General features: G+C 54.3%; 50 protein-coding genes (1 of these 50 running past the window's edge). 20 read left to right on the forward strand and 30 right to left on the reverse strand.

Annotation, left to right across the window (positions count from 1 at the left end; all coding sequences use genetic code 11):
* Positions 1–73: 73 nt before the first annotated feature.
* From PAT9B_RS20210 to PAT9B_RS20220, 3 genes are all read left to right on the forward strand, one after another.
* Positions 74–1,336 carry a DUF1479 domain-containing protein gene (locus PAT9B_RS20210; protein WP_013511121.1) on the forward strand — a complete coding sequence of 421 codons (1,263 nt, stop codon included), beginning with the start codon at positions 74–76 and terminating at the stop codon, positions 1,334–1,336.
* 78 nt (positions 1,337–1,414) lie between these two features.
* Entirely contained in the window at positions 1,415–2,167 is a 753-nt protein-coding gene (locus PAT9B_RS20215) for a DNA-binding transcriptional regulator YciT (RefSeq protein ID WP_041526027.1), read from the forward strand.
* An 83-nt stretch (positions 2,168–2,250) separates the two neighbouring features.
* Positions 2,251–3,348, forward strand: a complete 1,098-nt coding sequence (locus tag PAT9B_RS20220; RefSeq protein WP_013511123.1) for an NADH:flavin oxidoreductase/NADH oxidase — start codon at positions 2,251–2,253, stop codon at positions 3,346–3,348.
* A gap of 89 nt (positions 3,349–3,437) precedes the next feature.
* Here the strand turns inward: PAT9B_RS20220 and PAT9B_RS31160 are convergent, their stop codons facing one another.
* The 3 genes from PAT9B_RS31160 to PAT9B_RS20230 form a co-directional block, all read right to left on the reverse strand.
* Positions 3,438–3,608 carry a cold-shock protein gene (locus PAT9B_RS31160; protein ID WP_150105841.1) on the reverse strand — a complete coding sequence of 57 codons (171 nt, stop codon included), beginning with the start codon at positions 3,606–3,608 and terminating at the stop codon, positions 3,438–3,440.
* Position 3,609: 1 nt separating this feature from the next.
* Positions 3,610–3,822 (reverse strand): cold shock domain-containing protein, encoded by a 213-nt coding sequence (locus PAT9B_RS20225; protein WP_013511124.1) that lies wholly within the window; start codon positions 3,820–3,822, stop codon positions 3,610–3,612.
* Between the two features lie 204 nt (positions 3,823–4,026).
* Positions 4,027–5,415, reverse strand: a complete 1,389-nt coding sequence (locus PAT9B_RS20230; protein WP_013511125.1) for a PLP-dependent aminotransferase family protein — start codon at positions 5,413–5,415, stop codon at positions 4,027–4,029.
* Positions 5,416–5,535: 120 nt separating this feature from the next.
* On the opposite strand from PAT9B_RS20230, the gene PAT9B_RS20235 reads away from it, so the two are divergent.
* On the forward strand, positions 5,536–6,399 hold the full coding sequence (locus PAT9B_RS20235; RefSeq protein ID WP_013511126.1) for a DMT family transporter: 864 nt from the start codon (positions 5,536–5,538) through the stop codon (positions 6,397–6,399).
* Between the two features lie 36 nt (positions 6,400–6,435).
* Here the strand turns inward: PAT9B_RS20235 and PAT9B_RS20240 are convergent, their stop codons facing one another.
* Positions 6,436–7,542 carry an ABC transporter substrate-binding protein gene (locus tag PAT9B_RS20240; protein WP_013511127.1) on the reverse strand — a complete coding sequence of 369 codons (1,107 nt, stop codon included), beginning with the start codon at positions 7,540–7,542 and terminating at the stop codon, positions 6,436–6,438.
* Positions 7,543–7,663: 121 nt separating this feature from the next.
* The gene (locus PAT9B_RS20245) at positions 7,664–8,416 is read right to left on the reverse strand and encodes an IclR family transcriptional regulator (RefSeq protein WP_013511128.1); all 753 of its coding nucleotides are present in this window, start codon (positions 8,414–8,416) and stop codon (positions 7,664–7,666) included.
* 394 nt (positions 8,417–8,810) lie between these two features.
* Between PAT9B_RS20245 and PAT9B_RS20250 the strand changes: the two genes are divergently transcribed.
* The 6 genes from PAT9B_RS20250 to PAT9B_RS20275 all read left to right on the forward strand — a co-directional run bounded on the left by PAT9B_RS20250 (position 8,811) and on the right by PAT9B_RS20275 (position 13,582).
* Positions 8,811–9,203: a RidA family protein gene (locus tag PAT9B_RS20250; protein ID WP_013511129.1), complete on the forward strand. Its 393-nt coding sequence runs from the start codon at positions 8,811–8,813 to the stop codon at positions 9,201–9,203.
* Between the two features lie 109 nt (positions 9,204–9,312).
* Positions 9,313–10,137 (forward strand): transporter substrate-binding domain-containing protein, encoded by an 825-nt coding sequence (locus PAT9B_RS20255; RefSeq protein ID WP_013511130.1) that lies wholly within the window; start codon positions 9,313–9,315, stop codon positions 10,135–10,137.
* A gap of 49 nt (positions 10,138–10,186) precedes the next feature.
* Positions 10,187–10,924, forward strand: coding sequence for an amino acid ABC transporter permease (locus PAT9B_RS20260; protein ID WP_013511131.1), 738 nt, complete (start codon positions 10,187–10,189; stop codon positions 10,922–10,924).
* Positions 10,921–11,565: an amino acid ABC transporter permease gene (locus PAT9B_RS20265; protein WP_013511132.1), complete on the forward strand. Its 645-nt coding sequence runs from the start codon at positions 10,921–10,923 to the stop codon at positions 11,563–11,565. The genes PAT9B_RS20260 and PAT9B_RS20265 overlap by 4 nt, the downstream gene beginning before the upstream one ends.
* A complete protein-coding gene (locus PAT9B_RS20270) occupies positions 11,562–12,299 on the forward strand; it encodes an amino acid ABC transporter ATP-binding protein (RefSeq protein ID WP_013511133.1) in 738 nt (245 codons plus the stop codon). The genes PAT9B_RS20265 and PAT9B_RS20270 overlap by 4 nt, the downstream gene beginning before the upstream one ends.
* Before the next feature lie 11 nt (positions 12,300–12,310).
* On the forward strand, positions 12,311–13,582 hold the full coding sequence (locus PAT9B_RS20275) for an alanine racemase (RefSeq protein ID WP_013511134.1): 1,272 nt from the start codon (positions 12,311–12,313) through the stop codon (positions 13,580–13,582).
* A 43-nt stretch (positions 13,583–13,625) separates the two neighbouring features.
* On the opposite strand, the gene PAT9B_RS20280 is transcribed toward PAT9B_RS20275, so the two are convergent.
* Positions 13,626–14,459: an SDR family oxidoreductase gene (locus PAT9B_RS20280; protein WP_013511135.1), complete on the reverse strand. Its 834-nt coding sequence runs from the start codon at positions 14,457–14,459 to the stop codon at positions 13,626–13,628.
* A gap of 131 nt (positions 14,460–14,590) precedes the next feature.
* Between PAT9B_RS20280 and PAT9B_RS20285 the strand changes: the two genes are divergently transcribed.
* Positions 14,591–15,514: a LysR family transcriptional regulator gene (locus PAT9B_RS20285; protein WP_013511136.1), complete on the forward strand. Its 924-nt coding sequence runs from the start codon at positions 14,591–14,593 to the stop codon at positions 15,512–15,514.
* A gap of 7 nt (positions 15,515–15,521) precedes the next feature.
* Here PAT9B_RS20285 and PAT9B_RS20290 read toward each other — a convergent pair whose 3' ends face one another.
* The 8 genes from PAT9B_RS20290 to PAT9B_RS20325 all read right to left on the reverse strand — a co-directional run bounded on the left by PAT9B_RS20290 (position 15,522) and on the right by PAT9B_RS20325 (position 26,004).
* A complete protein-coding gene (locus tag PAT9B_RS20290) occupies positions 15,522–16,913 on the reverse strand; it encodes a hypothetical protein (protein ID WP_013511137.1) in 1,392 nt (463 codons plus the stop codon).
* A gap of 3 nt (positions 16,914–16,916) precedes the next feature.
* Complete coding sequence (locus PAT9B_RS20295; protein WP_013511138.1) at positions 16,917–17,174, reverse strand: PAAR domain-containing protein; 258 nt, start codon at positions 17,172–17,174, stop codon at positions 16,917–16,919.
* A 54-nt stretch (positions 17,175–17,228) separates the two neighbouring features.
* Complete coding sequence (locus PAT9B_RS20300) at positions 17,229–17,600, reverse strand: hypothetical protein (protein ID WP_223300494.1); 372 nt, start codon at positions 17,598–17,600, stop codon at positions 17,229–17,231.
* Positions 17,601–17,721: 121 nt separating this feature from the next.
* Positions 17,722–18,468, reverse strand: a complete 747-nt coding sequence (locus tag PAT9B_RS20305) for a hypothetical protein (RefSeq protein WP_013511140.1) — start codon at positions 18,466–18,468, stop codon at positions 17,722–17,724.
* A gap of 2 nt (positions 18,469–18,470) precedes the next feature.
* Positions 18,471–20,615 (reverse strand): DUF3274 domain-containing protein, encoded by a 2,145-nt coding sequence (locus tag PAT9B_RS20310; RefSeq protein WP_013511141.1) that lies wholly within the window; start codon positions 20,613–20,615, stop codon positions 18,471–18,473.
* Positions 20,612–23,149: a type VI secretion system Vgr family protein gene (locus PAT9B_RS20315; protein WP_013511142.1), complete on the reverse strand. Its 2,538-nt coding sequence runs from the start codon at positions 23,147–23,149 to the stop codon at positions 20,612–20,614. The genes PAT9B_RS20310 and PAT9B_RS20315 overlap by 4 nt, the downstream gene beginning before the upstream one ends.
* Positions 23,150–23,263: 114 nt before the next feature.
* A complete protein-coding gene (locus PAT9B_RS20320; RefSeq protein WP_013511143.1) occupies positions 23,264–23,956 on the reverse strand; it encodes an aspartate/glutamate racemase family protein in 693 nt (230 codons plus the stop codon).
* Positions 23,953–26,004: an FUSC family protein gene (locus tag PAT9B_RS20325; protein WP_013511144.1), complete on the reverse strand. Its 2,052-nt coding sequence runs from the start codon at positions 26,002–26,004 to the stop codon at positions 23,953–23,955. The genes PAT9B_RS20320 and PAT9B_RS20325 overlap by 4 nt, the downstream gene beginning before the upstream one ends.
* A 264-nt stretch (positions 26,005–26,268) precedes the next feature.
* On the opposite strand from PAT9B_RS20325, the gene PAT9B_RS20330 reads away from it, so the two are divergent.
* On the forward strand, positions 26,269–27,216 hold the full coding sequence (locus PAT9B_RS20330) for a sulfonate ABC transporter substrate-binding protein (protein WP_041526069.1): 948 nt from the start codon (positions 26,269–26,271) through the stop codon (positions 27,214–27,216).
* A gap of 48 nt (positions 27,217–27,264) precedes the next feature.
* Here PAT9B_RS20330 and PAT9B_RS20335 read toward each other — a convergent pair whose 3' ends face one another.
* The 8 genes from PAT9B_RS20335 to ssuD form a co-directional block, all read right to left on the reverse strand.
* A complete protein-coding gene (locus PAT9B_RS20335) occupies positions 27,265–28,476 on the reverse strand; it encodes an acyl-CoA dehydrogenase family protein (RefSeq protein ID WP_013511146.1) in 1,212 nt (403 codons plus the stop codon).
* Positions 28,477–28,479: 3 nt separating this feature from the next.
* Positions 28,480–29,913: an MFS transporter gene (locus PAT9B_RS20340; protein WP_013511147.1), complete on the reverse strand. Its 1,434-nt coding sequence runs from the start codon at positions 29,911–29,913 to the stop codon at positions 28,480–28,482.
* 176 nt (positions 29,914–30,089) lie between these two features.
* Positions 30,090–30,965: a MetQ/NlpA family ABC transporter substrate-binding protein gene (locus PAT9B_RS20345; protein WP_013511148.1), complete on the reverse strand. Its 876-nt coding sequence runs from the start codon at positions 30,963–30,965 to the stop codon at positions 30,090–30,092.
* Positions 30,962–31,660, reverse strand: coding sequence for a methionine ABC transporter permease (locus PAT9B_RS20350; protein ID WP_013511149.1), 699 nt, complete (start codon positions 31,658–31,660; stop codon positions 30,962–30,964). The genes PAT9B_RS20345 and PAT9B_RS20350 overlap by 4 nt, the downstream gene beginning before the upstream one ends.
* Positions 31,657–32,676, reverse strand: coding sequence for a methionine ABC transporter ATP-binding protein (locus PAT9B_RS20355; RefSeq protein WP_013511150.1), 1,020 nt, complete (start codon positions 32,674–32,676; stop codon positions 31,657–31,659). Before PAT9B_RS20355 ends, PAT9B_RS20350 begins: the two co-directional genes overlap by 4 nt.
* Positions 32,673–34,064, reverse strand: coding sequence for an LLM class flavin-dependent oxidoreductase (locus PAT9B_RS20360; RefSeq protein ID WP_013511151.1), 1,392 nt, complete (start codon positions 34,062–34,064; stop codon positions 32,673–32,675). Before PAT9B_RS20360 ends, PAT9B_RS20355 begins: the two co-directional genes overlap by 4 nt.
* Positions 34,065–34,140: 76 nt before the next feature.
* Positions 34,141–35,547: an FAD/NAD(P)-binding protein gene (locus tag PAT9B_RS20365; protein ID WP_041526070.1), complete on the reverse strand. Its 1,407-nt coding sequence runs from the start codon at positions 35,545–35,547 to the stop codon at positions 34,141–34,143.
* Positions 35,548–35,576: 29 nt separating this feature from the next.
* Entirely contained in the window at positions 35,577–36,749 is a 1,173-nt protein-coding gene (gene ssuD / locus PAT9B_RS20370; RefSeq protein ID WP_013511153.1) for an FMNH2-dependent alkanesulfonate monooxygenase, read from the reverse strand.
* Positions 36,750–37,023: 274 nt separating this feature from the next.
* Between ssuD and PAT9B_RS20375 the strand changes: the two genes are divergently transcribed.
* Complete coding sequence (locus PAT9B_RS20375) at positions 37,024–38,958, forward strand: sigma-54-dependent Fis family transcriptional regulator (protein WP_013511154.1); 1,935 nt, start codon at positions 37,024–37,026, stop codon at positions 38,956–38,958.
* Between the two features lie 448 nt (positions 38,959–39,406).
* On the opposite strand, the gene PAT9B_RS20380 is transcribed toward PAT9B_RS20375, so the two are convergent.
* From PAT9B_RS20380 to PAT9B_RS20390, 3 genes are all read right to left on the reverse strand, one after another.
* The gene (locus PAT9B_RS20380; protein ID WP_013511155.1) at positions 39,407–40,378 is read right to left on the reverse strand and encodes a ParB family protein; all 972 of its coding nucleotides are present in this window, start codon (positions 40,376–40,378) and stop codon (positions 39,407–39,409) included.
* Positions 40,379–40,385: 7 nt separating this feature from the next.
* Entirely contained in the window at positions 40,386–41,585 is a 1,200-nt protein-coding gene (locus PAT9B_RS20385; RefSeq protein ID WP_013511156.1) for an AAA family ATPase, read from the reverse strand.
* Between the two features lie 1,781 nt (positions 41,586–43,366).
* Entirely contained in the window at positions 43,367–44,296 is a 930-nt protein-coding gene (locus PAT9B_RS20390) for a RepB family plasmid replication initiator protein (RefSeq protein WP_013511158.1), read from the reverse strand.
* 476 nt (positions 44,297–44,772) lie between these two features.
* On the opposite strand from PAT9B_RS20390, the gene PAT9B_RS20395 reads away from it, so the two are divergent.
* Both PAT9B_RS20395 and PAT9B_RS20400 read left to right on the forward strand, forming a co-directional pair.
* Positions 44,773–46,149: an aldehyde dehydrogenase family protein gene (locus PAT9B_RS20395; protein WP_013511159.1), complete on the forward strand. Its 1,377-nt coding sequence runs from the start codon at positions 44,773–44,775 to the stop codon at positions 46,147–46,149.
* 55 nt (positions 46,150–46,204) lie between these two features.
* The gene (locus PAT9B_RS20400; RefSeq protein WP_150105831.1) at positions 46,205–46,777 is read left to right on the forward strand and encodes an NTP transferase domain-containing protein; all 573 of its coding nucleotides are present in this window, start codon (positions 46,205–46,207) and stop codon (positions 46,775–46,777) included.
* On the opposite strand, the gene PAT9B_RS20405 is transcribed toward PAT9B_RS20400, so the two are convergent.
* The 5 genes from PAT9B_RS20405 to PAT9B_RS20425 form a co-directional block, all read right to left on the reverse strand.
* Positions 46,761–47,732: an XdhC family protein gene (locus tag PAT9B_RS20405; RefSeq protein WP_013511161.1), complete on the reverse strand. Its 972-nt coding sequence runs from the start codon at positions 47,730–47,732 to the stop codon at positions 46,761–46,763. The genes PAT9B_RS20400 and PAT9B_RS20405 overlap by 17 nt on opposite strands.
* 14 nt (positions 47,733–47,746) lie before the next feature.
* The gene (locus PAT9B_RS20410; RefSeq protein ID WP_013511162.1) at positions 47,747–51,313 is read right to left on the reverse strand and encodes a molybdopterin cofactor-binding domain-containing protein; all 3,567 of its coding nucleotides are present in this window, start codon (positions 51,311–51,313) and stop codon (positions 47,747–47,749) included.
* A complete protein-coding gene (locus PAT9B_RS20415) occupies positions 51,310–51,837 on the reverse strand; it encodes a (2Fe-2S)-binding protein (protein WP_369700790.1) in 528 nt (175 codons plus the stop codon). The genes PAT9B_RS20410 and PAT9B_RS20415 overlap by 4 nt, the downstream gene beginning before the upstream one ends.
* Before the next feature lie 44 nt (positions 51,838–51,881).
* The gene (locus PAT9B_RS20420) at positions 51,882–52,343 is read right to left on the reverse strand and encodes a MarR family winged helix-turn-helix transcriptional regulator (RefSeq protein WP_013511164.1); all 462 of its coding nucleotides are present in this window, start codon (positions 52,341–52,343) and stop codon (positions 51,882–51,884) included.
* 77 nt (positions 52,344–52,420) lie between these two features.
* Positions 52,421–53,473 carry a 2,5-dihydroxypyridine 5,6-dioxygenase gene (locus PAT9B_RS20425; RefSeq protein ID WP_013511165.1) on the reverse strand — a complete coding sequence of 351 codons (1,053 nt, stop codon included), beginning with the start codon at positions 53,471–53,473 and terminating at the stop codon, positions 52,421–52,423.
* 313 nt (positions 53,474–53,786) lie between these two features.
* Here PAT9B_RS20425 and PAT9B_RS20430 point away from each other — a divergent pair, with 313 nt between their 5' ends.
* From PAT9B_RS20430 to PAT9B_RS20450, 5 genes are all read left to right on the forward strand, one after another.
* Entirely contained in the window at positions 53,787–54,932 is a 1,146-nt protein-coding gene (locus tag PAT9B_RS20430; protein WP_013511166.1) for an FAD-dependent monooxygenase, read from the forward strand.
* A complete protein-coding gene (locus PAT9B_RS20435) occupies positions 54,932–55,753 on the forward strand; it encodes an alpha/beta fold hydrolase (protein ID WP_013511167.1) in 822 nt (273 codons plus the stop codon). Before PAT9B_RS20430 ends, PAT9B_RS20435 begins: the two co-directional genes overlap by 1 nt.
* Positions 55,750–56,502, forward strand: a complete 753-nt coding sequence (locus PAT9B_RS20440; RefSeq protein ID WP_013511168.1) for an Asp/Glu racemase — start codon at positions 55,750–55,752, stop codon at positions 56,500–56,502. The genes PAT9B_RS20435 and PAT9B_RS20440 overlap by 4 nt, the downstream gene beginning before the upstream one ends.
* 11 nt (positions 56,503–56,513) lie before the next feature.
* Positions 56,514–57,152 carry an N-carbamoylsarcosine amidohydrolase gene (locus PAT9B_RS20445; protein ID WP_013511169.1) on the forward strand — a complete coding sequence of 213 codons (639 nt, stop codon included), beginning with the start codon at positions 56,514–56,516 and terminating at the stop codon, positions 57,150–57,152.
* Between the two features lie 80 nt (positions 57,153–57,232).
* On the forward strand, positions 57,233–57,671 hold the 5' end (the start) of the coding sequence (locus tag PAT9B_RS20450; protein WP_013511170.1) for an MFS transporter. It continues 872 nt past the right edge of the window; 439 of the gene's 1,311 nt are visible here — the first part of the coding sequence; its start codon is at positions 57,233–57,235; its stop codon lies off the right edge, out of view.

Genomic DNA, 57,671 nt, shown 5'->3' on the forward strand with positions numbered 1-57,671 from the left:
ATTTTCGCTGCATATTACGAATGAAAGTTAAAACTAATTCATTCGAAACCTCGTACCCGGACCAGGAGTTGCTATGAACATTCCTTTTACTTCGGTAACCCTCCCAGAAGATCACAAGGCGAAAATCCGCCTGATGAAACAACAACTCAGAAAACAAATTGGCGATGTCGAAGGTTTATTCCTTCAAGTGAAAGCCAAAATCAATCAGGCGATTGCGCAAGCGAAGGAAGATGAAGCACAGCGTGGCACCGCTTGGCCGGTGGTGAGCTGGCGGGATATCGCTGAAAAAAACGTCACTCAGGAACAAATCGATTTTATTAAGCGGCGCGGTTGCGTGGTGGTGAAGCAAAACTTTGCCCGTGAGCAGGCGCTGGCGTGGGATAAAGCCATGCTCGATTATCTTGAGCTGAACGATTTTGATCGTCAGTATCGTGGTCCGGGTGACACTTTCTTTGGCAGCCTGGAAGCGTCAAGACCGGAAATTTATCCTATTTACTGGTCAAAATCGCAAATGGAAGCCCGGCAAAGTGAAGGGATCGCGCTGACGCAATCGTTCCTGAACCGGTTGTGGAAATTTAACAGTGGCGGCATTAACTGGTTTGATCCGGACGTCAGCATCATCTATCCCGATCGCATCCGCCGCCGTCTGCCCGGCACCACCTCGAAAGGGCTGGGTGCTCATACCGATTCCGGCGCGCTGGAGCGCTGGTTGCTGCCCGCCTATCAGCAGGTATTCAGCAAAATCTTCAATAATCAATTTGCGGACTACGATCCTTGGGACGCCGCCCACCGTACTGACGTCAACGAATATGATGTGGCGAACACCACCAAATGTTCGGCGTTCCGCACTTTCCAGGGCTGGACGGCACTGTCGGATATGGAGGCCGGTCAGGGTTTGTTGCATGTGGTACCCGTACCGGAAGCAATGGCGTATGTGTTGTTACGTCCATTGTTGAGCGATGTTCCGGAAGATGAACTGTGCGGCGTTGCCCCTGGCAAGGTGTTGCCGATCTCTGAGCGTTGGCATCCGGATTTGATCGCAGGTTTGTGTTCCATTCCGCCGTTACAGGCCGGAGATTCGGTCTGGTGGCACTGCGATGTGATCCACGCCGTAGCACCGGTTGAAGACCAGCAGGGCTGGGGAAATGTGATGTATATTCCCGCCGCCCCGTTGTGCGATAAGAATCTGCGCTATGCCGAAAAAGTCGCCAATGCGCTCGACTTCGGCATCTCCCCGCCTGATTTCCCACGCGAAGATTATGAGCGGGACTGGCAGGAGCGCTTCACCACCGCAGACCTGAATGCCATCGGCAGACGTAGCCTGGGATTAGCCTGATCGCGATCCGCCCGGTGCTGCCGGGCGGGTTTCTGTTACACTGCCGAGATTATCCCAACCGTGCCTAAGCCTGATGCGATGAATAGCCGACACGAACAGATTATCCAGCTGGTGAACGAAAGAGGCAGCGTCTCTGTTAACGAACTTTCGCAGTTAACCGGCGTTTCCGAAGTGACCATCCGTCAGGACCTCAACGCGCTGGAGCGCGAAAATTTCCTGCGCCGCATCCACGGTTCTGCCGTTGCGCCCGACAGCGATGATGTGGGTTCGCGCATGCGCACCCGTTACAAAATCAAACAGGCCATCGCTGAGCGCGCCGCTGCGTTAGTCAATGACGGTGAAGCCATTTTCATCGAAGGCGGTAGCACCAATGCCCTGCTGGCGCGCTGTCTGGCAAACCGCAAAGATTTGACCATCATTACCGTCAGTCACTACATCGCTCAGGTACTGCGTGACTCGCAATGTGAGGTGATTATCCTCGGCGGCCAGTACCAGAAAAGCAGCGAGTCGGTAGTGGGTTCGTTGACCCGCTTCTGTATCCAGCACATCAATTTCCATAAAGCGTTCCTTGGCGTGGATGGCTGGCATGCGGAAACCGGTTTTACCGGCCGGGATATGATGCGCTGTGATGTGATCAATGCGGTGATGGCAAAGCACACCTACACCATTGCCATCACTGACTCATCCAAGTTCGGTGTGATCCATCCCTACCCCAGTTCACCGGAACACCCGTTTGACGCGGTGATTACCGATGATGGCATTCCCACCGCCGCGCGTGAAACCTTGTCTGAAGCCGGGGTGCGGTTAGAACTGGTGGCACAACCTGTGTAGCGTAGCAACGCACAAATTGATCGTTGCCCGGCTCAGGGATAAGCGCATGATGTCCTCCTTTGGCCTAACACCAGGATCAACACATGAGCAAATTGTTTAGTCCCGTCAAACTGGGTTCACTTGAACTGGATAACCGCATTGTCATTGCCCCGATGTGCCAATACTCGGCACAGGAAGGTTGTGCCACCGCATGGCATCGCATCCACCTGGGGCAACTGGCGTTTTCAGGGGCGGGGTTACTGATCGTCGAAGCGACTGCCGTCGAAGCGCAGGGACGTATTTCACCGCAGGATCTGGGGTTGTGGGATGACACAACGGAACAGGCGTTACAGACTGTAGTGAACGATATTCGTCAGTACGCCGACATTCGCCTCGGTATCCAGTTGGGCCATGCCGGGCGTAAAGCTTCAACCTTCGCGCCGTGGCAGGGCGGTACACAAATTCCGCAGGCACAACAAGGCTGGCAAACTGTCGCGCCTTCCGCTATCCCGATGCATGAAGGTGAGCACCCACCCACTCCCCTTACCCATGCTGACCTTGAGCGTATTAAACAATCCTTTGTCGCCAGCGCCCTGCGCGCGGTACGCATTGGTTTTGAACTGATTGAACTGCATGCCGCTCACGGTTATTTGCTGCACCAGTTCCTGTCACCGCTTGCCAACCAGCGTGATGATGAATACGGCGGCAGCCTGGAAAATCGCATGCGCTTCCCGCTGGAAGTGTTGGAGGCGGTGCGCGCCGCCGTACCTGCTCACGTGGCCGTCGGTGTCAGGATTTCCGCCACCGATTGGGTCGAGGGTGGCTGGGATGTGGCACAATCTGCTGAATTCTGTCAGAAAATTGAAGCGCTGGGATCGGCCTATGTACATGTTTCCAGTGGCGGCCTGTCGGCACAACAGAAAATCACCGTGTCGGCGGGTTATCAGGTGCCGTTTGCCCGAGAGCTGCGCAAAGTGACCCGTATGCCGGTGATCGCCGTCGGGCTGATCACCGAACCGCGCATGGCGGAAGACCTGTTACAGGATGGCGACGCCGATCTGGTGGCTCTGGCGCGCGGCATCCTGTATGACCCGCGCTGGCCGTGGCATGCCGCAGCCGAATTGGGTGCCAGCGTACATGTACCCCCGCAATATCTGCGTTCGGAACCGCATGGGGTGAAAGGCAGCATTAAATCACGCTAAGCGGGCGGAAATAAAAAAAGCACTGCCTGAGCAGTGCTTTAATAAAAGCGTCAGTCATTAAAACCTACTGAATGCAGCGCTTTAATAATTTAAGCTGCGACTTTCTGATAAGGCAATGGCGCGGTTAATGCGACCATAACTGATTTGCAGAAAATGCATTTTGCGCCATGAGGATTCTTACTGCTGATGTCATATGCAGAGGTTCTGTATTGAGAACTCTGGCAATGTGGACATCTCAAACGGTTTGCTACTGACGTAATTTTAAAGACCTACCACATTGACTGCTGAAGGGCCTTTCTGACCATCTTCAACTGAAAATTCAACACGTTGACCTTCGTCAAGTGAACGGTAATCTGTACCCTGGATAGCGGAGTAATGAACGAATACGTCCTTGCTACCATTTTCAGGAGAGATAAAACCGAAACCTTTCTCTGAATTGAACCACTTAACCGTTCCACGGATTTTATTAGACATAATATATACCTTTTCAATGAGCCTTACGGCGATAGAGGCTGAGTTGCAGCAACGAATCAGATCTTGGGATAAAACTCAAAGAGAAAGGCTGGAATACGGCACTAAACTGGATGAGAAATACTATGGGAACCAACTTTGATACTGTCTGCTAATCAGACCGACGGCGCATTAACGCACGTATAAATATCATATGCAAGATAAATATTAATGGGTATGCATAACATCACGCAGCACGGTATAAATCCGCTCATCCATGGATTGCGATACGTTGAAGCGCAAAAACCGATCGCACATGCCTGACTGGCTAAAGGTGTTGCCAGGTGCCAGCACCACTCCTTGCCGCAGGCAGGCACGAGAAATGTCAGCAGCATCGAATCCTTGCGGCAGTTCGCACCATAAAAACAGCCCGCTTTGTGGTACCAACCACGGTCGAATACCCAGCTCCCCGAGTCGCTGCATGACTTGTTGCCGATTATCGGCAAGTCGCTGCTTGATCGTCTCCAGATGGCGTCGATAGCCGCTATCTTTGAGTACGTTCAGCAACAGGTCAGCTGCCAGCCTGCCGCTACTGAAACCCGTGGCAATTTTCACATCGGTAAGTTTTTCCACCCAGGTCGGTTTGGCCGCAATATAACCGCAACGCACCGACGCGGATACTGTTTTCGAGAAGCTGCCAATCACCATCACACGCGCAAAACCATCCAACGCTGCCAGACGCGGTGCGGTGTGCGTCTCAAGGTCGGCAAAAATATCGTCTTCGACAATCACCAGATCCGAGTTTTCGGCGATCTTTAACAAACGATGTGCGGTGGCCGGGGAAAGCGTGCCGCCCGTGGGATTATGAATCCCCGAGTTGGTGATATACAGCCGGGGGGCATGCAAGGTTAACGCCTGCTGAAACGCCGCCAAATCCGGCCCCTGCACGGTCCACGGAATGCCGACGACATTAACGCGCTGCGCCCTGAGCAAGGCATGAAAGTTGAAATAGCAGGGATCATCCACCAGCACGGTATCGCCTGGTTCCAGCAGAAAACGGCAGATCAGATCGATGGAGTGCGTCCCGGAGTCCGTCAGCAACAGTTGGTCAGGCGTGGCTGAAAGGCCATAGGCTGCCAGACGTCGGGTCAGTAATTGGCGCAGTTCCGGGCTTCCCGCAGGAACCGCATAGTCAGTCAACAGCGCGCTTTCGCTGCGTGCCGCTTTTCTCAGCGCACGCCGGATGCCTTCTTCATACATCCACTCGGGTGGCATCCAGCCACATCCTGGCTTCGGCATATCGGGTGCGGCATCCAGCGCCTGACGCGTAATCCATAACGGATCAATATCGCGTTCCACGCTCGGTGCCAGCTGCGCGAGATCAAGCGGGGCAATCGGCCCGGAGACGAAGAAGCCCGCGCCGGGGCGCGAAACAATGACGCTTTCCGCTTCCAGCCGATCATAGGCTTCCACCACCGTCGAGACGGACACCCCGGCAGCTTGCGCACGAGCACGCACGGAAGGCAGGCGACTGCCCGGCGTTAAGGCCCTGGCCGCGATCTGCTGACGGATATCGTCCATCAATTGTTCGATACGGGTTTTATTACGCAACGTCATGGATTCTCCCTGCTGTACTGCCCAACAGACCAGTACAGTTTCTTAAAACCGTACTGGATTGTATCTGGTCTCATCCGGGAAATCAGTGATTAACTGCGTAATATTAAGGGAGGAGAAAATATGAAAATTGCATTAAACGGCTGGGTCAGTGGCTTTATCGGGGTGATGATTTTTGCCGGATCGCTGCCTGCCACGCGCGCCGCTATCGGCGGATTCGATCCGATATTTCTGACCTGCGCACGTGCCACCATTGCAGCGCTGTTAGGTGGCACGTTGTTGGTCGTGCTACGTCAGAAACGCCCAGCCTCGACGGACCTTCTCGCGTTGGCGATCACGGCGTTGGGTGTGGTGGTCGGTTTTCCACTGTTGACCGCATGGGCGGTTCAGCATATCTCCTCTGCGCGCTCAATTGTATTTCTTGGCCTGTTGCCAATGTCGACCGCGATCTTTGCCGTACTGCGCGGTGGTGAGCGGCCCCGTCCGATATTCTGGGTATTCTCCATCGCCGGCAGCGCCATTATTGCTGGCTATGCCCTGGGCGGCACCGCAGGCGACATGATGGCGGGTGATGCGTTGATGATCGCGGCCATCATTCTCTGCGGACTGGGTTATGCCGAAGGGGCGAAGTTATCGCGGCGGCTCGGAGGTTGGCAGGTGATCAGTTGGGCGTTGCTGCTTTCCGCTCCGGTGATGCTGCCCATCGCGATGTTCACCGCCCCCACCACCTTTAGCGGCATTGCCATCTCTGCGTGGTTGGGCTTTGCTTACGTATCGATATTTAGCATGCTGATTGGTTTTATCTTCTGGTATCACGGGCTGGCAAAAGGGGGCATTGCGGCGGTAGGACAACTGCAACTGATACAACCGTTTATGGGTTTTGCACTGGCAGCGTTACTGTTACACGAATCAGTCAGCTGGGCGATGCTGGCAGTGGCGAGTGGCACCATTATGTGTGTATTTGGCGCAAAACGGTATGCATCCTGACGCAGCGGCGCGATACATCGCGCCGCCAGTTATCGGCTATTGGTTTTGCGGATAACTCAGGGTAATCGCATCATCCGGCAGTTTGGTGAAGTCTTTAATGATGGTGTGGAAATCTGCGGTCGGGTTGAGATCGCTAAACTGCTGCGGGTAGAGATCTTTCGCCAAAATCTCCATGCCGACGATATTGTACGGATGGTTATAGAAATGGTGGTAAACCCCGTAAACACGCCCTTGTTTCACCGGCTCGATCTGCGCCAGACCGGTGCGGCTCAACAGTTTCTGGAAGGTGACACCGACATCTTTCGGCTCAACCCCATAACCAAACGGCAGCACGTTCGTGTTCGGACGTTTGGAGCCGGTCATGATGTAAACATCCGGTTTCATGGCGATGATTTTCTCCAGCGCAACGAAACCTGAATTCCCCGGCAGCAACGCGGAGCCGATATTTTTGCCACCCACCGCTTCAACCAAGCCACCCCAGCCGTTGTGACCATGAGTAAAGCAGCAGTTATCGCTGTTTCCAGCGATCGGCTCAATAAATACGGTGGGTTTATTTTTAATTTTATCAATGACCTGCGTCATTTTCTGCATATGCTGTTGATAGAAATCGGTGTAGGCTTTAGCTTCCGTTTCGCGATTCAGCACTTTGCCCAACAAAGTAACGCTGGGGGCGGTATTCTGCGCCGGATGCAGTTCATAATCGACAAACACCACCGGAATATGCAGGTTGTTCAGCGTATCCAGGACACCTGATTGTTTCAGTGCCGGTTTGGCACGCAGCTGGGCAATCATCAAATCCGGTTTTTGCGCCAGGACACTTTCCAGGTTGACCTGCCCCTGGTCGTTAAAGCCCATATCGACGATTTTTGTCGCTTCCGGCCAGCGGCCTTTCAGCATGTCCCAGGTTTGGGTGTCTTGTTTTTTCGGCAGGTTATTCCAGGCGACCACGCGTTTGAACGGGTCGTCACGATCCAGTAACGCCAGCGTCAGGACATCACGGCCATCCTGCAAAATAATATGTTGCGGTTCCTTGTTGATGGTCTGGGTATGACCATCCATATCTGTGACGCTGAGTGGATAAGTGGTGGCGCAAGCCGCCGTTGAAGCCAACAACCCCATAGCCAGTAACAGGCGCGTTTTCATCGCAAACTCCGTGATAAAAAGAATAGTTATTATTATCAATAACCTTAACACAACCTTAAGAGGCAAAAAATAAACTTCACATCAATGAGTTGTGTTGGAGTATGCGGAAAATGCAGCGGATTCAGGTGAAATCCGATAATTTTTGCCCGGCCACGATCAATTCTTTCAACAACATCTGACGCCGATCCTCTGGCGTATCACGACTCACCATAAAACAGATCGCCGCCACCGCCTGACCATTACGCGAACGAATCGGCGCGGCCATACAACAGGTAAAGCTCTCGGATAATCCTTCCGTCAGGCAATAACCCAGATGTCCGGCACGATGGATATCTTCCAGGAATGCCTGTTTGTCGAGGATTTGCCCATTCGCCAGACGGTAATCTTCTTCGGGGATCAGATCGAGAATCGCGCTGTCAGACCAGTTGCTGAGCAGCAAACGGCCAGTGGCGGTCCAGGTAATGGGCACCCGCACACCGATATCAGAGGTGATTTTGAATGGATGGGCGTTACTTTCTGACAACACCACGGTGTACTTGTTGCCTTCCAGCATACACAGCTGCACCGTCTCGCCATGCCGGGCAACTATCTCAACCATTAACTGATGAGCACGGCGGATGAGGTCATTATGCGCCATGTAGTCCGCACCGTAATAGTGCATTTCTCGACCAAAGAACACCGCGCCGTCAGCATCCAGTTCCACCAGCCCGGCTTCACTCAGCAGGCTGACTAATTCATACACACTGGAACGTGGCGCGCCGGTGGCGTCGATCAAATCACGCATCGCCATGGGCTGACGAGCGATATGCAACTGGCGAAAAATGTCGATAACCCGGTCAACGCCGCGCGCACGCGATGGCTTTTCGTCCGGCATAAGCAAATTCTCCTGATGCAGTCGGGCGGTCGCGCCAGACAGTAAAAAAGAAAAGCATCATACACCCAGCGTCACCGTTAACCCATCCCCGTTAATTAAAATTTTATTGGCTGGCGCTATATTTTCCTGTTCTATTTTGGTGCCTCATTTTAGCGCACAACTTTTCGGTTATTTTTTTAAATCACGAGAATGGTCACATTTCCATTCATAAAATTTCTTCATTGCTTTTTTATTTTGCGATCGCGACAACATCACAAAAAATTAAATCCCTGACCACATATTGCAAAAGCAAAAATCCTGTGCAAATCTTGCCCTATCCGATATTGCAGATAGCAGTCCGATATACCAGACAGCCATCAGGTATCATTATCCGTTCAAACAGGAGCAGCGTTGCATGACGATCAAACGTTATGGCATTGAAGGCGGCACCGGCACCGGTGGGCAAAAACTACCGTTCGCACGGGCTGTTGAGGCCGATGGCTGGTTATATATCTCGGGTCAGACACCGATGCGCGAAGGCGAAGTGGTGGAAGGCGGTATCATTGAACAGACTCGCCTGGCGTTTGATAACTGCCTGACCATTATGCGTGAGGCGGGTTATAGGGTGGAGGATGTGGTACACGTCACAGCAGTGTTAACCGACGCACGTTACTTCAGTTCATTTAATAAAGTTTTCAGCGAGATATTCTCTGGTAATCCACCAGCACGTATTTGTAGCGTGCAGGATTTAGTGGTCGACTGCAAAGTGGAAGTGGATATGAAATGCTTCCGGGCCGATCGGAAATAACCTTCACACTCTAAAAATAAACGGTTTTTTATTTATCCGCCCTCACCAGGGCAGTGCGTTAATAACTGATGCTTTTCATGTCGTCTCCATTAAATAAGCGAGCAAAACAATGAATGCAACTTCGTTAAAAATCATCGCTGGTGCGCTGGTCATGCTGGCCGTTAGCGGTTGTACCCCCACGGAAGAGAAAAAAGACGCGGGCGCTGCACCACAATCTGCGCTGCAAACCGTATTGCAACGCGGCACGTTGCGCGTGGGTGATTGCCTGAGTTTCGCACCCTTTGGCTTTTACGATAAAGATGGCAATCCCGATGGTTATGACGTTGATTTAGCGAAAGCGCTGGCGAAAGAGATGGGTGTCAAACTGGAGATGGTCAACACCACCAGCGCCAATCGCATCCCTAACCTGCAAACCAATAAAGTGGATGTGGTGTTCTGTAACTTCACACGCAACCTGGAGCGCGCCAAAGAAATCGGCTTCACCAACCCGTATGTGGTGGCGAGTGAAGCGATGCTGGTACGCAAAGAGAGCGGCATCAAGTCGGCGCATGATATGGCCGGTAAAACCATTGCCACGGTGAAAGGTTCGACCAATGGTGACGAGGTGCGCAGCATGGGCATCGACGTGAAAATCCAGGAGTACGACTCCTCACAGGCTGCCATTCTGGCGGTGAAACAGGGTCAGGCTGATGCGATGATCGAGGATAACAACTTCCTTGCATACCAGGCCAAGCTCGATCCAACGCTCACCGTCACCAATGAAGCCCTGGTGCCACTGGAGTACAACGCCTTTGGCGTGAAACAGGGTGACCAGGTGTGGCTTAACTACCTGAACGAGTTCCTGTTTGAGATCAACGCTTCCGGTGAGAATGCCACGCTGTATCAAAAATGGTTTGGTGATAAGCCTCGTTATCCGCTGAACCCGCAATTCTGATCGCACGCGGCGTAGCAAAACTTGCTACGCCGCAAGAAGGAGTCCATCCATGAGTTATCAATGGCTAACCCTGTGGAATTATGGCGAGACCTTTTTGGCCGCCGCCTGGCTGACGCTACAGGTCACCCTTCTCGCTTTCGTGCTGGCGGTGACGCTTGGCCTGCTGGCCGCGCTGGCGAAAGCAGCCGCGCTCGCTCCGCTACGCTGGCTGAGTCACTGCTATGTTGAATTTATCCGCAATACGCCGGTGTTGCTGCAAATCTTCATCATCTTTTTCGGTCTGCCTTCGCTCGGCATCACCATGAGCGCCTTTACCGCTGGCGTGCTGGCGCTGGGGATTAACGTCGGTGCCTATCTGTCGGAGACCTTCCGTGCCGGTATTCAGTCGGTGCCCAAAGGCCAGTTGGAAGCCGCGTGGATTTTGGGTATTCCTCGCCGCCAGGTGTTTCTGAGCGTGGTGTTACCCCAGGCGGCGCGCGCGGTGTGGCCTGCCATTATCAACAATTTAATACAGCTGTTGCTGGGTACTTCGTTGCTGTCGGCGATTGCGCTGCCGGAACTGACTGGCACCGCTACGGTGATCAACGCCCGTACCCTGCTGTATATCCAGACCTTCAGCGTGGTAGCTCTGGTGTATCTGCTGCTGAGTAATCTGTTTTCCTGGCTCGGCAGCCTGGCGGGACGGCGTATGTTTCATCCGCCGCTGGTAACAACGGTAAAAAAGTCCGCCTGGTGGTGGGCAAAAAAATGGCTGACTAGACCTATCAAACCGGAGAATGCGCTATGAGTGATTTGATCATCAGCTCGTTGCCGCTGCTACTGAAGGGGCTGGGTATCACCCTGCTACTCTCCGTTGCCGCGATTGCTGGCAGCACCCTGCTCGGCCTGCTCGCTGCCGTTTTGCGCACCAGCCGCCTGCCCGTCGCCCGGCAGATTGCCGTGCTCTACACCGAGCTGTTTCGTGGCACACCGGTGTTGATCACCCTGATGTTTATCTACTTTGGTGTCGCCTATTTTGGATATGAAATCAATCTGTTTGCCGCCGGTATTCTTGGGCTGAGTATCTATCAGGGCGCGTATATCGCCGAGGTGTTTCGTGCCGGGATTGAAGCGGTACCCAAAGGGCAATGGGAGGTGTCGTGGATTCTTGGCCTGTCGAAACGCCAGACCTTTCTCAGCGTCATCCTGCCACAGACGCGCGGCATCGTGCTGCCACCGCTGGTGGGGCAGTATCTCTCCCTGATTAAGGACACCTCGATCGTCAGCATGATCGGCATGTCAGAACTGATGCACCAGGGCCAGGCGATTGTCGATCGCATCGGCCAGCCGGTGGTGATTTATGGTCTGGTGGCCGTGCTGTACTTCGTTGTCTGCTTTCCGCTTTCCCGTTGGGTTCAACATCATCAAACCAGGAGCCAGTTATCATGAGCAATTCCGCCATTACACTGAGCCGTATCACCAAATCGTTTGGCAGCACTCAGGTGCTGAAAGAAATCAGCCTTGATGTGTCGCCCGGCGAAGTGCTGGTGCTGATTGGCGCATCCGGTTCCGGCAAAAGCACGGTGTTACGCATTATGAGCGGGCTGGAAACCGCCGACGGTGGTGAAATCTGGGTTAATAATGTGCCATTGCACGACAACAAACGTAGCCGCGAGATATGTGGCCATGTTGGTATGGTGTTCCAGCAGTTCAACCTGTTCCCCCACAAAACCGCGCTGGGTAACGTGACGCTGGCGTTGATCAAAGCGCAAAAATTGTCCGAAGCTGAAGCCAATAAACGTGGCATGGCGGCGCTGACGCGTGTTGGTCTGGCTGAACGTGCCCATTATTATCCGGCACAGCTCTCCGGTGGACAGCAACAGCGCGTAGCGATTGCGCGCGCGCTGGCAGTGGAACCGAAAATTATGTTCTTTGATGAAGCCACGTCCGCGCTCGATCCCGAGTTGGTCGGGGAAGTGATGGAGGTAATGCGCAGCCTGGCGCGCGAAGGCATGACGATGGTGGTGGTCACCCACGAGATGGGTTTTGCGCGTAAAACCGCCGATCGTGTGGTGTTTATGGACCAGGGTGTGATTGCGGAACAGGGATCGCCGGAACAAATTTTTGTGCATCCGCAGAATCCCCGTACCCAACAATTTTTATCCCGCGTGCTTGAGCATTGATCGGAGGCACTATGTCGATTCATTTTCCGCTGGTGGCGGACGGTCTGCTGGATGCGCAACAACCCGCGCCACGCTTTAAATCTGTGGCAGGTTATGGCGATACAACGCTACCGGCTGGCACCCCGGTACTTGCCAGCGATCAGGTGTTTTCCCCGCTGATGCTGATGAAGCAATCGGCGCTGGAGAATAATCTGCGTCAGTTGGCGGACTTTTGCCGTGAACAGGGGGTGATGCTGGCGGCACACGGTAAGACTTCCATGTCTCCGGCGATTCTGCGCCGCGCTATCACTGAAGGCGGAGCCTGGGGATTAAGCGCCGCAACGCCTGCGCAGGTTCGCGCGTTGCGTCAGTTCGGCATTCGTAACGTCTTTCTCGCCAATCAACTGGTCGATCCCGCAGGCATCCGCTGGATTGGCGAGTGGCAACGGCAGCATCCCGATCACGGCTTTGTTTGTTATGTCGACTCATTGCAGGGTGTCCGTTTGCTGGAGCAACACCTGGGTGACAGCCGCATCGCCGTGCTGCTGGAGATGTCGATCAGTGGCGGACGCACCGGTTGCCGCTCACCCTCTGACGCGCTGGAGATTGCCACCGCGATTGCAGCTTGTCCTGCCCTGCAACTGGTCGGTGTGGCCGGCTATGAAGGCGCGCTGGGAGCGGGGCGTGATAGCGCGGGTATCGCTAAAGTGCACGATTATTGTCAAATGCTGATCGCCACCGCTGCGCTGCTGGCCGGGAAGCAGCTTTTTAGCAGTGACAACATCATTCTCAGCGCCGGTGGCGGTGCGTGGTTTGACGTGGTCAGCGCCTGTTTTACCGCAGCCCGACTGCCGCTGCCCGTCACACCGCTGATTCGCTCGGGTGCCTATATGGCACACGATAACGGATTGTATGCCCGCATCACGCCGTTCGCCCAGCCCGGGGCGAACCATCATTTTGAAGCCGCGCTGGAGATCTGGGGACGCGTGTTATCACGCCCAGAACCCGGCCTGGCGTTTGTTGATTTCGGTCGCCGCGATGTGCCCTTTGACCAGGATCTGCCGAATCCTCTGTGGGTGCGTAATGTTGATGGCAGTGCGCCCCGCACGGCCCACGGCATGCGTATCAGCGAAGTAAATGATCAACATGCGTATTTGTTGTTGCCGGAAGATGATGCGCTGAAGCCCGGTGACTGGATAGGTTGTGGCATTTCACACCCCTGCACCGCCTTTGATAAATGGCGTTATCTGCCGCTGGTGGATGATGATTATTGCGTCACAGATTCACTGGAAACAGCATTCTGATGCGTAGCGGCGCGGGTTACGTGCCGCTACGAACTGAATAGCATCACCCCGGCGTTTGCAGCTTCCCAGCACGCATCGCCGCAATCACGCCGCCATCCATCAACAGATCACTCCCGGTGACGAACCCGGCATCCGGTCCCAGCAGGAAAGCAGCAGCGATGGCAATTTCCTCCGGTGGTGCCATGCGTTTTACCGGAGAGGCATTAATCATCGCGCGATAAATGTCACCAATTGCAGAGTTGAGTTCATGTTGCGCCAGCGGTGTCACCACCACCCCAGGGCTGATGGAGTTCACGCGTGCGCCTTTCTCCCCCCAACTGATAGCAGACGCCTGCACACGCAAATGGTTGGCGCGTTTTGCCATCATATAAGCCACCAACGTATTCGGGATGGCATCTGGTTGCAGGAAGGGTAGATCCAGCAACGCCTCGACAGGTGTAAAAGCTAATGCATGCTCCTGTTCTGCTGCCAGCGCAGGCATCATATGCCCTGCCATACTGGAAATAATCAACCCGGCCCCACCAGGGGCGATCACCGTTTCAAACACCTCAAACACCAGCGCAGCACCATAGAGATCCACCTCCAGCACTTTATCTACCGGGGCCATATTGGGCGACAGACCTGCGGTATTAATAACCTGCATAACACTGCCGAGTGAGGACGCGCGGGCCGCCAGCTTTTCAACCGACTCACGCGACGTCACATCAACATTCTGGGTTTCAACGCTGTAACCCGCCGCACTAAGTTGTTCTGCCGCCTGTTGCAGAGTCTGCGTATTGAAGTCGGCCAGCAGTAATGTTTTGCCAAATCCCTGGCGGCGAGCAATCGCCTGACCAATGCCACCAGCACCAATAATTACCACGATATCTTTTGTCATTTTGACCTCACCATCATTTGCATTGGGTGATTGCCCGACCAGCGGTTCAATCAATGAGCGAAAGTGTATACGTGGCAGATTCAGGTGATAAGATGCTTAATAGTTAATGAACTTATATCTGAGATTTATCAATGCTGCGAGATGAGCTGGGTGATCTGGCCGCTTTTTTGGTGGTGGCTGAGGAAAAAAGTTTCACGCGCGCTGCCGCCAGGCTCTCCACCTCACAGCCTGCGTTGAGCCAGACGGTACGCCGTCTGGAAGAAAGGCTGGGGGTACGTCTGTTGATCCGTAACACCCGAAATGTGGCTGTTACCGAAGCCGGTGAACAACTGGTGAATACCCTGCGCCCGGCGTTAAGCGATATCGACCATCGCTTGCAGGCGCTGAGTCAATTTCGAGATAAACCCGCTGGCACGGTACGGATCACCGCGGGCCAACATGCCGCAGATACCCTTATCTGGCCCGCTATCCGTGAGGTGCTGCATACTTACCCCGATATTAACATCGAGTTATCGCTGGATTCCGCGTTAACGGATATCGTCAGTGAACGCTTTGATGCCGGTATTCGCCTGGGTGAACGGGTGGAGCTGGATATGATCGCCGCACGCATCGGCCCTGACTTGCGTATGGCGGTCGTGGGCACACCCGACTATTTCGCCAAACACCCCATCCCCAAGTCGCCCCACGAATTACCACATCACACCTGCATCAATATCCGCCTGCCCAGTTCTGGCGGCATTTATGCCTGGGAATTTAGTCAGGGGGAACGCGAACTTAACGTTCGCGTTGATGGGCAATTTATTGTTAACAACATCGTCGCGGCACTGAAAGCGGCGGAAGCTGGGGTGGGCCTGGCTATGGTGATGGAAGATATGGTGGAGGCCCAACTTGAGGAGGGCAAGCTGGTGCGGGTACTGGCTGAGTGGTGCGCCCCCTTTGCCGGATATCATATTTATTACCCCAGCCGCCGCCTGCTTTCTCCAGCATTTCAGGTGTTACTACAAACGTTACGCCGCAGGAGTACGGTGGTGGAGAAGCCACGCAGGCAGCCATGACCCGAGATTAATGCTGGTAATAATTAACAATTAATTCCCGGTGACGGCGAGCGATATAAACACCACAGGTAATAACGCCCATGGCAAGTAAAATCATGCCACCCATACCCGCTAAAAAGTAAAAGATAACGGCATCTTTCTGCCCCTGAAATGCAGAGGCAATCAGCAATGTGATTTCACTACCTGCAAGAAAAATTAAAATAATGACCTTCAGCATCCCATTGATAATGGGCAATAGATGATCTTCATCATCGTGGCGTTGCGTAACAGCCCCCCCACACATCATCGCCAGATTGATCTGCGGCTCTCCCCCGCTTTGTGTGGCGAGCAACTGTCCACGTAGTCCATGGCGGATGGCTCTGGCAGCCCATTCCACCATCAGCCATTGATAGCCTGGCGTCCAGGTTTCAGCGAGCGACAAGCTGTGCCAATGACTGGCTTGTTGGTCCGTTAATGTTTCACTGCAGGCATCCACCAACAGATGCAAACCTTCTCCCTGCATATTTCCGGTCCAAACATGGCGTAAATTCCCCGGTGCCACCTGTTTCGCTGCGAATAAAATGTTCAGATATTGTTCAAGCTGATGTGGCTTACAATCCAGACCGCGAAAACACCAGACCGGCATATGGCTGTCTGCTAGTACGCGGTCATGGGTAAAAAGCAGTGCAGTGGCATATTCACAAAATGTCTCGTCATTATTAGCATGCAATTCCATGATAATCAGTAAGCGGCAACCGTTAAAATACGTCATGATCCATTCTTCCAGCATTGACCGCTGGGGTAATTCTGTCAGCAGATGGACAGTTGGCGCGCGTAGAAACTTTTTTAATATAGTGCTGGCATCTTGCTGAATGTTTTCATCCGCGTTGCGGATGTATAGCCATACCTCTGGCTGGTTAAGCGCAGCCATCGCGATCTGCTCCAGCAGCCGGGTTAACACCTGTTGCGTGCGAGTGAAACCCGTATCTTCATCGATGCCAATATTGAGCTTGCGGGGAAAGTCTTTCACGGGCGGCATTTCACCGTCTAATCTCACCATTTTTAATGCGGCATCTTCTACCGGAAAAAGTGAAGTATGTTCAGCCAATCTGATCGTCTTTGATGCGTGGTGCATCCACCAGTTACGGTTCTCTATATAGCTTTTACGCATCATATTGCCCCAGAACCGATTGATATTATGGATAAGCAAGATAATGGTGCAAATCAGTCCACCAGCCACGATGGGGATGACCAGCAACCACCAAATCTTCTCCGCCAAAGGCATCGTGAGATCCATAAAAGTAAGATTGAAAACCGCAAAAAAGAATCCGACTGAAACAGAGACGACAACAATCAGCAGGGGCGAAAAACACAGATCATGTGCCCAATTCGGCTCAGGGAGGGGTTTCCAGAAATTCATGGCTTAACGGGCTCCCGCGACAGGTAATGAAGAGATAAACGAACAGCCGCATTTAGCCTGGTATTCCTCAGTGACCACATTCCGCCCATGCATTGTCCAGGTTGGATGGCCTTCATCAGCTTTCGTTTTACCGTGAAGGTTACAGCGCGCACTGTCGCCCAATAGCATCACGGGTTTGCCATCAAACATTTCACCCGTGGCCTCAGTAACCTGACCACCGTGCGATAATTTGTCGCCGAGACGGATAACGCCTTTTATCATTTTCTTAATCCTTTAATGTCTATTGTTTTGTGTTTACCGGATAAATAATCAGAGTCAGGCATTCAGGTCGCATTTCATATGCGTCCAGCCTTGATAATTTTTGACCTCGGGGATACGGTTGGGCAGGTTCTGGAAGTTGGCGTAATACTGGTCTGTCAGACGATGTGAAATACGCGGGTCGATATAGTCCCGGCCCCACAATGATGTATCCTCGCCTTCAGCAGGTTTTATTGTGTTGATATGGTGGGGGATTTTTCTTCCTCTGAACTCCACAACATAATCCACACCCGTTCCGCCAGGTTGCAGACGCGGATCGTCAAAGGGCAACGAAGACATATAGAAGATACGCCCCTGGCATCCGCTCAGCATGAACAAAGCAATAATCAGCACCATAGATGTAATTCCGTTTACATATTTCAGCATCATTAAAACACCATTTTGTGACCGTATATGGAATATCTAAATAGTAGCGGCGCGATTTATCGCGCTATTTTTTATGCGCCCAACACCGCGCGATAAATCGCGCCGCTACCGTTCTAAGCCGTAATCAGAATCCGGCATTCAGGTCGCATCTCATATGCGTCCATCCCTGATAGTTTTTGACTTCCGGGATGCGGTCGGGCAGGTTCTGGAAGTTGGTGTAATACTGGTTTGTCATGCGATGTAGAATACGCGGATCGATATATTCCCTGCCCCACAATGATGTATCTAAGCCTTCAGCAGGTTGTATTGCGTTGATATGATGGGGGATCTTTCTTCCTCTAAACTCGACAACATAATCCACGCCTGTTCCGCCGGGTTGCAGACGCGGATCATCGAAAGGCAGGGAGGACATATAAATGCGTCCCTGTTTGGTCAGCAGAAAACCCTGGTCATTAACCACGGTCAGGGACTGGATATTATCGTAAGTGGGTGCATTTGAACCATTGTCCTCTTCACCTCTAATTGAGGACGTTTTCCAGGTTCTGCCATAATCTTTAGAAACAGTCATTGCACTGGTCATGCCCCAGCCAGGTAGGGCTATATAACGTTCTGAGGGATGAATATAAGAACGAGTAAAAATACGATAACCCCAGTCATGCACTTCTGTCCTGATCCCTCGTTTCTGGTCCACAAACCACAATGCGCCCTCACAGTTAAATCCCTGTAATTCCAGCCAGCGGTGATCGTCAAAACGGTATACCACCTGTACTGGCTTCTGTCGGGGTTTCAATAAATGGCTTTGGCATCCCCCCAGCATGAACAGAGCAATAACCAGTACTGTCGATGTAAATCCTTTTACATATTTCATCATGACTAAAACACCATTTTGTGACCCATTGAGGGAAGTTCTAAATAATTAAGGGGATCAGGCATATCCCATTGCGGTAATGGAACCTCTTTATGATGAAACTCAGGGTGGCGTGCCGGAGAAATTTTAGAACCAGGATAATATTCGTTAACAACACCGAATTCACCGGCTGGCAAAACTTCATCGGGTTTGTTCATGAATTTTTTAGTCTTATAAAAATTCAGCTGACCGGAACTGTAATATGACCTGGTATCCTCATCCGGATTATACATATGCCGCCAGTCGGCCAGTTTCCGCAGCCGCAACCAGAACTCCGGATCCTCAAACGCCATACAGTTACCAATCGCCAGGTCATAGGCCACCGCTTTTTCCTGCACGTTCGGGTCCATCACAATGGCCGAATGCTGGCTGAGTTTTACCGGGTCGCCATATTTCGCCATCTCATCAATTTCCTGGTCGGTTTTATTCCGTAACAGCAGATATTCCATCCGCTGCTGCGAACCGATAATACGGCCACCGGTGAATTGGGTTTTGTAATGAACATTGACCGCACTCAGTTCGGCTTCGGTCAGAATATGCCCCGGCTGGATGCCATAGTCGTGTAACGGTATCAGGGGACGTTTTTCCTTCACCTGCCACACGCCCTCATGGGCACGGGCGGAATAGTCTATATAGCGATCCTCCCCTGCCACCCCGGTCTTAAACTTCATCTCCCCGTCATGACTGCTGCCCATCAGGGTCAGCTCAAACACCTGCGGCAGCGCTTCAGCATTGAGGGTCACGCCACTGTGGTACGGATAGGCGGCGTTGGTTGCCCGGCCGTCATAACGGAAGTCCCCTTCCCGCCAGGCGGGCTTCTCAAACGGACGATGAGTCGGGTTGCCGCCGGTGGTGTAGTGCTGGCAAAACGCCCGCTGGTAAAGGTTCTCCATCCCCGTTGCAACCTGATCGGGAATGCCGCGCCAGCCAACCCCCTGCACGTTCTGTAGCGACACAATGCCATCATCCGGGCAGAAATAGTTATATACCCGGCCATAATTGTTGCGGCTATAGCGCGGATCGCTGTGCCACTGGTGTTTGCGCGCCAGCGTGCCGTCGTTCAGCATCGCCTGCACAAAGTCCGGGTGATAGCGCCCGGACGGATCATATTTGGGGTTGGTAGCCATCAGCCGACAGAAATTACGCATCGTTTCCTGACGGGCTTTAGCGGTCTGCTGGCGGCCCGGCAGCAGGTTCTCCAGAAAACGCGGTTCCAGCGAATAAGGGGAGTGGCAGAGGATGGTGCAGTCAGCAACAGTGTATTGGGGTGCCTTCTGCTTCAGAATCATGTTCGCCAGCATGGTGATAAGGGTGCCCTGGCTGTGTGCCACGATATTGATGGTATCGAGTTCAGTTGCCTTATTTTTTCTGATTTCAAGAATCAAATCCGCCAGCCGCTGCGCCGCAAAGAACTGATAAATCCGGTGCGGATTGCCGTAAATCGGGTGCGTAAAATCACCGCCGTTGAACTTGCGGCTGTAGACTCCCGCCATCCAGATTGCGCCACCGTTGGCTCCCGGCCCGAGCATATCCGGGATACAGGTGGTGGCATTGGCAAAGGTGCCACCATTTTTAGCCGCCGCAAGATTCAGCACGTTGCCGTAGTTATCGTTGCAGAAGCCGCGCATTTCCGGGTTGAGTTTTTTCAGGCGTTTCGGATCATTCTCCTGAAAAGCATCATATGGCAGCACCGATTCCAGCCCGAGCTTTTTGACCTCGTCACGATAACGCTGCTGGTCGGCGTCATAGGTTTCCCGATCCACCGGACGATATCCCCAGTAAAACGGGATCACCGGCGAGCGATCGCTGGCGGTAATACGTCGCGCGGCACCGCTCAGGTCGGTTAAGCCGCACATCTCCGCCCATTCATTGGGATGCATATCGGTGCGGGCCAGCCGGGTATTCAGCCCGGCGACAATCCCCTGCTCCTGCGTCTCGTAGGCTTCACCAATATCGTTGACGCCATGCACCAGAATAACGATGCAGGGTAGCGGGCTGCCAGCCGCAAAATCCTGTGTGATCATCGCCCCGCCAGTCTCACGATCCACACCAATACAAGTCCCGAGTACCGGGTTGTTGAAAACATTGTCTGACCGCTTTTCCTTGCTCATGGTTTTGCCTCCCTTACCAACGTAATTTCCAGCTGTTCGGTTTCCGCCAAATCCAGTAACGGCGAGCAACCATTGGCATCCGTGCTCCCCTCAATCATGCCGCCATCTGAAGTGGTTACGCGAAAGATTTGATGCAGCAGCGGATGCTTGCGGTCGCCATCACGATACAGCCTGACCCTGCGCACCAGAGAGTTAGCCGCAAACACCGGATCAACAATCTTCGCCATCTCGCCTGGCTGATAACTGAGCGTCGGCGATTTCTGTTCAATGTATTTTGGCGAGAAAATTTCTACGCCGCCGCCAGGATGGATACGAATACCACCACCCCCGCAGTGCAAAAACAGCCCCTTTTTCGCGCTAATCTGTACCTCACCATTCACACTGGTGATCTGCATATCCTGTTCGGACAACGCGGAGAGTTTTCCCCGTTGGGCCTGCAAGCTAATGTGACCCGACGCGGCAATAAGTTTGATCCCCACGCGGCGTACAAATGCAGAGATGCCCTGACCTGCCGCCAGCGACAAGGTTTTAAAGATATTCACGCTGCCATTATTGCTGGCGGTAATCACCGCATCCTGCCCGGCGGAAAGTTGCAGGCTTTCCGGCGTGGCCTGCACCAGCCCGGCATCGGCCCAGGCCACAATGCCGGGTTTTTTCAGTTCGGAAAGTGATTGCTGAAGTTGTTGCTGCGGCGCAGTTTCCACGCTATCGGCTCCGGCATTGGCCGCACTCCCTTGCAGGCTATACGCCAGCGTGAGCGCCTGTTCCAAATGGCGGATTGTTTCTGCCATCTCCAGCTGATTACCCTGTACATTGGGTTGTGCCGCGGTGGTCAGCAGGATACCCTCTCCCGCTCTGACGGCGGCATGACGGTCAGTGCGCAACTCGGCACCCTCACCGCGCGGCTGGCGTTTGACATCCACCAGATGGCCGATATTCAGCTGCGTTTTACCAAATTCAGTTGCCAGCTTGATATGTTCATGGCCCTGCTTATCCTCCATTCGTAGCTTGTTTTTGCCATAGGTGCGGATGACGTTGCGGGTGCTGTTGAGCTCATTCACCAGATCAGGATTGGTCACATCATGCAGCACGTGCGCGATGTAAGGACGCTCGGGGTCACCCCCCTCGAATGCGATGGCAACTTCGGTATTGTCCAGTAACGGGAAATGCACGCCGAAACGATCCCCCGCATAAATCCGTGCCAGACGTACCGGCATACTCTCCTGCCCTTTCACCCACTCATCCAGATCGAAGCTGAATTTCACCCGGTAACGCCCCTGCTGATCGGGGCGCGCTAAGGTGTCATTCATATGGTGGCCGGAGATGCGCGCCGGAACGGTACCGGCGATAACAGGGCGAGGGCGTCGTTCCGGGCGATATGCGGCCCGCGCACTCCAGGGCATTCCGCTCAGTTCAGATTCGAACGGGCTGCTGCGTGAGCCACGGCAGATCAGGCTCACCACCAGCCAGCCGTCGGAAAAAGCATCAGGGCAATCCCCGATAATTTCTGACACCATACCGGGTAACAGCGCAGGATCATCCGTCCTTGCTGCCAGTCGCAGGCGATGACACAAATGGCGCTCATGACGAATGCGGGCATAAAACCATGAGGTTTCCGCCTCACCCCCCTGCATGCTTGCCCAGCGGTCACCTTCGCCGTGATGGATATCCGCATAGTGGTAATCCCGCCCACAGGTAAACGCGGCTTGGTTCGCCATATCAGCGGAAGCTTCCAGCGCGGTAAGGCGCTGGATACGGTAGTCGTAATCACGTGTATGTACTGCTGCCGTCACCACCGCAGCATGGCTGGTCATATCACGCAGGGTCAGAGAATCCCCCGCCATACCGGCCTGCGGCAATGCCCTGATTTTATGCCCCAACACGTAACCCGATGGCATATCGCCAAAAACCATTACCGTCAGATGGCTGGCCGTTTTATGCGGTTCAAAGCGAAACCAGATCCCCACTTCAGACAGCAGCCGCAGCATGAACTGCAAGTCCGTCTCTCCCCACTGGACAATCATTTCACGCTCGGGGTAGGTCCAGCACAGGCCCGTCATATCCATTTCGTGACCTTCCATTCCATGGGATTTCAGCACGCGGCCAATCAGTTCGGGTACGGCGACATGCTGGAAGATAGCGTAACGGTGGGTATGGCTAAGCAGTGAAAGGGGGGATTCGAGAACAACTTCGTATAACGCTTCATCGTGACTGGCAGACAAACGGGACATCGCGGTAATAACACCATTCATCTCCCGCTGTGCCAGCCGTTGCCCCTCTGGTGGTGGAGAACCTGAGCCAGCGTCTGAAGAGCCGACGATGCTGAATGAGGCTTTCTTCATCATCAGACTCTCAGGTGCAATGTCACGATCTTCGCAGGTAAAGCGGATGACATAGCGCCAGGGCTGACTCAGCGCTTCCTCACCGGTAAACGACTCAACGTCAACATAACACGTTGATTTTTCTAAATTCAGATGGTAGCGATTGTGGGTGTTGAGCTGAACATCCTCATGAAAATTTGTGTTATTCAACATACTTTCTCTCCCTGAAAGTCGATTCACAACATTTAGTTTCGGGAGAGAATAGTCAACAACGGTGATTTAGTGAACAGCCGCTTATCAATTTTGTAGCATGGGCCTGATTTCTGACTACAACAATGCCGCTTTTACCGCATCCTGTGCATGGATCAGCGTGGTGTCGAACAGCGGTACGCTGGCATCCTCCGGCTTCACCAACAGGGTGATTTCCGTGCAGCCAAGAATAATGGCTTCTGCTCCCTCGGCGACCAACTGCGCAATAATCTCACGATAGTGTGCACGTGATTCCTCGCGAATAATTCCCAGACACAGCTCCTGATAAATGATGTCGTGCACCACTTTGCGTTGCGTTGCCGCAGGCACCAGCACCTCAATACCGTACTCCTGTTGCAGCCGGCCTTTGTAGAAGTCCTGTTCCATGGTGAAGCCGGTCGCCAACAAACCGACGCGTTTTACCCCCGCCTGACGGATGCGTGCCGCCGTCGCATCCGCAATATGCAGCAGCGGAATGTTTACCGCCGCCGTGATTTGTGCGGCGAGTTTATGCATGGTGTTGGTACAGAGCACGATGAAATCAGCACCACCGCGTTCAAGACTGAGCGCGGCCGCCGCCAGAATCTCTCCGGCTTTTTGCCACTCACCGGCAACCTGTAATTGCTCTATTTCTTGAAAATCAACGCTGTACATCAGACTGCGCGCCGAGTGCAATCCTCCCAGCTGCTGCTTAACCTGCTCATTGATGATGCGATAATAGAGCGCCGTCGATTCCCAGCTCATCCCGCCAATCAGGCCGATCAGTTTCATTCTGTGTCCTTTATCTTTTCCGGCCAGCGTGCCGTCGGAAACAACGATAACCGAATATTGAACAAATGGAACAGTGGGACAAACAATGCATGTTCCCGCACCGCGCCCGCTTCCAGGCCGAGCAGTAAGCGGTTCAACTCCATCAACAAAGCCGGTTGCGGCTGGGTCTGTAACGATTTCAGCCGCTGTTTGAGGAACTGACTTAACTCATGGAACATCGCGCCGCTATCGATGTGATGCGCTGTCAGCAGCGTCTGATGCCTTACGTAAAAGTCATAGCAATTGGCCCCCAGCCAGGCTTCGGCAATCAGGTTGCCGCCGGACACCAGATCCGGCACCGGATCAACCCGTTTACGCGGCAAGATCACGTTGACCTTATCCAGCGTGCGGGCCACAAACTGCTGCCGCATCGACATCGTCACCCCATTCAGCCGCATCGCGGTAATAAATTGCAGCAGCTCTCGAATGCCTTTGCGCACCGCGCGTTTGGCCGTCCAGGAGGGGCGCTTGTTACGAATTAACGCGGTGATCACCACGCCAAACACAATCCCCACCATCGTTGACAGTACTGCATTCACTATAAGCAGTAAGTCAGGTTTAAAGTGATGACTCATCCCGATAAAACCGGGTATCTGAGTCGCGACGATCAGGCCAATCAGGTTGGTGGACGGATTGGCAATCACCAGCCCCAGCGCCAACAACCCCGGTGCCAGGCAAATCACCAGTGCTTCGAAGGTAATCGCCTGCGGGATCAGAAACACGATATACATCAGGCTGATCGCCACCGCGATAATGACCCCCTTTAGAAACAGCTTCATCGGGGCAATAGGACTATCCATCCCGGCAAAGAATGAACAGAGCACCGCCGCCATCATCGGCGCAGTCGAACCATCCACCCAGCCGCTGCCGATCCAAAACAAACAAGTCGCGAAGGTGGCGATAAAGGCGGTGAAGGAGGAGAGCAGCAACAAACCTTTGTCGATATGGCGGTGGCTGCGCACCACGGTTTTTCCCGGTTTCACCGTTGGTGTCCACTCACTGACACGTTCGCTCACGCTGTGGTAGGCATTGGCAATGCGCACAAAATTCAGTAAGCGCTCCAGCAAACCCAGCAGCAAGATGCTTTCTTCGCTGTTAAGCCTGCCCTCCTGCCACGCGAGTTTGAGTTGTTCCTGTGCCGCCACCAGATTGTCGTGTACCGGCTGATCATCGGCTCCGTTCAGCCAGACCAGGAATTGCTGAAACGCCTGCGCAACATACTCAGGGAACAGGATTTGTTGCTGTGCCAACAGGTTAAGTCGGGATTCAATCGCCGTTAGCGTCGGGATCAGATACGAGAGATGCTGATATTGCACGCTCACCAGACGCACCAGACGGCGCGCCGCATCCCCTTCATACACACAGTGGGTGATCAGCGTTTCAACATTCAATGGGTAGTTAGCCATCTGAATCAGAATGCCTTCCCGCTCCAGCGCCTTGTCGTGCGGTGTCGACGTCATCAGTTCACTGCATAGCTTGCGCGCATTTTGATACCACTGGCTGACGCTTTGCTCCAACAGATGGCGCATCGATACCGGCATGATCAGGCGATGCACCAGACTGCTACACACAATCGCCACGGTGATCTCCTCAATACGCGAAATCACCGTGTAAGTGATAGACGCCGGCGAGGTCACATCGGGGAAACCCATAATGGCGGCACTGTAGCCCGCCAGCATGAACACATAACTTTTCGGCGTGCGGTCATGTAACGAGAGATAGAGACACACGGCGACCCACAGCGAGATGCACAGGCTGAACAACATCGGTTCCTGTACCGTCATCGGGTAGATTAACAGCGTAAACAATCCACCCAGCACCGTTCCCATAAAGCGGAAGATGGATTTTGACACCGTCGAAGCGGAATAGAGCTGCGAGGCGACATAGACGGTGGTCAGCGACCAGGCCGGTTTATCAAGATTGAGTTCCAGAGCAATGTAAAAAGCCAGAAAGGCGGCAAGACACGTTTTGGCAGAAAACAGCACTGCACTTTGAGAAAGCCACTTCATAAAGCAAAAAAGACCTTGAGCAGGCAGGAATTGGCTTATCCTGGCAGAAGCCTCTGCGGAAGGCATTTTGATTTGTTATACAAATTATTACCGTGCTAATTATATGGGCATCTATGGAAATGGCTGGCGACATTTTCACCCGCTGACTGATTACAGTGAATGGTCACAAAACTCAAACATAAAGTTATAAGCGATCTAAAATCGTTATTTATTGGTTATATATGCGCTTTGTTATGGTGGTAAAAAAACCACGAGAGAACCATGATGACACGTAAAACGCATCTCTTGAGCACCCTGGCGCTAAGCCTTGGACTGCTCTCCGCGCACAGCTACGCTGCCAACCCGGAAACCGTCAACATCGGATATCAGAAAGCCAATATCTTCGCGTTGCTGAAATATCGCGGCACGCTGGATGACGCCTTCAAAAAGGAAGGCATTAACGTTCGCTGGGTTGAGTTTCCCGCCGGACCGCAAATGTTGGAAGGATTGAACGTCGGCAGTATCGATCTGGCGGCAACCGGAGATGCCCCACCCGCCTTTGCTCAGGCGGCAAAAGCCGACCTGATCTATCTGGGCCATTCGCCTGCTAACCCGAAAACCGAAGCCATCGTGGTGCCCAAAGACTCCCCAATTAACAGCGTTGCCGATCTCAAAGGTAAGCGCGTGGGTCTGAATAAGGGTTCGGATGTCAATTATCTGCTGGTCAAAGCACTGGAAGATGCCGGGCTGAACTATAAAGACATCACCCCGGTATATTTGCCGCCTGCGGACGCCCGTGCGGCCTTCCAGAAAGGAGCCATTGATGCCTGGGTGATTTGGGACCCGTTCCTCGCCGAAGTAGAGGCACATACCGGGGCACGTCAGGTGCGCAATGCGGAAGGCCTGGTGCCACATTACACCTTCTATCTCGCCAGCCGCCGTTTTGCTGAGGAACACCCACAGACCGCACAGCAGGTGGTGGATGAGTTAAGTAAACTGAGTGACTGGGCTAACCAACATCAGGACGATGCCGCCGCCATTCTGTCAACATCGACCGGGCTGGATAAAAGCATCTGGCAAACCACGCTGGCGCGTCTGCCCTATGGCGCGCAGCGCATGACTCCGCAGGTGTTTGCTGAACAGCAGGCGCTGGCGGATACCTTTACCCGTGTCGGCTTGCTGCCGGTGAAGGTGGATGTGCGCAGCGCGACCTGGTCGCTGGATAAAAAGTAAGGCTGACAGCGCAACGGCTCAACCATCCGCGCCGTTGCGCATCTCGCATTACTCTCCACTGCCAATCTGCCAGATGGCGGTCGGTGCGGTGCCATTCACTTTCCAGTCACCAATATCACGTGCTTTGTAGATCACCGGATTGTGCGATGCCACGGTGCGCGCGTTACGCCAGTGGCGATCCAGCGCTTTGCTTAAGCGAGTATCGGAAGCGCCTAAGGCATTAAACAACTCGGTGGCGGCACGCGGTACCAGTTCGCTGGCGATCACCTGCGCCTGCCCGGCTTCCGCTTCGGCCAGCTCGTTCACCTGTTTGAGATAAGCCTCATCATGACTGATATGGGCCTCATAAGCTGATTGCAGTGAATGTGCGGCGCGGATCACCGTCGCTTCCACCGCAAAGGCCAGACTGGTCACTTCACCCACCACCTGCAATACCTGCACATCCTGGCGTGAGGCATTGCCATTGCTGTGGCTATAGATGCGCTGACGTGCCGCCACGCCCTGTGCGGCATCACGCGCGGCAGCACGCGCAATCCCGGCCAGCGTCGCCAGCAGGACATGCTGGTAGAAGGCGGTTTGATAACGGAAGCGCTGCGCAAAGTCGAACACATGATCCTGTTCGACGTGGGCATTATCGAACCGGGTGGTGCCGCTGCCGGTCAGACGTTGCCCGAAACCGTCCCAGTCATCTTCACGCCTGACGCCAGGCTGGTGGGTGCTGACCAGCGCGATCACATCGCCCTGATTGTCATTGCGGCGCGCGTAGACATCAATCCAGTCGGCAAACAGCGTGCCGGTGCTGTAAAACTTTTCGCCATTCAGCGTCCAGCCTTTCTCTCCCGGCGTAACGCGGGTGATCACGTCCCCCAGTTTAACCGTACCAATTTCTGTCCAGCCACTGCCCACCAGCTCACCATCAATAAAGCGCCGGAACCAGCTATCCCGCGCTGGGCTATCCGGCTGATTAAGGCGGTCTTCGACAAAGGCGAAATGCGCACGCAGCGCCTGCGGCAAATTCGAATCCGCTTCGGCCAGTTCGGTTAACAGTTGGAACAGTTGCGGTAACGACGCACCCCAACCGCCTTTTTCGGGTGGAATACGCACCGTGCCAAAACCGGCTTCTTTCAGCCAGCCCAGGGGTTCCTCCGGCAACGTGCGATGACGTTCACGATCGGCAGCACCTGCGGCGATGCGTGCAAATACCGGACGGAAATGCGCGGCCAGGCGATCATAATCGGTTCCTGTTGCTAATAAGGTCATGGTTCACTCCTGATGGGAAAGATCGTCGATATCGTGGCGGGTTGGTTCATGGCGTACCGCCAGCAGGAAGAAAATCGGGATAATGGCACTGAGCGATACCACCCAGAACATATTGGTGCCGAGTGCAGCCTGGAGAATTGGCAAAATAAACAGCGCTAAGGCACTGCCGATACCCGACAGCGCACGGCTAAAACCGACGCCAGTGGCGCGAATCGAAGTGGGGTAAGACAGTGCCGGATAGACCATCAGCTGTGCACCGGGCCCAAAACCTTCGGCAAACAGCCACAGACCCAGCATCAACACCGCGAAGACGATACCTGCCAGTGCTTCGGGGTGGCCAATCAATGCCAGCGCAATCAGGGCGACAAACTGCAGGGCGAAGCCAGCAATCGCCACATGGCGTGATGGATATTTCCACGCCAGGCGCATCCCTAACAGACCACCGGTAAAGGCAAATAGCGCATTCAGGCCCAGTGAGGCAGAAATGGTTTCAAACACCCCAGCCCCGAGGAACTGGGCCAGAATTGACGGCAGGAAGAAGGCGATGGCCGTGTATTCAAACGAGATACAGATATTCATCACCCCGGCGACGATGGTGCGTTCGCGCCATGGTTGCTGGAACAGCACACGGAAGCTGACTTTGGGGGCCGCGGCGGCAGGTGGCGCTTCGGGTTCCGCTGCATGAGCATGGATACCATAGGAATCACGCAGGATGCGCACTGCCGATTTCAGATCCCCCTGATTAGCCGCCCACAACGGCGATTCATTCATAAACTTGCTGCGCACTGCGATGATCAGCAACGCAGGCACCGCGCCAAACAGCAGCGAAGCGCGCCACAGCCAGTCGAGATGCTCTTTTGGCAGCAGAAAGTAGAGGCCAAAGATCAGCAGGAAACAGAGTGTCGATGCCGCGTACCACATCGGGCACCAGGCGGCGAGCCTTGCCGCTTTGTTACCTTTACCGGCAAATTTGGAGAATTCAGCCAGGTAGGACATCGCGACCGGCAAATCTATCCCCACGCCGATCCCCATCAGGAAACGCGCGCCAATCAGTACCCAGACATTGGGAGCCAGCCCGGCAGCAATCGCCGACACCACAAAGAACAACATATCGGCCATAAACACCGAGTAACGGCCATATTTGTCGGTCAGCCAGCCGCCGATCAGATTGCCAACAATGGTGCCCACCATGATGGACGAGGTGACCAGCCCGGTGATAAATGGCGAGATCTGAAATTCACGAACCACATCATCGATGCCGTAAGAGAGCGTGGTGAGATCGTAAGCGTCGAGAAAAACGCCACCAAGCGCGAGAAACACTATCATGCGCGCGTAATTGTTTTTATCACTACGGGTGTTGATCAGGCGCGCGACGTCGCTGACCGAACGGACCGGTTCCGAAACCGGCAGGGTGTTGTCTAAAGGGAGTGTGCTCATACCGCCTCACGGTGTTATTAGTTATGCAGGTGAGGTTGTTATAAGCGTTAATCGGCCAGGACCAAAACAACAAATATTGATATTTATTTGTTTAAAATCAACAATATAAACAACAAGCAAGCGCAAAAACCCAGACACGCAGCACGTGTCCGGGTGTACCGGTCATCAACGGTGAATCAGTCGGCGGAAACGGGCACCAATACCCCTTTGACCAGCGGATCATCGGTGGTCTTCAGCCATTGTTGCAGGCGTGGATCGGAGAAGGCTTTTTTCAGCTTTTCGATATTTTCCTGGGACAGATAAGGCGTGCCAATCACCAGCTGGGAGGCAAAAGTGCGTGGCGCAGGCGGGAACAGAATGCCTTTATCACGCGGCACTTTTCCGGCATCAAACTGCGACACGTAACCAATCGCAGCATCAACCGAGTTCAACGCACGCGGCATCGTCAATAAATCCAGCTCCTTAAATACAAAACCATGCGGATTACCGGTGATGTTTTTCAGTTTTGCCGTGCGGGGTTCAACATTCGGGTCAAGGGTGATTAATCCCTGACGCGCCAGCAGCCACAGCGCCTGGCCCTGGTTTGCGCCATCGTCCGGCACCACAATGGTGGCCCCCTGCGGCAGCGCATCCACGGAAGGGTAGCGATCGGAGTAGATACCAAATGCCCACTGGAACAGCGGTAATGTTGGCGTCAATGCAAAATTGTTCGCGTCGACTACCTGTTTCAGCCACCACTGATGCTGGTACACCGTCGCCGCGTATTGTCCCTCTGCGACCGCACGGTCAGCCTGTACCGGGTCCTGCACCCCTACCGCTTCCAGTTTCAGGCCGTAATCCGCTGCAATATGATCATTCACATACTCAATCAGCTTCTGCTCACCCGCCATCGCCGGTTCATAGTGAATTTTGAGGGTGGTGCCAAACACCACCGCCTGCGGTTGCTGGCTACGCCAGAACCAGGCTGCGGCGGCGACAGCAACGACCACTATAATCAGTAGCAACCATGGCCAGCGGCGTGTTTTACGTAACTCAAATTCTTGTGTTGTCATAGCGATGTCCCCTGAGGATGACGTAAAGCGGTAACCAGGCGGTCACCGAGAAACTGAATGGTTTGAATCAAAACCACCAACACCACGATGGTGGCGATCATGATGTGATTGTCGAAACGCTGATAGCCGTACACCACCGCCAGATAGCCGATGCCCCCTGCGCCGATGGTGCCGGCAATCGCCGAGTATTCGATCATAGAAATCAGGTTAAGGGTGATGGCCGCGACAATGGCGGGCAGCGCTTCGCTCAGTTGCGCCTGACGGATGATTTGCCAACGTGAACCTCCACAGACCAGGCCCACCGCTGTGACCTCAGCCGGTAACTCACGCAGCGCGTTATCCACCAGCCGCCCGAAAAACGGGATACCCGCAGCGATCATCGGCACCACCGCCGCCGGGATGCCAATGGTGGTGCCGGTTAACCAAAAGGTGAACGGGATGATTGCAGCCATCAACACCAGAAACGGTAACGAGCGCCCCATGTTCACCATCCAACTCAACACCCGGTTTATCCCCCGATGGGGAAAGAGCCCGCGTGCGGAGGTGTTAAACAACACCACCCCCACCACTCCGCCACAGGTCACGACAAATAACATCACGATCCCGACCATCAACACCGTTTCCCCCAAGGCGGGGAGCATCAGCGCGGGTATCTCATTCCAGGGGGTGTCCTGGCTCATGACGGAGACGCTCATACCGCCTCCTTCAGCACCGGCACACCGGCGACCACGCTGGCAACTAACCCCAATTGCTCCAGTTGCACCAACAACTGCGACAGGGGTACGCGTTCACGCTGGAAGTGAATACCAACCTGCAAACGCCCCAGTTGCAGGCCATTAACCTGTTCAACATGGGCACCCAACAGATCAATTCGCAGCGCAAATTGCTGGCTCAGGCGTGATAGCCAGTCGCTGGCAACCGCGACATCGGTGCGATAACTTAACTGGAGCACCAACTCTGACGAGGCAGGTTGTGGGCTGAGCGGCAAAAGTTGATGCGCCAGCCGGGATTCCGGTTGTGCCAGCAGCTGTTTCACCACGCCATAATGTACGATCTGGCCTTCACGGATTTCCGCCACGGCATCGGCTGCACGGCGTACCGCATCCATTTCATGGGTGATTAACACGATCGCCAGCCGGTATTCGTCACGTAACTTACGCAGCAGATCGAGGATGGTGACCGTGGCTGCGGGGTCGAGACCGGATGTCGCTTCATCAGCCAGCAATACCGATGGACGCAACGCCAGTGCACGGGCAATACCAATACGCTGGCGTTGCCCACCCGAAAGCTGCGCCGGAAACGCATGGGCTTTATGGCTCAGCCCAACATGTTCCAGCAGCTCCCCGACCCGCGCGTTGATATCCCGCTCAACCACGCCGAGATAACGCAACGGCAGCGCGATATTTTCCCAGGCCGATTTACGCTGCAACAACGCCGAGGATTGAAACACGGTGCCGATAGCGCGTCGCTCGCGCCGCAACACCTCTCCGCTCAGGCGCGAAAGGTCATGCCCATTGACACGGATGCTGCCGGCACTCGGTTGCTCCAGCAGGCTGATGCATTTCGCCAGCGTAGACTTCCCTGCCCCACTCGGTCCCACCACTGCTGTGATGTTGCCCGGCTGTACCTCAAGGTTGATTGACTTCAGCACCTCGGTCACCCGCCCATCGGGCGCACGATAGTGCTTACTCAACGCCTCGATCTCGATCATATGACCTCCTGCGGCACCGACTGCACACGGTAGCCCGCGCCAGGATGAGGCGATTGCAACTGTGGCCCGGCGCGGAATAATTTCTCGCGCAGTGTGCCGCTGGCATACTCTTTCTTGAATACGCCGCGCTTCTGCAATTCCGGGATCAACAACTCGACCACATCTTCGAAGGTTTCATGTGTCAGTGCGTAGGCAAGGTTAAAACCATCAACATCGGTTTCCTCCACCCAGCTTTGCAGCTCATCCGCTACCGTTGCGGCACTCCCGACTAACAACGGGCCAAAGCCCCCAATTCCCACCCAATCCGCCAGCGCGGCCACCGTCCATTGACGGTCTGGGTCGGCCGTGGAGAAGGTTTCCACGGCTGACTGGATGGCGTTGGTATGCAAATACTTCAGCACCTGATCCGGCTGGTATTGGCCAAAATCGATGCCGGTCCAACCCGATACCAGTGCCAGCGCGCCTTCGTAGCTCACCCAACTTTTGTACTCCTGCCATTTCGCCTGAGCCGCTTTGTCTGTTTCGCCAACGATGACCGTTTGCAGATTGAAGATCAGAATGCTGTGCGGATCGCGCCCCGCTTCAGCCGCACGGCGGCGAATGTCTGCCACCGTTTTCTTCAGCAGAACTTTGGACGGGGCCGCAACAAAGACGCATTCGGCATGTTCGGCAGCAAACTGTTTGCCGCGGCTCGATGCACCCGCCTGGTACAAGACTGGCGTGCGTTGTGGGGACGGCTCGCACAGATGAATTCCCGGCACGTTGAAGAAAGTGCCCTGGTGGTTGATCGGATGGATTTTTCTCGGGTCGCTGAAGATACGGCGTTCCCGATCCCGCAACACCGCATCGGCTTCCCAGCTGCCTTCCAGCAGTTTGTACACCACCTGCAAATATTCATCGGCATAGTCGTAACGGCTGTCGTGATCGGTTTGCGCCTTGTGACCAATATTGCGTGCGCCACTTTCCAGATACGAGGTGACAATGTTCCAGCCAATACGCCCTTTGGTCAGGTGATCGAGCGTGGAGAGACGGCGCGCAAACGGATACGGATGTTCAAATGACAACGAAGCGGTCAGTCCGAATCCCAGATGTTCGGTCACCAGCGCCATCGGCGTGATCAACGCCAACGGATCGTTCACTGGAACCTGTGTCGCCTGGCGAATGGCGGCATCACCATTACCGTTAAGTACATCGTAGATACCCAACACGTCGGCGATAAATAACCCATCGAATTTGCCGCGTTCCAGCAGGCGAGCCAGATCAACCCAATACTCCAGATCCTTATACTGCCAGGAGCGGTCGCGCGGGTGCGCCCATAACCCCGGCGACTGGTGTCCGACACAGTTCATGTCAAAAGCATTCAGGCGTATTTCACGTTGCGATGGCATAGCAATCTCCATAGCGAAGCCGTGATCGCTGTGCGACCCGGCGTTCGTCAGTTAATTTTTGGGGAATGTTGAGAAATTAAGGTGCTAAAGGGGGACATCGCTCCGCATGCTTGATATGCAGCGATGTGAGAATGTGTCGCGCCACCTCAGCAGCATGATCGGCGACCTGCGGCAATCCCATCAGTTCACCAAAACGTGCCCTGGCGGCAGGTCCCACGACGAACAGTTTTTGGTTTGGCTGACCGGCTCGTGTCAGGGTATGAGACTGACGATCGACATCAATCCCAAAACCTAACGCATCGGGACGGATGATGCCTTGCTGACTGAGCGACAGCAGCAACGGTTGGCTGGCCGTCAACGCCTCATGGCCTGGCCCCGTGGTGACGATAAGATGGTCGAGTTGATGGTTCTCTGTGACACCCGTGCGGGTATGTAATGCGATATCAAGCTGATCGCCACGCGATGCGATGGCCGTGAGACGTGCAGCCAGCACACGCAGGCTCCCCGCCTGCTGGCGTTGTGTGATCTCTGCGGCGACCTGTGGCGCAATGCGGTAGCGATGCACATCCCACCACGAGCGCAAATGCCGGACAAAGCGTTGTTGCTCGCGCAGCGGTAACGACTGCCAGATGGTTTGCCCTTGCACACGCACTTCATCCAGCACCCGCTGCCACGGCAGTTGCTGCTCTGCGGCACGTGCCACTTCTGCCCGGATGTGATGCAACCACAGCCGCGTACTGGGTTGCTGCTGTGGTGCCAGGGTCCATTCAGGCCAGTCACCGCTCAGGTTAGCGCGCGACAGCTGACCACGACGGGAGAACGCTAATAACGGGCCGCGATGTTGCCGTGTTGCCAGTGAGGCCACCACATCGGCCATGCTCAGACCGGTGCCAATAATGGCCACCGAAGCCGTGTTGGCGATGCTATCCAGCACCCCAGGTTGCCACGGGTTGGCAATCAGCGCCGGGTGTTCAGCGAAAGGCAAAAGCGCTTTTGGCAGGGACGGCGGCGGATGGCTGATCGCCAGCGCCAGTACATCGCCTTTAAGCGTATCGCCATTACTCAACAACAGCTGCTGCCCTTCCCAGGCGATCGCGCTGGCCCTGATATGACGTAAAGTCACCTGCGGATGCTGTTGCGCCGCTACGGCAAACTGTTCGGCGAGATAACGCCCAAACATGCCACGCTGCGGATACACCGCGCCATCGGCACAGTGCGCTACTGAGTCCAGTGAACATTCCGGTTGCTGTCGATACCAGCGATCAAACGCACCCTGCTCATCGCCACTCAATTGCATACGTGACGCGGGAACATTGATGCGATGTGCCGGCTCCTGAGTGGAGTAGGCTACGCCAGCCCCGAGGGTAAGACGAGGCTCCACCACCGTGACGCGCAATGGCGCGGTTGCATGACGGGCAAGATGAATCGCCAGCGCTGTCCCGCTGAATCCACCACCCACAATCATCACATGGGGTATCTGCATCGCCTGATCCTCACTGCGTCTCTTCAGCATTAGCTGGCGCTCGCCTGTTTGGTTGGCCGCTTATCGCCACCGATGGTTTCGCCAAACGGACCGGTGTTGACGCTGCGGGCACGCTGTTGCTGCCCATGCGCCAGCGGCAACAACGGTAACAGTAACTCTGCCACACGATGCGCCTCTTCCAGATGTGGATAGCCGGAAAGGATGAAGTTGGTCACGCCCAGCGCCTGATATTCGCGAATGCGTGCCGCTACCTGCTCTGGACTGCCCACTAAGGCCGTCCCTGCCCCACCGCGTACCAGCCCGACACCCGCCCACAGATTTGGCGCAATATACAGGTTGTCACGCGAACCGTTGTGTAGCGCGCTCATGCGCGCCTGACCGGCTGAGTCCATGCGGGCAAAAATTTTCTGCGCCTGCGCGATGGTCTCTTCATCAAGATGCGCAATTAATTTATCTGCGGCGGCTTTGGCCTCTTCTTCTGTCTCACGCACGATGACATGTAAACGAATACCGTACTCCAGCTTGCGTCCACGCGCTTCAGCCCGGGCACGAACCACCGCCAGTTTCTCCGCAACCTGTGCCGGAGGTTCACCCCAGGTGAGATAGGTATCGATTTGCCCGGCTGCAACATCAATGGCTTCATCAGATGAACCGCCAAAATAGAGCGGTGGGCCATTTTCCTGTACCGGCGGGAATAGCACCTCAGCACCTTCAACGTGAATATGCTGCCCCTTATAGTCAACCTTTTCGCCACGCAGTAAGCGACTGTAGACATCCAGAAACTCTTTCGTCACTGCATAACGTTCACTATGACTGAGGAAAATGCCATCCCCTTTGTTTTCGATCGGGTCGCCACCGGTCACTACATTAATCAGCAGACGGCCATCAGACAGCCGGTCCAGCGTGCTGGCCATACGGGCTGCCAGCGTGGGTGGCTGCAAGCCAGGACGTACCGCTACCAGATAGCGCAACCGGCGTGTCAGCGGTGCCAGAGCCGACGCCACTAACCACGAATCTTCACAGCTTTTTCCGGTAGGGATCAGTACGCCATAAAACCCAAGATTATCCGCAGCCAACGCAACTTGCTGTAAGTAGCCTAAATCTACCGGTCGCCCACCCTCGGTGGTGCCGAGGTAACGTCCATCGCCGTGTGTAGGAAGAAACCAGAAGACATTGATGTTCTCATTTACGGAATCGGCCATTATGCATTTCCTATATAACTTTATTAAAAAATGATCATTTCACTTCATTTATTTAGTTATATAGCCCATAGCGAAATACGTGCCAGCTTATGATTCGCGCTAAATGCCCATTTATCAGTAGGTTGAGATGTTTGACCTGTCTCTTACCTGTTGCATTCGCAACTTTGCTTCAACAGCATTTGCTGCATTTGCAACTTCTTATGCTTTTTTCCTGCTGTTCATAGTGAATGTGCTTGTATAGCGTGGGGACAGGCTCGCAAAAAGGATACTCACCATGCTCACCCCCTATGCTGACTTTACTGACTCTCCTCGTTTGGTCGATCCCGCTTCCCGTGCTTTTCAAACATTGCTGGACAAGTTTGCCCCAACGGATGCCACGGTGCTGATTGCCGGTGAAACCGGTACCGGTAAAGAAGTGGTCGCGCGGTATTTGCATCATCATAGCGCCCGCCGTCATTGCCCTTTCCTGGCAGTGAATTGCGGAGCATTAACCGAGAGCCTGGCCGAAGCTGAACTGTTTGGACATGAGAAAGGGGCATTTACTGGCGCAACACAAGCGCATCCTGGCTGGTTTGAATCAGCCCAGGGTGGCACTTTGCTGTTAGATGAGATTGGTGAGCTGAGCCTGCCATTGCAGGTCAAACTTCTGCGCGTATTGCAGGAACGCGAAATTACGCGCGTTGGGTCACGCAAAGCGATAAAAGTTGATGTCAGGGTGATTGCCGCTACACACGTTGACCTTGCTCTGGCGATACGGGAGCGTCGCTTTCGAGAGGACCTGTTTTATCGCCTGAACATCGCCGTCGTCCCCTTACCCCCTTTACGGCAACGACGTGAAGACATACCGGTACTGGCTCAGCATTTTCTGGCGCTGTATTCCCGCCGTTTAGGTCGCCCGGCCCGTCGTCTCTCCTCTGAGGCGCTTGAAGCGCTAATGGAGTACAGTTGGCCCGGTAATATCCGTGAACTCGAAAATACATTGCATAATGCTGTGCTGCTGAGCCGTGAAGAAACGTTAACGCCTGCGCAGCTCCGTCTCTCCGGTTACAGTGAACATCAATTCGGTGATGTACCAGGTTCAACGCTGGATAACTTTCTGCGTCAGTATTTAATGACCGAGCCTCATCAACTTTTTGACCGTGTAGTACAAAGCCTGATTAATAATGCGCTGGAGTTATCTGATAACAATCAAACCCAGGCGGCAGGGTTATTAGGCATCAGCCGTCATACGTTACGTACCCATCTGGCGAACCAGGGTGTGATAAAAGGGCGTCGCAAAACAGCATCGGTGACGCCAGGCACCATCGTTTCTTCTCAGCAAGGTGAGCGTGAACTGCGAATTGGCTATCAAAAGTTTGGCAATCTCGGTGTATTAAAAGCACGCCAGAGCCTTGAACAGTGCTTTGCGAAGCAAGGCGTAAATGTACTCTGGAGTGAGTTTCCTGCCGGTCCACAACTGTTGTATGCGCTACAAAATAACGAAATCGATTTTGGCACCACGGGTGAAGTGCCACCGATTTTTGCCCAAGCCAGTGGCAACGCGGTGACTTACATCGCCTGGGAACCACCCGCACCCAGCAGCGTGGGCATTATTGTTCCTTACGATAGCGACATCAGGGCGCTGAGCGATCTGCGCGGAAAACGCATTTCCGTCAACAAAGGCTCCAACGTCCACTGGCTGTTGTTGCAGTTACTGGATGAGGCGGGTATTGGCCTCGATGAAGTCAAAGTAGTTTATGCGCCCCCCAAATATCCATTAACAGCCAGCGATTACCTCTCTGTTGATGCATGGATGATGTGGGACCCGCTGCTTAGCGCAGCAGAGAATAACCCGGCACTGCGAGTTCTCGCCACCGGCACCGGGCGTGTCTGCAACCATCAATTCTATCTGGCTCGCCGTGATTACGTACAACAACATGATGATATCCTGCATCAGCTGGTAGAGGCTTTGCAGCAGACCGGACAGTTTATTGATAGCCGTGGGCATCAGGCAGCCATGCTTTTAGCACAGGAGTTGGGCCTGGAAACCGACGCTGTTGAGCGTGCGTTATCACGCCGTAGCCATCAAACTCGAGCGATGGCGTTTGACGTTATCAAGCAGCAGCAAGCCATCGCCGATCGTTTTTATGCCCTTGGATTAATCAGCAAACCCGTTCGGGTCAGGGAAGCTGTGTGGCAACCTTCTTCGGAATTAAGGTTACTGGCGTAAGCCACTCAGGTGAGCCAGAAAGGCAAGGTGCTGGAGAAAGTTATCCACTTTTTCTGTGGATAAATCATTGAATATCATCTGACTACCAGGGAAAGAAACAGAGCAGGGCTGATGGTTAAGGGTTTCTCTCTGGCGATTTCACCCTGAAATCAATTTTAAAAAATGATGATATTCATAGAGATAACGATGAAATCGACATGGCGAAGGCCAGTGATTTCATCGTTACCTTCACATCAAAAATCTAAAACCTTCATTTACACCTTTTCCGTTACTGCCGGTCATTCCTGCACCAGTTCTGTAGAATGAATTATCTGGCGAGTATAACCGTAAGCCTGAAATCGTGGCGATTTCAGCCTGAAATTCACGGCATCATTATCGGTATTTCATAAGGTTAGCGATGAAATAGGGCTGGCGAGGCGTAAAAAAAACCGCCCGAAGGCGGTGTGGCTTACTGATTGAGATATTTGCTGAGGGTTTCGTTTATCACCCGATCCAGCTCATCCTGCAACTCTTTTGACTGACGATTAAACTCATAGCTGAACATGCGGCCACGTGTCTTTTTACGCGCAAAACGGTCTTTGTCGGCAAAGGTCCAAAGCGCGGTAGCAACCACTTTATCTTTTGCCGGTGACTGCACCAGTGTCTGACTGCCGTTGCGTACCAGTCGCAAAATGCCGTTCTTCACTTCATCTTCGGCCAGGCCATCGCGCGCACAAACGGTATCGACATCCATACCAATTGCATCGATCAAGGCTTCAACCGTTTGCCCGGTTTCCTGTAATTTCTCATAAGCCTGCAACAGGGATTTATAGTCGGGATAAGTCAATTCAGAATGGTTGGGGAACAGCGTGATTAAATCCGCCGGTACACTGGCAGCCTGCAATGCACGCGTTACCTTAGCTTGTGACAGACCTTCACTCTGCGCGATTTCCTTTTGTGATAGCCCACTGTCCTTCAGAGCCATCAGGCGCATGCCGACTTCACGCAGATTATGTTCACGCGCAGTCTGAATATCCTGCGCCAGACGACGCGCTTCCTCGGCACTAATCGCTGCGTCAGTAACCAGTACATCGAGGCCGGTTTTGCAATGCAATGCCGCAGCACGGCGGCGTGAACCATCAAGAATCTCGATACGGTCATCACGCTGAACACCAATTGCCGGAAAGAACTGCTGCAATTTGATAGTACGGATAATGTCGCGCAGCGATTCAGGTGTAAGACCCGACTGATCGCGACCGTTGGTTTCCATCACCACAAAGGTTCTGTCTTCAATTTCTTTCGCTGCAATCCGTTCGAGGGTGAACTGGGCACGTTTTCCCGTCGACAGGATAAAGGTTTGGGCATGGCCTTCTGATGTTTCTTCTGTTTGCAGCGGTGTCTGGCTGAACGTTCTGCCAATCGTAATGCGTTTTGCGCTCATAGTAACCTCAGTTCAGGCGAATAAATTCAATACGGTCAAATACGGCCTTGGCGAAGTCTTCCGCCGCCGAACGCGCATTCTTTAAGGCTTCACTGCTACCCACATAGGTAGAAGGATTGGCCGAGATCACGGTATCAAAGGACTCACCACAACGTTCAAAACCGTCCAGTCGTGGCAATGCCGCATCCAGCATGTCTCCACCAAAAATCTCTTTCGCGAGACTGTGACACAGCTTGTGGTCTGCTTTATTGGAGAGCTTTGACATAAATCCAATGTTGCCTTGCAGGCGACAGCTGGCTCCCGAATCTTCAATGATGCCAATCAACTCCGGCAGGCGCGTCAAATACTTGAGGGTGGAGTGAAAATCGACCTGTGCTGGCGGTACGGGGGTCATCAGTAAATCGGACGCGGCAATGGCGTTTTTCAGGAATGCATCAAGATGCGGGCCGCTGTCGATAAAGATGAAGTCATAATCTTTCTTCAACTTAACGATGACGTTCTCATGCAATACCGAATGAACGTTGTGCTGCGGTAGATGCTCAGCGCAAAGTTCGTCCCAGCGTGAAGCAATGAAGGCATCATCAATAGAAGCGGGCAGTACATCCACACCAGGGATGATGGAAGGCACAATAAACTCGCTTAACAGTTCTTCGCGGCTAACATTCTGCAACATCGCCTGCGCCGCAGTCGCTTCGACAAGGCCGACAGAACGTTCGTGATTAAGGAACATGGTCGCTGAGGATTGCGGGTCAAGGTCGATGACCAGAATACGTAAATCTTCAAACAGCAAATGCGGATGTGCTCGTAACGCATGAGCAAGAGAAACCGTTGAGACGGTTTTCGACACACCACCTTTCAGGTTGCCCACAAACAGCGTGAAAGCTTCACTGTGCCGGTCACGATACTTAGGCACACCACGGTGATGGTAGATATCGATAATGTTCTGAATGGACATCGCATATTTTGTTGAACTGCCAGCGGCACGTTTATCAAAAGGATAATCGTTTTCTTCCATCTCATTGACGGCGTAGTCAACACTGGCACGCGTCAACTTTGGCAGTTTTGCCAGTGCGGCTTTCGCGTACACCTGATAAAAGGTGTTTTCCTGCAATTCTTCTTTCTGTGCCTGGATCTGTTCCGTCAGACTCATCAGCATTCTCTCAGAACGCTGAGCAACCTTCAGAACCTGCTTTTCATCGTTAGCCATAGTTGCTCCACATATGTAGGATTTATGACTTTATACCGAAATCCTGCACATCAGGCAAATCTATCTCATCTATTCAGAAAGAAGTGAAACTGGCGAGACACCTTAAGGGAAGGGGAGTCAGAGGAATGTTCACTGTAATCAGTGCTGTAAAATTAGCCACTTCGTGATGCTGGTGTAAATGATGCATTGATCAGTTTTCGAGCGACCTCGCAAACATTCACTGTAATCAGAGAAAAGGATGGGTGATTTTGGCTGCTGACAGCAGGGGGTTTGTGAAATCTCAGACACAGGCCCGCAAGCAAGATTCACTGTAGTCAGTTAAATTCATCGTGGACTTGCGCAAAGATTCACTGCAATCAGCATAACATTCACTGTAATCAGTGAGCCGGAAGGAAACATTCACTGTAATCAGCACTCCACTCACATATGGCGAGACGTTGGCAGCAACGGTGATGGAGTGTTCTTCTCAGACATTCACTGTAATCAGTAAAAGCCTCGGCTGATTTGCACTATGCAAAGAAATGTTCACTGTAATCAGTAAACCGAAGTCAGCTAAATGCTGGATGTTCACTGTAGTCAGTAAGCTTGTCTGACTACAGATGAAAACATTCACTATGATCAGCAGATCTTGTACAAGCTTCATCCAGTGTTCACTGTAATCAGTAGAACGCGTAATCACGCATCCACGCAGACATTCACTGTAGTCAGTAAACCGAGATTTCATGTTCATCACCGCGCGCTCATTCACAACCGATAAACAAACGACAGCAGTGACAGCACGATGAAACATTCACTGTAATCAGCAGGACGAAGTAACGAATTTGCCGGCGAAAACTGGCCCCCATTGCTCCCCAGGATTGACGAACATTCACTGTAATCAGTTAATGAGGGAACCAGGGGATACCGCCAACGTTCACTGTAATCAGTACCCAACCGATAACCAGACGAAAGATAACGTTCACTGTATTCAGTAACAGGGCGTCTGTTTTCTGACGCAACGTTCACTGTAATCAGAATGAGGGATATGCGTGGCAAAGGGGCAGGGCGGAACATTCACTGTAATCAGTAATAGGTAGAAAAAGGGAACGACTTAAAGATTCACTGTAATCAGCAATCCCCTTGAGCGGGTTCAGAATGCCGTGGGTTGAAACCTGAAACAGGTGGGCAACCGTATAACATTCACTGTAATCAGTGACAACGTGACGGGAGATTTTGATAGCTAAAGATCCGGGGTCATGATCCTTTTTAAACGTCCACTGTAGTCAGTAAACGAGGTGAAAATTCACTGTAATCAGTAGATGTGACCAACCCTGTCACTTTTTATCCTTCGATAAACCTTCCAATTACCGATTACAGTGAACGTTTTCTCAATGTCGCTAATAAATTATTTAAAATCATTGGGATATATAAAAACATTCACTGTAATCAGCAAACGAGACTACTCGCTCACATTCACTATAAACAGTGATACCCCCTAATATGGCGACGTTCACTGTAATCAGTAAAAGCATCCTCCGACAGCGATGTCTCGGTGTTTAAATATAATATGTAAGCACTTACTATCAATAAAAGTCTTATTAATCGGTAATATCCTGCCAGGGTGATTGCGAGCAATCGGTAAAACCACGCAAGATTGCTGATTACAGTGAACGTTACTGATTTCAGTGAACGAGGAGATAGGATACCGATTGCAGTGAATGCTTCAGGAGGGGGGCAGTGTCACTTTTACGCTAAAAGTGACACTGCAACACGCGAATAGCTGACTACAGTGAACGTTAAAATCAGTCTTCGAAATCCAAATCTTCGAGGGCATCGATACTCTCAAGATTGCTGATCCCGTCGAGTTTTGGAGTACGACTGTGGATAATAAAAAACACCGAACGGCCACGTTTAACTTCTGAGTAGTCGAGATAACCAATCTCTTTTAGCTGCTCCATGGCACGACGCACAACATGGTTTTGCGTGGTGGTTTTAGAACCGAGGTTCAGGCGCATGCGCAAACGTGCCAGCGAAATAGGGGCAGGGTTCGTTGGCAGACTCTCCAGATAGGTATACAGCGCCTGGGCTGATTCCTTCCGCTTAAGACGGGAGATGGCTCGCAGCTGCAACAACACCTTGTGATCGAAGTTATACAGTTCGAACAACTTAGGATCCGCCTGGATACGCACCACATCCTTTTCTCGATCGTAATAGGCCGATTGCACCAGGTGCGTATGGTAAGCCTTACCATTGCCTTCGAAGGAGAGGGTATTGGTCGCGATACGGCGTAATGAGGCATCGAGGCGCTTACGCAGGGCCGCAGACGAGTTCGCCGAGGGGATACCACACATTTTGACGAAATCGATAAACGGCAACGTCACCGTATCGCCTTTCGACGGATAGCGTGAGAATGACTGGATAATCCCGGCCCAGGTTTTGAAATCGTTATCCATATCCAGCCTGGCACCGGTAATGGTAATCTTTTCATAGCCCTCGGCTTTGACCAACGAGAGGTTCTTCAGCTCTTTGGTGGCATCAGTGGAGGCCATCGCGCCAGATTTGCCGCGTGCAGTTGACTTCAGTGTCGGTACGAACAGTCCAAGGCGCATTAACGCCACCGGTTGTACGGTGTTATTTTTGTTAGGGTGGAGCTGAATAACTTCACCGCTGTTTTTTGTCACCGACAGAAAAGGTTCAAGTAACGCCTTGTTTTCACTCTCTTTATCTGCCATAGCCTGAGATCTTCATTCTGTGGATGAAAAGGATCGGTTTCTGATTACAGTGAACATTAACACTGTTTATAGTGAACATTCTACTGGCTATAGTGAATAAAGTGCTGATTACAGTGAATACTTTACTGATTATAGTGAACACGATCACCTTCTCAGCCCTTGTCCGCTGCGGCTTGCGACGATCCGGGATCTCTTAGGATCTCTTTAAGATCTCTCTATGATCTTTATTAGAGATCTAATCACTGTATAACTGAATAACTCTCAGAAAAATCCTGCGCATAGCAGATCCATCGCATGTTTGCGGATAACGAAGCCGTTGGCAAAGATGCGAGAGCCAAACATTAGCGGATCGCAAGCTGCACAACGGCATATTCATTTCCTGAGAAGAACTTGCTCATTAATATTCATTTTTCATCACTCCTGCTGAAGCGTAAGGTGCTCCTCATTGACCCGACAAACTTACGATGAAGGCACTTATGACTGACAATGTAATCTCACGCAATCCTACCAACGGTGAAATCCTTGCAAGCTGGCCGCTACAGAATGCAGCTGAACTGGAAATTTCATTACAGCAAAGCGCACAGGCCTTTAGCGAATGGCGCATGACCAGCATGGTGCAGCGAGTCCAAGTCCTGCGCCAGTTGGCAGAGCAGATCCGCCAACGTCAGGATGAACTGGCTGCTATGGCAACCCTGGAAATGGGTAAACCTATCGCTCAGGCACGTGCTGAGGTTTTGAAATGTTCCAACCTGTGTGACTGGTATGCTGAACATGGTCCGGCGATGCTGGCAGATAAACCCACGCTGGTGGAAAATCAGCAGGCATGGCAGGCATTTCGTCCACTGGGTGTGATCCTCGCTGTGATGCCATGGAACTTCCCGTACTGGCAGGTACTGCGTGGCGCAGTCAGCATGTTGCTGGCAGGCAACACCTACCTGTTGAAACATGCACCCAGCGTGATGGGCTGTGCCAACCTGATCACCAGCTTGTTCGATGCCACTGATTTGCCCAAAGGGGCATTCACGGTCATTAACGTGGATAACGACGGTGTTTCCATCGCCATCAAAGATCCGCGTATTGCTGCGGTCGCCGTGACTGGCAGCGTGCGCGCAGGTGGAGCCATCGCAGCACAAGCCGGGGCGGTGCTGAAGAAAACCGTGCTGGAACTGGGCGGTGCCGATCCTTTTATCGTACTTGCGGATGCAGACCTGGATGCAGCAGTGGCCTCAGCGGTCACAGGACGCTATCAGAACACCGGACAGGTCTGTATGGCAGCCAAACGCTTTATTATCGAAGAAAGTGTCGCTGAGGCCTTTGAGGCGCGTTTTAGCGCAGCGGTACAGGCACTGAATATTGGCGACCCTCTGGAAGAGACAACCTACATCGGCCCTATGGCCCGCTATGACCTGCGAGACGAACTGGATCGCCAAGTCCAGCAAAGCATTGCCGAAGGTGCCCGAGTGGTAACAGGAGCGCACAAAATCGAAGGCCCGGGTAACTACTATGCGCCAACCATCCTCGCCGATGTTACACCTGAGATGACCGCATTCCAGCAGGAGATCTTTGGACCCGTGGCCGCCATCACTGTGGCCCGCGATGCACAACATGCGCTGGAACTGGCAAACAACAGCGAGTTTGGTCTGAGTGCCACGATCTGGAGTGGCAACGAGGCGCTGGCGAATGAACTGGCGCAGCAACTGGAAACGGGCGCGGTATTTATCAATGGCAATGGCGCATCAGATCCCCGTGTCGCCATTGGCGGCGTGAAGAAAAGCGGCTATGGTCGCGAGCTGTCCAGCTTTGGCGTCTACGAATTCTGCAACGTCCAGACGGTGTGGAAAAATCGTCGCTAATCCGGGCGGGGCGCGCGATACTACGCGCCCCAACTCAGTCATGATCGATCCACAGATGAACACTCCCGGAATTATCATCCTTGCCGCCGGACTGGGGTTGCGTTTTAACCGCGCCGGAGGGCAGGGCAACAAACTGCTGGCACCGCAGCAGAATCAACAACCCCTGCTGGCCTTAACCCTGCGCCAGGCGCAGGACTCTGGTTTGCCGGTGCTGGTGGTTACCCGTCCCGAATATCATGCGGTCCTCGATCTTGCACAACAATGCCAGATTCCCGCGATCACGGTTGCCAGCAGCGGCAGCGGTGAGAGTATCGCTGCTGGCATACGCCAGACCAGAAATTGGGCAGGCTGGCTGATTCAACCAGGTGATATGGCATGGGTGACCGCGCAGGATCATCAGTATGTCGCGCAGGCACTGGCCGCCGGTGCTCAACAGGTACGGCTATGCTGGGACCAGCAGCCGGGGCATCCGGTGGGATTTGCTGCAGGTTATGGTCAGGCGTTGAGTGAACTTAGCGGGGATAACGGCGCACGCATGCTGCTGGATCCGACGATCCTGCTCACAATCAGCGCGCATGCCGGGGTGATTCGCGATGCAGATCTGCCAGAACCTACAAACCATTCCTGACGCGCACGATATCTGCCAGCGTTGCCAGTGCAATCTCACCGGGCGTTTTACTGCCGATCGGCAGACCGACCGGCGCATGAATGCGCGCCAGCGCCTGTTCTGATAATCCTCCCAGTTCAGCCAGACGTTGCAGACGTTTCTGGCTGTTCTTCGCCGATCCCATCGCGCCAATGTAAAACGCTGGCGTATGCACGGCTTCCATCAGCGTTAAATCATCGACACGGGGATCATGCGTCAGGCAAAGGATCGCTGTCCCCGCCGACGCCCCCGATTGCTCCAGATAGCGCGCCGGGTGCTGCTGAACGCAATGCAGATTTTCGCTCGTTCCGCTTGCCGCCTGTAACTGCTCGAATTCAGCATCACGATGTTCACACACCACCACGCGAAAACCGAGCATCAACGCCAGACGGATGCAATCACTGGCAACGGCGGAGTAACCGGCGATCAGTACCGTGGTTACCGCGCCTACAGGCAGCACTGCGCTGTCATCGTCATACCTGAGCAGGGGCAGGGGAGCGCCCGTCGCCAGCGGCTGCCACTCATGATCGCAGCCAAGGGTGATGTAGCGCGTCAGTAACGGACCGCCACTGAGTGCCTCCTGCATCGCACCCAGCAGCGCCAGAGAACGCTCCTGTGGCTCAAGACGTTCCACCAGCACATCCAACACCCCGCCACAAGGGAGCTGGACCGGTGGCGTTAAGCCTTCCGCGCCATAACGCACCCGCTCGCTAACGTGGGGGTACGCGCCTTGCTGGACGCGTGCGAGGAAATCTTCCTCGATACAGCCGCCGGAAAGCGATCCGCTCCAGTGGCCTTCAGCGTCTGCCACCAGCATGGCCCCAGGCGAACGTGGCGCTGATCCCCAGCTATGCAGCACGGTGCATAGCCAGATCACTTTGCCCTGTTGCAGCCACAGCAATCCCTGGTCAATCACACGTTGATCGAGTGACAGCATACCTTTCCTCCACGTCAGTGACTGCTGGGGTTCGCGCGTACCTGCGCCACTTTTTCCGTTAAATCAGCCCAGGCGGGTTCGTTCGGGGCGTAACGCTGGCGCAGATACGCGGCAATGTCGGCGACCTGCTTATCGGACAGACTGGCGGCGAAGCCTGGCATATACCCCAGCTCATCGGTGGCGGGTTTATCGATCCCGTGTAACACCACCTGCAACAGGTTATCCGGCGTGGCGCTGGTCAGGCTGCTGCTGTTCGCCATGGCGGGGCTGACGCCAAACAACTTCGGCCCCCCTTCGCTGGCGCTATGACATGCCTGGCATGCACCCTTAAACAGACGTTCTCCGGCGGCGGTGTTCCAGGCCGGTTTCACCGTGGGAGACGCCACGGGTGCAGGTGTCTGGCCATTGATATCCGCCAGATAACTCGCCATCGCGCGCACATCCGCTTCCGGCAGCGTCGCCAGATGGCTCACCACCGGCGCCATTGGCCCGGCGGCCACACCATGTTTGTCGTCATAGCCATTGCGCAGGTAGTTATAGAGCGATGCCGCTGTCCAGGGCTGCGGCGATTTACTGAGTTGGTTGAGTGGCGGGGCTTCCCAGCCATCGACCCAGCCGCCAGCGAGGAACTGATCACCGCCTTTTTCCGCCCCCATCAGATTGCGTGGGGAATGGCAGGCACCGCAGTGACCCGCGCCATTCACCAGATACGCCCCGCGATTCCATTCGGCACTTTTCGTGGCATCGTCCTGGTATTCGCCGGTACGCAGATAGAGCGTATTCCAGCCCGCCATCAGGAAGCGCATATTAAACGGAAAGCGCATCTGATTAGCGGGAGGGGCCTGCTCTACGGCCGGTTGTGACATCAGATATGCATATAACGCCTGCATATCGCCTTCACTCAACTGGCGAAAGGAGGTATAGGGAAACGCCGGGTAGAGATGATGTCCGTCACGGCTGATGCCCTGGCGCATGGCGCGATCAAAAGCGTTAAACGACCAGTTACCAATGCCGGTTTTTTTATCCGGGGTGATGTTGGTGGTGTAAAGCGTGCCAAAGGGCGTGTCCATCTTCAGCCCTCCGGCGTTGGTGGCACCACCTTCAGTGGTGTGGCACACCGCACAATCCCCGGCGGCTGCCACCTGACGACCACGCTCCAGCATCTCCAGCGACCAGCTACCTGCCGCTGGTGGCGTTACCGGCGCGATAGCCGCACGCCACGGCAGAGCGTTGGTGGCGATGCCGATGGCTGCGCCCAGTAGCCCTGCGGCACCACCAAACGCCCATTTGCGGCGGCGGGTGGTTTTCTTGCGCACGGGCGCAGGCAGTTGCGGTTCGGGCTGTGGGTCCGGTCCGTTCAGCGCCTGGCGCAGCTTATCCGAGGTGATGGGCAACTCGCGAAAGCGGATGCCGGTGGCATCAAACACCGCATTGGCGATAGCCGCAGCACTGGGTACCGAAGCGGATTCCCCCGCGCCAAGCGGTGGCTCATACGGGCGCGGCATCATCATGACATCGATGTCCGGCACCTCCGGGAAGGTGAGGATCGGATAGCTGCCCCATTCCTGGCTGGCGATCAGGTTGCTCTCGATCGTCACCTGTTCTTTCAACACCCGGCTGGTGGACTGAATCACGTTACCGTGGATCTGGTGTTTGACCCCGGCAGGATTGACCATCATGCCCGCATCGTGGCCAACGGTAATACGCGTAACGGCAATTTCACCGCTTTGTTTATCAATCGCCACATCGGCAACCCAGGCGGCCCAGGCGGCACCAAATCCGGGGAATTTACTGTGGATATAGCGCGCATAGGCAAAGCCACGGCCACGCAACACGCCGGGTTCGCTGCTGTTTTGCTGCGGTTCGGTGCGTGGCGTCCAGCCTGCGCGATCGGCAGTGGAACGGATCAGCTCCGCCGCGCGCTCATCCTGGATATAACGCAGCCGGTACTCCACCGGGTCAACGCCTGCCGCGTGTGCCAGTTCATCCATATAGGATTCGTGAGCGAAGGTGTTGGGCAACGCCGAAACACCGCGCATCCACGAGGCGCGCACAATCGGGGCCATATCTTCAATGGTGACGCGCATATGCGGAAAGTCGTAGGGTGGAATCGAGGTGCGATCGCCCATCTCGTAGGCCAGTGCAACCGGATCGACGCGCCCGGTCAACAGCAACGCCAGGGTTGGCGCACCGTTGGAAGGGTAGGAGGTGGTGAAATCGTATACCTGCGGGTTACCCGCCGCATCGAGACCGCCGTCCACATCCATCAGCTGTGCGGTGCCTTTCGGTTCCCAGACATGCTCCTGTGCACGCGTCAGCTGAACACGCACCGGCTGACCCACGGCACGAGACAGCAGCGCGGCATCGGCAGCGACATCATCGGCACAGTTGCGGCCATAACACCCCGCCGCTTCCATGCGATTCACCTCAATATCGCTTTCCGGGATCTCGAATAACCAGGCGAGATCGGCGCGCAGCAGGTGCGGGTTCTGCGTGCCGCTCCACACCTGCAATCCCACCGCATCATAGGCGGCGACAGCACAGGAGGGGCCGATAGAGCCGTGTAGCTGATATGGCCAGACGTAATTGCGGGTAAAGCGTTGTGCGACGTTAGCCAGTGCGGCATCCACCTCGCCGGTGTCATGTACCACACGCGAAGTCCGCGGGTTATCACGAATGGCTTTTTCCACATCGCGCATATCCGGCAGCATATGCTCCCAGGGCTTCCAGCGTATTTTCAGGGTTTCCATCGCGGCGATGGCCTGATCCTCGCGTTCGGCCACCACGCCAACAAAATCCGCGATTTGTACCACTTTGATGATGCCATCCAGATGGGCAATCGAGCTTTCATCGATGCTGAGCAGTGACGTGCCAACAAATTGTCCGGTGTCATAACCGGCGTAGGGTGGGCGGATGACACGGCCATGTAGCATGCCGGGCAGGCGCATATCGTGCACCCAGGTCAGCTCACCGGTGGCTTTGCCCGGAATATCGACGCGTTGTGAACTGGTGCCCACTAAGCGGTATTCGCTGGCGGGTTTCAGTGGGGCATCGTCAGAAATACGTAACTGGCTGCGCTGGCCGCTAACCAGTTCAGCAAAACTCAGGCGGGTGCCATCGGCGAGGTGGAATTCTCCGGCATCCAGTGATAGCTCTGCTTCTGTTACCTGTAAACGTGCTGCCGCCTGTTGCGTCAGCCAGCGGCGTGCTTCAGCGGCGGCTTTACGCAGTGGGACAGCGGAAATCTGTAAGGTGGCGCTGGCGATGGTCGCGCCCTGATTGGGTACGCGTAACGTATCGCCGAGTACCATCTGTACCTGGTCCATACGCAGATTGAGTTCTTCAGCAACGATTTGCGTCAGCGAGGTTTTCACCCCGGTGCCCAAATCAACATGGCCGTTAAACGCCCAGACTTTGCCCTTGCCATCGATGGCGATAAATAACGCCAGTTCTTTGGGTTTGAGGGTCGGTGTCTGGCCCTTGGGCACCAGACCGGGTGGTGGCTGGATTTCATCGACAATCAACAACACATCGTCAGCCGCCAGCAGCTGTTGCTGGGTGGGTACAGCGGAGTGACTCATTGTGCTGCCTCCGCCTGTTGCAGGCAGAGCTGTACCGCGCGTTTTACTGCACAGAGGATCTCCTGATGGGTGCCACAACGGCACAGATTGCCGCTCAGGGCGGAACGAATTTGCTGATCGCTGGGGCAGGGAATATCGCGCAGTAGCGCGGCGGTGGTCATGATCATGCCATTGAGACAATAGCCGCATTGCGCAGCCTGTTCTTCAATAAACGCCTGCTGCACCGGATGCAGTGCATCCCGCTGGCCTAAGCCTTCCAGCGTGGTGATCGCGCGCTGGCGCACGCCATACGCCGGGATCACGCAGGCGCGTGCGGCAACGCCATCAATCATTACGGTACAGGCACCGCACTCGCCCAGACCACAGCCATACTTCGGGCCGTTGAGGGATAATTCATTACGCAGCACCAGCAATAACGAGGTATCGCGGTAACTGGTGACTTCTTTCTCTTCGCCATTAACCTTCAATGAATAACAGCGTAAACCTGCAGGTGAAACTGTCGTGGCAGACTGTTGTGCCATCATTTTCATTATTGACCGCCTTACCGAGGCGGCTCACTCGCCCCGGATTATGACTGGCTCGTGTCGTCCAGCATTTTCCTGAGCAGATAAACCAGTGCGACTCGTTCGGCTGGATTTAGCTGCCCATACGTCATTTCAGTAATGCGCACTGCGTTGTCGGTGGTGTGCTGAATCAGCGCCTGTCCTGACGCTGTCAGCATCACAATCACTTTGCGTTTGTCGGTCGGATCAGGGCCAAGACTGACCAGATCGCGCGCCTTCAAACGTTCAACCACGCCGCGGATGGTGGCCTGATCGACAGCGGTGTAACGCACCAAATCGTTCTGCGCGCTGGGACCGTGGTCCCGCAGCGCACAGAGGGTAATAAATTGCACCGCCGTGATCTGTGAATCACCCACATGTTGCTGAAAAATCGCCACATGGCGCTGATAAACCTTGCGCAGCAGATGGCCAACCTGTTGGGTGTAGTCGTAATTGTCTTCCGCGGAGGAAGTGTGGTCGTGTGACATAAAAAGGTCCTTTTCCCGGATACTGCCAGGCAGTGTAATGCATTGTCACTGCGCTGACAGCCGCTCCCTGCGCAAGATTAGCGTGCGCGTGAGGCTTCGGGTGCCACCACTTCGCCCTCGGCGACCACCAGCAGATCATCAACCTTGATGTCACAACGGCGCAGCGCGATATCCATGTGGCATGGCGTTTTACGTTTGCCGCCCACTTCGGTATTCGGGCCGGTGGAGAACAGGAAGTTGCCGTAAAACGCGCGTGCATCCATACACATGCCGTCGTTTTTGTCATGCAGGCCCATGGCTGTCCACTGCGCGCGTGGCTGTAAACCCCAGCCAATATGTGAAATGCCATACACTTCCGGATCGTTGAAATACCCCATGTAATCACGCAGATATTCCGCTTCGAAGCCACCGTGGATCTTGGTGACAAAGCCTTTCTCGATTTCCAGCGTGATGCGTTCACGGGCATAGGATTTAAACGGCAGCAGGATGTCACCCACCTCCAGTACCAGCACGCCTTCCGCCTGATCTTCATTCGGCCAGGTAAACAGGAAACCGCTCGGCCAGTGGTCCCAGCGGCCCGGTTCATCGGCATAACCGTATTCGGTCACTGTCGGGTATTGTCCCAGCGGGGCGCGAAAATCGCTGCCTGCCTGTGATTTCACCGTCATCATGCGCGCCTTCTCCAGCACCGCAGCAGCGGCCAGCACGCGTGACTTGTCCTCTTCCGTTGGCAACATTCGTGCCAACACTTCCGGTGGTTCAACCGCCAGCAGGATGCGGGTACCGGTTTTCAGGATCTGCTCCTGCTCCGGTGAGTGCAGCAACATCATGGTGTCGACAATCAGGTCAGCCGCTTCTAGCGCCCGTTGCGCGGCAATGTTGCCGGTTAACGCAGTATCGCCGCAGTAGGCGGTCATATCGTTGCCCATCGCGGTGGGATGATTAAACGCTGGCAGTTCCACGCAATACACCTTCGCGCCCAATCGTAGTGCAGCATCGGTCGCTGCCTGCACGGTGCGTGCATCAGAATAGTGACTTTTCAGAATGGCAACGCTCTGCGTGGCATCGACTTTCGACAGACGTAATACCTGCTCAAACATCTGTCCTAACTGACTCTGGTTAACGGCCATTGTGGGTTCCTCTCGGGTTCGATGTTGTTGGCTAAAACTTCATCTTTTTATAGCGAATACGCTAGATATATTTGTTATAGACGTGTTGCGAAGAAGAGTGCAAGCATTTCTTTTTGTCATAAGAAAAGCCTATTTAACGCAGCATCAATGCTGTGATTAACATCATGACATGCAGTTTTCACCACAATAACCATTGCAATTCACAAAAAAATAACGCCAATAATTATAGCGTACACACTAGATAATTTGGGTGGGGTCAAAAACCAATGCCGCAGGTGTACCTTCCAATTGGCGTAAGTTTTGAGAGGAAAATATGAGCAATATGAAACGCATTGCGATCGTTGGCGCAGGTCTGGGTGGCCTGGCTGCGGGCTCGTTGTTACAGAAAGCGGGTTTCAATGTGCAGGTTTACGAACAGAGTCCGGCGTTTTCGCGCCTCGGTGCGGGCATCCATATGGGACCGAACGTCCTGAAGGTGTTTCGACGCATGGGGATCGAACAACAGCTGGAAGATCTGGCCTCACACCCGGATTTCTGGTTCAGTCGCGATGGCGAAACCGGTGAATACCTCTCGCGTATTCCGCTGGGGGAGTTTGCGCGCAAAGAGTACGGTGCCGCTTACGTCACGGTTCATCGTGGCGATTTGCAGGCGATGCAGATGACCAGCCTGGAGCCGGGTTCGGTCCACTTTGGTAAATGCCTGAGCAGCGTTGAAGACAGCGGCAGCGATGTGGTGCTGCGTTTCCAGGATGGGAGCGAAGAACGCGCCGATATCGTGATCGGTGCCGATGGTATCAACTCGAAACTACGTGAACACCTGCTGGGCGCAGAAGCGCCAACCTACAGCGGTTGGGTGGCGCATCGTGCATTGATCCGTGGCGAACAACTGCGTAAGTACAACCTCAATTTCGAAGATTGTGTGAAATGGTGGTCGGAAGATCGTCATCTGATGGTGTACTACACCACCAAATCACGCGACGAATATTACTATGTCTCCGGCGTGCCGCATCCGGCGTGGGATTTTAAAGGCAGCTTTGTCGACAGCAGCCAGCAGGAGATGCTGGAAACCTTCGGTCATTATCATCCGGTGGTACAGGCGCTGATTGAATGTAGCGAGAACGTCACCAAGTGGCCGTTGCTCAATCGCCAGCCGCTGCCGGTGTGGAGTGAAGGGCGCATTGTGTTGCTCGGCGATGCCTGCCATCCAATGAAACCGCATATGGCTCAGGGTGCCGCAATGGCGATTGAAGATGCCGCCATGCTGGCACGTTGCCTGACAGAAACGGGTCTGGATGACTACAGCACCGCCTTCCGCTTGTATGAAGTCAACCGCAAAGAGCGTGCCTCGCGCGTGCAGTCGGTTTCGAACGCCAACACGTTCCTGCGCACGCAGGAAGATCCCGCCTGGGTATACGGCTACGATGTCTTCGCCGCACCGCTGAAAAGCGAGGGGGCGTAATGAGCACGTTTGTCAGCGGCGGTCAGGTACAGGCAAATGGCATTCGTCAGCATTATCTGCGCTACGGCGGTAAAGGCCCGACTCTGATTCTGGTGCCTGGCATCACCAGTCCGGCGATAACCTGGGGTTTTGTCGCGGAAGTGTTTGGTCAGCAGTTTGATACCTGGGTGCTGGATGTGCGTGGGCGTGGTTTATCCAGCAGCGGTGAGGGGCTGGATTACGGCACTGAAAGCTGTGCCGACGATATTAACGCCTTCGCTCAAGCACTGGGCCTGACGCACTACCACCTGGTCGGCCATTCAATGGGGGCGCGTTTTATCATGCGTGCGGCGGTAAAACAGCCGGAAGGCGTACTGTCGTTGTCGCTGATTGATCCTCCGGTCTCGGGACCGGGTCGTCGTCTCTACCCGGGTCAGTGGCCGTGGTATCAGGATTCGATCCGCGAGGCAGAGCAGGGCATGGATGCGGAAGCAATGAAAAAATATTGCCCGAGCTGGACCGAAGAACAACGCCAGTTGCGCGCCGAGTGGTTACATACCTGCTATGAACCGGCGATCCGTCGTGCCTACGACGATTTTCATCAGCTCGATATCCATCAATATTTTCGCCAGTTACCGGCCAAAACCCTGCTGATGGTCGCGGGCAAAGGCGGGGTGATTCTGGCGGAGGATGAGGCGGAAATTCGTGAACTGCTGCCCGCGATTGACATCGCCCATGTCGAAAACGCCGGTCATATGATCCCCTGGGATGACTTCTCCGGCTTTTTTGCTGCCTTTGGTACTTTCCTCGGCACCACCCTGCAACCGGAGACCCAGCCATGACCCGCCAATACCGTATCGGCCAGATTGTGCCGAGTTCCAACATTACGATGGAAACTGAAATTCCCGCCATGTTACAGGCGCGTCAGTTGATCCGCCCGGAGCGCTTTACCTTTCACTCCAGCCGTATGCGCATGAAACACGTCAATAAAGATGAGCTGGCGGCGATGGATAAGGAATCGGACCGCTGCGCGCTGGAGCTGTCGGACGCCAAAGTCGATGTGCTGGGTTATGCCTGCCTGGTGGCGATCATGGCGATGGGGCCGGGTTATCACCGTCAGTCACAGGCGCGTCTTACCGCGGTCACACGAGAAAATGATGCGCTGGCACCGGTGATCACCAGTGCTGGGGCGCTGGTGGATGCGTTGCATATCATGGGAGCGAAAAAGATCGCTCTGGTCGCGCCCTATATGAAACCGCTCACCGAGCTGGTGGTGGATTATATCCGGCGTGAAGGGATTGAGGTGAAAGTGTGGCGTGCCCTGGAGATTGCCGATAATCTCGCGGTCGCTCGTCATGATCCTGCCAATTTGCCGGGTATTGTCGCCGATATGCCGCTGGATGATGTCGATGTGGTGGTGCTGTCGGCCTGTGTGCAAATGCCTTCGCTGCCGGCCGTCGCCAAAGTGGAAGCGCAAACCGGTAAACCGGTGATCACTGCGGCGATCGCTACCACCTATGCGCTGTTGAAAGCGCTGGAACTGGAGCCAGTAGTGCCCGGTGCCGGTGCGTTGCTGTCCGGTGCCTGGTAAGGAGCAAGCTGATGACTCAAAGCGCCAGTGATAACTATGCCGGTGTCTGGGGTAACCGCATCGGTTTTGGCAAGCGTCCGGCCCTGCTGATGATTGATTTTCTGCAAGGCTATACCACGCCCGGTGCCCCGCTGTTTGCACCGGGTGTAGTGGAGGCGGTACAGGAGGCGGAAGCCTTGCTGGCGACCGCGCGCCGTTGCGGCATCCCGGTGATCCACACCCAGATCCGTTATCACCCACAGCATCAGCGGGATGGTGGCATCTGGGTACAGAAAGCGCCGGTGATGCGCGACATGGTGGAGGGTAATCCGCTGGCGGCATTCTGCCCTGGCGTGTTGCCACTGCCAGACGAGGTGGTGATCACCAAGCAATATGCCAGCGCTTTTTTTGGCACCGCACTGGCATCGCTGCTGGTGACGGAGGGAATCGACACCCTGATCATCGCCGGGTGTTCCACCAGCGGCTGTGTGCGCGCCAGCGCCGTGGACGCATTGCAGTATGGCTTCCGTGCGATGGTGGTGCGCGAATGCGTCGGCGATCGTCACGCCGCGCCGCATGAAGCCAACCTGTTTGATATCGACAGTAAGTACGGCGATGTGGTGTCCAAAGCCACCACGCTGGAGTATCTCGGACAGTTCAGCGCCCGTTAAGGGCGCTTATTCACCTGCACGGAGTGCGCAGAAACTTAAGCGAAACACATAACAACACGACATTGCGCCCGGAGAAAATCATGACTGTTGCTACTACCCGTCCTGCTGTGCTGGCAGCCGAGGACACTGCCGCGATTTACCGCAAAATCACCTGGAAACTGATTCCTTTTCTCTGTTTATGTTATCTGGCAGCCTATCTGGACCGTATCAACATCGGTCTGGCGAAGCTGCAAATGGCCAGCGATCTGTCGCTGAGCGAGACCGCGTTTGGTCTCGGTGCCGGGCTGTTTTTTGTTGGCTACATTTTGTTTGAGGTGCCGAGCAACCTGATTCTGCAACGCGTCGGCGCGAAGATCTGGATTGCCCGTATCATGATTACCTGGGGTTTGCTGTCCACCGCCACTTTGCTGGTGCAAACGCCAATGCAGTTCTACATCATTCGTTTCTTACTCGGCGCGGCGGAAGCCGGGTTTCTGCCGGGTGTCTTGTTTTATCTCACCAAATGGTTCCCCTCGTGGC

Origin of the sequence: Pantoea sp. At-9b, from assembly GCF_000175935.2 — a bacterium.
Classification (GTDB): Bacteria; Pseudomonadota; Gammaproteobacteria; order Enterobacterales; family Enterobacteriaceae; genus Pantoea.

Coding starts and splice junctions, on each gene's coding strand:
- PAT9B_RS20210 (WP_013511121.1), top strand. CDS start 74: ATGAACATTCCTTTTACTTCGGTAACCCTCCCAGAAGATCACAAGGCG.
- PAT9B_RS20215 (WP_041526027.1), top strand. CDS start 1,415: ATGAATAGCCGACACGAACAGATTATCCAGCTGGTGAACGAAAGAGGC.
- PAT9B_RS20220 (WP_013511123.1), top strand. CDS start 2,251: ATGAGCAAATTGTTTAGTCCCGTCAAACTGGGTTCACTTGAACTGGAT.
- PAT9B_RS20225 (WP_013511124.1), bottom strand. CDS start 3,822: ATGTCTAATAAAATCCGTGGAACGGTTAAGTGGTTCAATTCAGAGAAA.
- PAT9B_RS20230 (WP_013511125.1), bottom strand. CDS start 5,415: ATGACGTTGCGTAATAAAACCCGTATCGAACAATTGATGGACGATATC.
- PAT9B_RS20235 (WP_013511126.1), top strand. CDS start 5,536: ATGAAAATTGCATTAAACGGCTGGGTCAGTGGCTTTATCGGGGTGATG.
- PAT9B_RS20240 (WP_013511127.1), bottom strand. CDS start 7,542: ATGAAAACGCGCCTGTTACTGGCTATGGGGTTGTTGGCTTCAACGGCG.
- PAT9B_RS20245 (WP_013511128.1), bottom strand. CDS start 8,416: ATGCCGGACGAAAAGCCATCGCGTGCGCGCGGCGTTGACCGGGTTATC.
- PAT9B_RS20250 (WP_013511129.1), top strand. CDS start 8,811: ATGACGATCAAACGTTATGGCATTGAAGGCGGCACCGGCACCGGTGGG.
- PAT9B_RS20255 (WP_013511130.1), top strand. CDS start 9,313: ATGAATGCAACTTCGTTAAAAATCATCGCTGGTGCGCTGGTCATGCTG.
- PAT9B_RS20260 (WP_013511131.1), top strand. CDS start 10,187: ATGAGTTATCAATGGCTAACCCTGTGGAATTATGGCGAGACCTTTTTG.
- PAT9B_RS20265 (WP_013511132.1), top strand. CDS start 10,921: ATGAGTGATTTGATCATCAGCTCGTTGCCGCTGCTACTGAAGGGGCTG.
- PAT9B_RS20270 (WP_013511133.1), top strand. CDS start 11,562: ATGAGCAATTCCGCCATTACACTGAGCCGTATCACCAAATCGTTTGGC.
- PAT9B_RS20275 (WP_013511134.1), top strand. CDS start 12,311: ATGTCGATTCATTTTCCGCTGGTGGCGGACGGTCTGCTGGATGCGCAA.
- PAT9B_RS20280 (WP_013511135.1), bottom strand. CDS start 14,459: ATGACAAAAGATATCGTGGTAATTATTGGTGCTGGTGGCATTGGTCAG.
- PAT9B_RS20285 (WP_013511136.1), top strand. CDS start 14,591: ATGCTGCGAGATGAGCTGGGTGATCTGGCCGCTTTTTTGGTGGTGGCT.
- PAT9B_RS20290 (WP_013511137.1), bottom strand. CDS start 16,913: ATGAATTTCTGGAAACCCCTCCCTGAGCCGAATTGGGCACATGATCTG.
- PAT9B_RS20295 (WP_013511138.1), bottom strand. CDS start 17,174: ATGATAAAAGGCGTTATCCGTCTCGGCGACAAATTATCGCACGGTGGT.
- PAT9B_RS20300 (WP_223300494.1), bottom strand. CDS start 17,600: ATGATGCTGAAATATGTAAACGGAATTACATCTATGGTGCTGATTATT.
- PAT9B_RS20305 (WP_013511140.1), bottom strand. CDS start 18,468: ATGATGAAATATGTAAAAGGATTTACATCGACAGTACTGGTTATTGCT.
- PAT9B_RS20310 (WP_013511141.1), bottom strand. CDS start 20,615: ATGAGCAAGGAAAAGCGGTCAGACAATGTTTTCAACAACCCGGTACTC.
- PAT9B_RS20315 (WP_013511142.1), bottom strand. CDS start 23,149: ATGTTGAATAACACAAATTTTCATGAGGATGTTCAGCTCAACACCCAC.
- PAT9B_RS20320 (WP_013511143.1), bottom strand. CDS start 23,956: ATGAAACTGATCGGCCTGATTGGCGGGATGAGCTGGGAATCGACGGCG.
- PAT9B_RS20325 (WP_013511144.1), bottom strand. CDS start 26,004: ATGAAGTGGCTTTCTCAAAGTGCAGTGCTGTTTTCTGCCAAAACGTGT.
- PAT9B_RS20330 (WP_041526069.1), top strand. CDS start 26,269: ATGACACGTAAAACGCATCTCTTGAGCACCCTGGCGCTAAGCCTTGGA.
- PAT9B_RS20335 (WP_013511146.1), bottom strand. CDS start 28,476: ATGACCTTATTAGCAACAGGAACCGATTATGATCGCCTGGCCGCGCAT.
- PAT9B_RS20340 (WP_013511147.1), bottom strand. CDS start 29,913: ATGAGCACACTCCCTTTAGACAACACCCTGCCGGTTTCGGAACCGGTC.
- PAT9B_RS20345 (WP_013511148.1), bottom strand. CDS start 30,965: ATGACAACACAAGAATTTGAGTTACGTAAAACACGCCGCTGGCCATGG.
- PAT9B_RS20350 (WP_013511149.1), bottom strand. CDS start 31,660: ATGAGCGTCTCCGTCATGAGCCAGGACACCCCCTGGAATGAGATACCC.
- PAT9B_RS20355 (WP_013511150.1), bottom strand. CDS start 32,676: ATGATCGAGATCGAGGCGTTGAGTAAGCACTATCGTGCGCCCGATGGG.
- PAT9B_RS20360 (WP_013511151.1), bottom strand. CDS start 34,064: ATGCCATCGCAACGTGAAATACGCCTGAATGCTTTTGACATGAACTGT.
- PAT9B_RS20365 (WP_041526070.1), bottom strand. CDS start 35,547: ATGCAGATACCCCATGTGATGATTGTGGGTGGTGGATTCAGCGGGACA.
- ssuD (WP_013511153.1), bottom strand. CDS start 36,749: ATGGCCGATTCCGTAAATGAGAACATCAATGTCTTCTGGTTTCTTCCT.
- PAT9B_RS20375 (WP_013511154.1), top strand. CDS start 37,024: ATGCTCACCCCCTATGCTGACTTTACTGACTCTCCTCGTTTGGTCGAT.
- PAT9B_RS20380 (WP_013511155.1), bottom strand. CDS start 40,378: ATGAGCGCAAAACGCATTACGATTGGCAGAACGTTCAGCCAGACACCG.
- PAT9B_RS20385 (WP_013511156.1), bottom strand. CDS start 41,585: ATGGCTAACGATGAAAAGCAGGTTCTGAAGGTTGCTCAGCGTTCTGAG.
- PAT9B_RS20390 (WP_013511158.1), bottom strand. CDS start 44,296: ATGGCAGATAAAGAGAGTGAAAACAAGGCGTTACTTGAACCTTTTCTG.
- PAT9B_RS20395 (WP_013511159.1), top strand. CDS start 44,773: ATGACTGACAATGTAATCTCACGCAATCCTACCAACGGTGAAATCCTT.
- PAT9B_RS20400 (WP_150105831.1), top strand. CDS start 46,205: ATGAACACTCCCGGAATTATCATCCTTGCCGCCGGACTGGGGTTGCGT.
- PAT9B_RS20405 (WP_013511161.1), bottom strand. CDS start 47,732: ATGCTGTCACTCGATCAACGTGTGATTGACCAGGGATTGCTGTGGCTG.
- PAT9B_RS20410 (WP_013511162.1), bottom strand. CDS start 51,313: ATGAGTCACTCCGCTGTACCCACCCAGCAACAGCTGCTGGCGGCTGAC.
- PAT9B_RS20415 (WP_369700790.1), bottom strand. CDS start 51,837: ATGATGGCACAACAGTCTGCCACGACAGTTTCACCTGCAGGTTTACGC.
- PAT9B_RS20420 (WP_013511164.1), bottom strand. CDS start 52,343: ATGTCACACGACCACACTTCCTCCGCGGAAGACAATTACGACTACACC.
- PAT9B_RS20425 (WP_013511165.1), bottom strand. CDS start 53,473: ATGGCCGTTAACCAGAGTCAGTTAGGACAGATGTTTGAGCAGGTATTA.
- PAT9B_RS20430 (WP_013511166.1), top strand. CDS start 53,787: ATGAGCAATATGAAACGCATTGCGATCGTTGGCGCAGGTCTGGGTGGC.
- PAT9B_RS20435 (WP_013511167.1), top strand. CDS start 54,932: ATGAGCACGTTTGTCAGCGGCGGTCAGGTACAGGCAAATGGCATTCGT.
- PAT9B_RS20440 (WP_013511168.1), top strand. CDS start 55,750: ATGACCCGCCAATACCGTATCGGCCAGATTGTGCCGAGTTCCAACATT.
- PAT9B_RS20445 (WP_013511169.1), top strand. CDS start 56,514: ATGACTCAAAGCGCCAGTGATAACTATGCCGGTGTCTGGGGTAACCGC.